Source organism: Oceanobacillus piezotolerans (assembly GCF_003665065.1).
GTDB classification, from domain to species: Bacteria; Bacillota; Bacilli; order Bacillales; family Amphibacillaceae; genus Oceanobacillus; species Oceanobacillus piezotolerans.
The window spans coordinates 57672-115342 of record NZ_RCHR01000001.1; the positions used below are offsets into that span (position 1 = coordinate 57672).

At 37.2% G+C, this 57671-nt stretch carries 55 protein-coding genes (2 of these 55 cut by a window edge); 38 read left to right on the forward strand and 17 right to left on the reverse strand.

Annotated elements, in window-relative coordinates; genetic code table 11:
* Positions 1 to 356 carry the 5' portion of a TVP38/TMEM64 family protein gene (locus tag D8M04_RS00315; RefSeq protein WP_121520268.1) on the reverse strand. It extends 268 nt beyond the left edge of the window, so the window shows 356 of its 624 coding nt (coding positions 1-356); its start codon is at positions 354 to 356; the stop codon falls past the left edge of the window.
* Positions 357 to 574: 218 nt separating this feature from the next.
* Between D8M04_RS00315 and D8M04_RS00320 the strand changes: the two genes are divergently transcribed.
* From D8M04_RS00320 to D8M04_RS19940, 7 genes are all read left to right on the forward strand, one after another.
* Positions 575 to 823 carry a hypothetical protein gene (locus D8M04_RS00320; protein ID WP_121520270.1) on the forward strand — a complete coding sequence of 83 codons (249 nt, stop codon included), beginning with the start codon at positions 575 to 577 and terminating at the stop codon, positions 821 to 823.
* 158 nt (positions 824 to 981) lie between these two features.
* Positions 982 to 2106, forward strand: coding sequence for a M20 family metallopeptidase (locus tag D8M04_RS00325; protein ID WP_121520272.1), 1125 nt, complete (start codon positions 982 to 984; stop codon positions 2104 to 2106).
* Between the two features lie 178 nt (positions 2107 to 2284).
* Positions 2285 to 3457 (forward strand): hydroxymethylglutaryl-CoA synthase, encoded by a 1173-nt coding sequence (locus D8M04_RS00330; RefSeq protein WP_121521664.1) that lies wholly within the window; start codon positions 2285 to 2287, stop codon positions 3455 to 3457.
* Between the two features lie 812 nt (positions 3458 to 4269).
* Positions 4270 to 5442 (forward strand): aminotransferase class I/II-fold pyridoxal phosphate-dependent enzyme, encoded by a 1173-nt coding sequence (locus tag D8M04_RS00335; protein ID WP_342772604.1) that lies wholly within the window; start codon positions 4270 to 4272, stop codon positions 5440 to 5442.
* Positions 5443 to 5477: 35 nt separating this feature from the next.
* Positions 5478 to 7109, forward strand: a complete 1632-nt coding sequence (locus D8M04_RS00340; RefSeq protein ID WP_121521665.1) for a thiamine pyrophosphate-dependent enzyme — start codon at positions 5478 to 5480, stop codon at positions 7107 to 7109.
* 14 nt (positions 7110 to 7123) lie between these two features.
* The gene (locus tag D8M04_RS00345) at positions 7124 to 8617 is read left to right on the forward strand and encodes an aldehyde dehydrogenase family protein (RefSeq protein ID WP_121521666.1); all 1494 of its coding nucleotides are present in this window, start codon (positions 7124 to 7126) and stop codon (positions 8615 to 8617) included.
* A 59-nt stretch (positions 8618 to 8676) separates the two neighbouring features.
* The gene (locus tag D8M04_RS19940) at positions 8677 to 8814 is read left to right on the forward strand and encodes a hypothetical protein (protein ID WP_158595064.1); all 138 of its coding nucleotides are present in this window, start codon (positions 8677 to 8679) and stop codon (positions 8812 to 8814) included.
* A 20-nt stretch (positions 8815 to 8834) separates the two neighbouring features.
* On the opposite strand, the gene D8M04_RS00350 is transcribed toward D8M04_RS19940, so the two are convergent.
* Positions 8835 to 9233, reverse strand: coding sequence for an SLAP domain-containing protein (locus D8M04_RS00350; protein WP_121520276.1), 399 nt, complete (start codon positions 9231 to 9233; stop codon positions 8835 to 8837).
* A 131-nt stretch (positions 9234 to 9364) separates the two neighbouring features.
* On the opposite strand from D8M04_RS00350, the gene D8M04_RS00355 reads away from it, so the two are divergent.
* The 3 genes from D8M04_RS00355 (at position 9365) to D8M04_RS00365 (ending at position 11906) form a co-directional block, all read left to right on the forward strand.
* Entirely contained in the window at positions 9365 to 10024 is a 660-nt protein-coding gene (locus D8M04_RS00355; protein ID WP_121520278.1) for a ribonuclease H family protein, read from the forward strand.
* 69 nt (positions 10025 to 10093) lie between these two features.
* On the forward strand, positions 10094 to 10747 hold the full coding sequence (locus tag D8M04_RS00360) for an alpha/beta hydrolase (protein ID WP_121520280.1): 654 nt from the start codon (positions 10094 to 10096) through the stop codon (positions 10745 to 10747).
* A gap of 271 nt (positions 10748 to 11018) precedes the next feature.
* On the forward strand, positions 11019 to 11906 hold the full coding sequence (locus D8M04_RS00365; RefSeq protein WP_147436738.1) for a PIN domain-containing protein: 888 nt from the start codon (positions 11019 to 11021) through the stop codon (positions 11904 to 11906).
* A gap of 155 nt (positions 11907 to 12061) precedes the next feature.
* Here the strand turns inward: D8M04_RS00365 and D8M04_RS00370 are convergent, their stop codons facing one another.
* Together D8M04_RS00370 and D8M04_RS00375 are read right to left on the reverse strand one after the other, a co-directional pair.
* Complete coding sequence (locus tag D8M04_RS00370) at positions 12062 to 12295, reverse strand: NINE protein (protein WP_121520284.1); 234 nt, start codon at positions 12293 to 12295, stop codon at positions 12062 to 12064.
* A gap of 148 nt (positions 12296 to 12443) precedes the next feature.
* On the reverse strand, positions 12444 to 13793 hold the full coding sequence (locus D8M04_RS00375) for an aspartate aminotransferase family protein (RefSeq protein ID WP_121520286.1): 1350 nt from the start codon (positions 13791 to 13793) through the stop codon (positions 12444 to 12446).
* 354 nt (positions 13794 to 14147) lie between these two features.
* Here D8M04_RS00375 and D8M04_RS00380 point away from each other — a divergent pair, with 354 nt between their 5' ends.
* Positions 14148 to 15335, forward strand: coding sequence for a M24 family metallopeptidase (locus D8M04_RS00380; protein WP_121520288.1), 1188 nt, complete (start codon positions 14148 to 14150; stop codon positions 15333 to 15335).
* Positions 15336 to 15438: 103 nt separating this feature from the next.
* On the opposite strand, the gene D8M04_RS00385 is transcribed toward D8M04_RS00380, so the two are convergent.
* Entirely contained in the window at positions 15439 to 16410 is a 972-nt protein-coding gene (locus D8M04_RS00385) for a 2-hydroxyacid dehydrogenase (RefSeq protein ID WP_121520290.1), read from the reverse strand.
* Positions 16411 to 16601: 191 nt separating this feature from the next.
* On the opposite strand from D8M04_RS00385, the gene D8M04_RS00390 reads away from it, so the two are divergent.
* The 7 genes from D8M04_RS00390 to D8M04_RS00420 all read left to right on the forward strand — a co-directional run bounded on the left by D8M04_RS00390 (position 16602) and on the right by D8M04_RS00420 (position 24351).
* The gene (locus D8M04_RS00390) at positions 16602 to 17258 is read left to right on the forward strand and encodes a GntR family transcriptional regulator (protein WP_121520292.1); all 657 of its coding nucleotides are present in this window, start codon (positions 16602 to 16604) and stop codon (positions 17256 to 17258) included.
* 82 nt (positions 17259 to 17340) lie between these two features.
* Positions 17341 to 18768, forward strand: a complete 1428-nt coding sequence (locus D8M04_RS00395) for an NAD-dependent succinate-semialdehyde dehydrogenase (protein ID WP_121520294.1) — start codon at positions 17341 to 17343, stop codon at positions 18766 to 18768.
* Positions 18769 to 19024: 256 nt separating this feature from the next.
* Positions 19025 to 20215 carry a M20 metallopeptidase family protein gene (locus D8M04_RS00400; protein ID WP_121520296.1) on the forward strand — a complete coding sequence of 397 codons (1191 nt, stop codon included), beginning with the start codon at positions 19025 to 19027 and terminating at the stop codon, positions 20213 to 20215.
* A gap of 16 nt (positions 20216 to 20231) precedes the next feature.
* Positions 20232 to 21203, forward strand: a complete 972-nt coding sequence (locus tag D8M04_RS00405) for a pyridoxal-phosphate dependent enzyme (protein ID WP_121520298.1) — start codon at positions 20232 to 20234, stop codon at positions 21201 to 21203.
* A 33-nt stretch (positions 21204 to 21236) separates the two neighbouring features.
* A complete protein-coding gene (dat, locus tag D8M04_RS00410) occupies positions 21237 to 22100 on the forward strand; it encodes a D-amino-acid transaminase (protein ID WP_121520300.1) in 864 nt (287 codons plus the stop codon).
* Positions 22101 to 22133: 33 nt separating this feature from the next.
* Complete coding sequence (gene alr / locus D8M04_RS00415) at positions 22134 to 23273, forward strand: alanine racemase (protein ID WP_121520302.1); 1140 nt, start codon at positions 22134 to 22136, stop codon at positions 23271 to 23273.
* Between the two features lie 13 nt (positions 23274 to 23286).
* The gene (locus D8M04_RS00420) at positions 23287 to 24351 is read left to right on the forward strand and encodes a tartrate dehydrogenase (protein WP_121520304.1); all 1065 of its coding nucleotides are present in this window, start codon (positions 23287 to 23289) and stop codon (positions 24349 to 24351) included.
* A 127-nt stretch (positions 24352 to 24478) separates the two neighbouring features.
* Here D8M04_RS00420 and D8M04_RS00425 read toward each other — a convergent pair whose 3' ends face one another.
* Positions 24479 to 25855, reverse strand: a complete 1377-nt coding sequence (locus D8M04_RS00425; protein WP_121520306.1) for a sigma-54 interaction domain-containing protein — start codon at positions 25853 to 25855, stop codon at positions 24479 to 24481.
* A 309-nt stretch (positions 25856 to 26164) separates the two neighbouring features.
* On the opposite strand from D8M04_RS00425, the gene pruA reads away from it, so the two are divergent.
* From pruA to D8M04_RS00450, 5 genes are all read left to right on the forward strand, one after another.
* Positions 26165 to 27712: an L-glutamate gamma-semialdehyde dehydrogenase gene (pruA, locus tag D8M04_RS00430; RefSeq protein ID WP_121520308.1), complete on the forward strand. Its 1548-nt coding sequence runs from the start codon at positions 26165 to 26167 to the stop codon at positions 27710 to 27712.
* Positions 27713 to 27905: 193 nt separating this feature from the next.
* Positions 27906 to 28922: a proline dehydrogenase family protein gene (locus tag D8M04_RS00435; protein ID WP_121521667.1), complete on the forward strand. Its 1017-nt coding sequence runs from the start codon at positions 27906 to 27908 to the stop codon at positions 28920 to 28922.
* Between the two features lie 228 nt (positions 28923 to 29150).
* Positions 29151 to 30635, forward strand: coding sequence for a sodium/proline symporter PutP (putP, locus tag D8M04_RS00440; protein ID WP_121520310.1), 1485 nt, complete (start codon positions 29151 to 29153; stop codon positions 30633 to 30635).
* A gap of 388 nt (positions 30636 to 31023) precedes the next feature.
* Positions 31024 to 31509 (forward strand): Cys-tRNA(Pro) deacylase, encoded by a 486-nt coding sequence (gene ybaK, locus D8M04_RS00445; protein ID WP_121520312.1) that lies wholly within the window; start codon positions 31024 to 31026, stop codon positions 31507 to 31509.
* A gap of 29 nt (positions 31510 to 31538) precedes the next feature.
* Positions 31539 to 32300, forward strand: coding sequence for a serine/threonine protein kinase (locus D8M04_RS00450; protein WP_246001081.1), 762 nt, complete (start codon positions 31539 to 31541; stop codon positions 32298 to 32300).
* 43 nt (positions 32301 to 32343) lie between these two features.
* Here D8M04_RS00450 and D8M04_RS19945 read toward each other — a convergent pair whose 3' ends face one another.
* From D8M04_RS19945 to D8M04_RS00480, 6 genes are all read right to left on the reverse strand, one after another.
* Entirely contained in the window at positions 32344 to 32490 is a 147-nt protein-coding gene (locus tag D8M04_RS19945; RefSeq protein ID WP_158595065.1) for a hypothetical protein, read from the reverse strand.
* A gap of 216 nt (positions 32491 to 32706) precedes the next feature.
* Positions 32707 to 33000: a HesB/YadR/YfhF family protein gene (locus D8M04_RS00455; protein WP_121520316.1), complete on the reverse strand. Its 294-nt coding sequence runs from the start codon at positions 32998 to 33000 to the stop codon at positions 32707 to 32709.
* A 556-nt stretch (positions 33001 to 33556) separates the two neighbouring features.
* Positions 33557 to 34996, reverse strand: a complete 1440-nt coding sequence (locus tag D8M04_RS00465) for a sodium:solute symporter family protein (protein ID WP_121520320.1) — start codon at positions 34994 to 34996, stop codon at positions 33557 to 33559.
* Positions 34993 to 35181 (reverse strand): hypothetical protein, encoded by a 189-nt coding sequence (locus tag D8M04_RS00470; RefSeq protein WP_121520322.1) that lies wholly within the window; start codon positions 35179 to 35181, stop codon positions 34993 to 34995. The genes D8M04_RS00465 and D8M04_RS00470 overlap by 4 nt, the downstream gene beginning before the upstream one ends.
* Positions 35182 to 35387: 206 nt before the next feature.
* Positions 35388 to 35534, reverse strand: coding sequence for a BA3454 family stress response protein (locus tag D8M04_RS00475; protein ID WP_121520324.1), 147 nt, complete (start codon positions 35532 to 35534; stop codon positions 35388 to 35390).
* Between the two features lie 159 nt (positions 35535 to 35693).
* Positions 35694 to 36272 carry a DUF3967 domain-containing protein gene (locus tag D8M04_RS00480; protein WP_121520326.1) on the reverse strand — a complete coding sequence of 193 codons (579 nt, stop codon included), beginning with the start codon at positions 36270 to 36272 and terminating at the stop codon, positions 35694 to 35696.
* A gap of 164 nt (positions 36273 to 36436) precedes the next feature.
* On the opposite strand from D8M04_RS00480, the gene D8M04_RS00485 reads away from it, so the two are divergent.
* On the forward strand, positions 36437 to 37291 hold the full coding sequence (locus D8M04_RS00485) for a YtnP family quorum-quenching lactonase (RefSeq protein ID WP_121520328.1): 855 nt from the start codon (positions 36437 to 36439) through the stop codon (positions 37289 to 37291).
* A 58-nt stretch (positions 37292 to 37349) separates the two neighbouring features.
* Here the strand turns inward: D8M04_RS00485 and D8M04_RS00490 are convergent, their stop codons facing one another.
* Positions 37350 to 37664: a PepSY domain-containing protein gene (locus D8M04_RS00490; RefSeq protein WP_121520330.1), complete on the reverse strand. Its 315-nt coding sequence runs from the start codon at positions 37662 to 37664 to the stop codon at positions 37350 to 37352.
* Between the two features lie 162 nt (positions 37665 to 37826).
* Here D8M04_RS00490 and D8M04_RS00495 point away from each other — a divergent pair, with 162 nt between their 5' ends.
* The gene (locus tag D8M04_RS00495; protein WP_121520332.1) at positions 37827 to 38891 is read left to right on the forward strand and encodes a M42 family metallopeptidase; all 1065 of its coding nucleotides are present in this window, start codon (positions 37827 to 37829) and stop codon (positions 38889 to 38891) included.
* A gap of 39 nt (positions 38892 to 38930) precedes the next feature.
* The gene (locus tag D8M04_RS00500; RefSeq protein ID WP_121521668.1) at positions 38931 to 39455 is read left to right on the forward strand and encodes a DUF84 family protein; all 525 of its coding nucleotides are present in this window, start codon (positions 38931 to 38933) and stop codon (positions 39453 to 39455) included.
* A gap of 57 nt (positions 39456 to 39512) precedes the next feature.
* On the opposite strand, the gene D8M04_RS00505 is transcribed toward D8M04_RS00500, so the two are convergent.
* Positions 39513 to 39953, reverse strand: coding sequence for a YtoQ family protein (locus D8M04_RS00505; protein ID WP_121520334.1), 441 nt, complete (start codon positions 39951 to 39953; stop codon positions 39513 to 39515).
* A gap of 163 nt (positions 39954 to 40116) precedes the next feature.
* Here D8M04_RS00505 and D8M04_RS00510 point away from each other — a divergent pair, with 163 nt between their 5' ends.
* From D8M04_RS00510 to D8M04_RS00545, 8 genes are all read left to right on the forward strand, one after another.
* Positions 40117 to 40434, forward strand: a complete 318-nt coding sequence (locus tag D8M04_RS00510; RefSeq protein ID WP_121520336.1) for a thioredoxin family protein — start codon at positions 40117 to 40119, stop codon at positions 40432 to 40434.
* 87 nt (positions 40435 to 40521) lie between these two features.
* Positions 40522 to 41328 (forward strand): DUF1444 domain-containing protein, encoded by an 807-nt coding sequence (locus D8M04_RS00515; RefSeq protein ID WP_121520337.1) that lies wholly within the window; start codon positions 40522 to 40524, stop codon positions 41326 to 41328.
* A 15-nt stretch (positions 41329 to 41343) separates the two neighbouring features.
* Positions 41344 to 41952 (forward strand): YtpR family tRNA-binding protein, encoded by a 609-nt coding sequence (ytpR, locus tag D8M04_RS00520; protein ID WP_121520338.1) that lies wholly within the window; start codon positions 41344 to 41346, stop codon positions 41950 to 41952.
* A gap of 295 nt (positions 41953 to 42247) precedes the next feature.
* Positions 42248 to 44629 carry a DNA translocase FtsK gene (locus tag D8M04_RS00525; protein WP_121520339.1) on the forward strand — a complete coding sequence of 794 codons (2382 nt, stop codon included), beginning with the start codon at positions 42248 to 42250 and terminating at the stop codon, positions 44627 to 44629.
* Between the two features lie 74 nt (positions 44630 to 44703).
* A complete protein-coding gene (locus D8M04_RS00530; RefSeq protein WP_121520340.1) occupies positions 44704 to 45825 on the forward strand; it encodes a nicotinate phosphoribosyltransferase in 1122 nt (373 codons plus the stop codon).
* A gap of 548 nt (positions 45826 to 46373) precedes the next feature.
* Complete coding sequence (murC, locus tag D8M04_RS00535) at positions 46374 to 47684, forward strand: UDP-N-acetylmuramate--L-alanine ligase (protein WP_121520341.1); 1311 nt, start codon at positions 46374 to 46376, stop codon at positions 47682 to 47684.
* A 430-nt stretch (positions 47685 to 48114) separates the two neighbouring features.
* Positions 48115 to 48531 (forward strand): DUF948 domain-containing protein, encoded by a 417-nt coding sequence (locus tag D8M04_RS00540; RefSeq protein ID WP_121520342.1) that lies wholly within the window; start codon positions 48115 to 48117, stop codon positions 48529 to 48531.
* Positions 48532 to 48541: 10 nt separating this feature from the next.
* Entirely contained in the window at positions 48542 to 48973 is a 432-nt protein-coding gene (locus D8M04_RS00545) for a YtxH domain-containing protein (RefSeq protein WP_121520344.1), read from the forward strand.
* A 74-nt stretch (positions 48974 to 49047) separates the two neighbouring features.
* On the opposite strand, the gene D8M04_RS00550 is transcribed toward D8M04_RS00545, so the two are convergent.
* Positions 49048 to 51186: a cell division protein FtsA gene (locus D8M04_RS00550; protein ID WP_121520346.1), complete on the reverse strand. Its 2139-nt coding sequence runs from the start codon at positions 51184 to 51186 to the stop codon at positions 49048 to 49050.
* 158 nt (positions 51187 to 51344) lie between these two features.
* Here D8M04_RS00550 and D8M04_RS00555 point away from each other — a divergent pair, with 158 nt between their 5' ends.
* The 4 genes from D8M04_RS00555 (at position 51345) to motS (ending at position 55270) form a co-directional block, all read left to right on the forward strand.
* The gene (locus D8M04_RS00555; RefSeq protein WP_121520348.1) at positions 51345 to 52418 is read left to right on the forward strand and encodes a bifunctional 3-deoxy-7-phosphoheptulonate synthase/chorismate mutase; all 1074 of its coding nucleotides are present in this window, start codon (positions 51345 to 51347) and stop codon (positions 52416 to 52418) included.
* Between the two features lie 174 nt (positions 52419 to 52592).
* The gene (gene ccpA, locus D8M04_RS00560; protein WP_121520351.1) at positions 52593 to 53588 is read left to right on the forward strand and encodes a catabolite control protein A; all 996 of its coding nucleotides are present in this window, start codon (positions 52593 to 52595) and stop codon (positions 53586 to 53588) included.
* An 85-nt stretch (positions 53589 to 53673) separates the two neighbouring features.
* Positions 53674 to 54498 carry a flagellar motor protein MotP gene (gene motP, locus D8M04_RS00565; RefSeq protein WP_121520353.1) on the forward strand — a complete coding sequence of 275 codons (825 nt, stop codon included), beginning with the start codon at positions 53674 to 53676 and terminating at the stop codon, positions 54496 to 54498.
* Positions 54488 to 55270: a flagellar motor protein MotS gene (motS, locus tag D8M04_RS00570; protein WP_121520355.1), complete on the forward strand. Its 783-nt coding sequence runs from the start codon at positions 54488 to 54490 to the stop codon at positions 55268 to 55270. The genes motP and motS overlap by 11 nt, the downstream gene beginning before the upstream one ends.
* A gap of 128 nt (positions 55271 to 55398) precedes the next feature.
* Here motS and D8M04_RS00575 read toward each other — a convergent pair whose 3' ends face one another.
* Together D8M04_RS00575 and D8M04_RS00580 are read right to left on the reverse strand one after the other, a co-directional pair.
* Entirely contained in the window at positions 55399 to 56613 is a 1215-nt protein-coding gene (locus tag D8M04_RS00575; RefSeq protein ID WP_121520357.1) for a carboxylate--amine ligase, read from the reverse strand.
* Between the two features lie 361 nt (positions 56614 to 56974).
* Positions 56975 to 57671, reverse strand: the 3' end of a protein-coding gene (locus D8M04_RS00580; protein WP_121520359.1) for a UDP-N-acetylmuramoyl-L-alanyl-D-glutamate--2,6-diaminopimelate ligase. Its footprint extends 794 nt past the window's final position; only the last 697 of its 1491 coding nucleotides appear in the window; its start codon lies off the right edge, out of view — the gene reads right to left on this strand; its stop codon occupies positions 56975 to 56977.

Genomic DNA, 57671 nt, shown 5'->3' on the forward strand with positions numbered 1-57671 from the left:
GCAAAAGCACGTCCAAATTTTCTCGCAAGGTAAAAGTTCGTCACTGAACCTAGAAAGATTCCTAATATATTTAAAAAGGAACCCATTCCGATACCGAATAACATAATACCCACAACGGTTGATACATTACCTGGCATAATTGGAATAACAACTTGGATGTAGGTTAAGGCAAGAAAAAGCCAGGGACCAATACTGCCATACCCTGCAATCCATTCTTGTACTCTTAGTGGGTCACTAAAAAATCCGCTATTTATAATAAATAATACTAGTAATATCGTTAAGAATATACCAATCAGGCTAGTCACCTGTACAATGATTTTCTGATGTTTCTTCAATAGTTGTTTAATCCCAATCATATTGTCCTCTTTTCTCTATATAAATGACTTACAAATAGTTGAGTATGTATGGTTTTGCTTATCATAGTATGTGTAACTAGGTACCAATCTTAATTGTCAAGTTTTCTAGTTCTCATCATAGCATTCCTAATTTCAAGGTCAAACTTCAAACCATTTTTCTCATATATCTATCCTCTTCATGGTAGAATTATTAGAAAAGAATGAGGGGGAGAAAAGTAATGACTGGAAATATTAATGAGACAAAGGAAGAGCTGCTTATTCAAGCTGTTAAGACACAATATGCAATTTTATCCTTGTTAGATCACACCCTGCTGGAAACATACCGATATGAAAAAGCACTACCTGTTGAAAAGCAGAATAAAGAAATTATCCATTTGACTTATCAGGCTCGAAATATGATTGGCAAAAAGCCGAAACTGAAAGAAATCTACAAAAAGTTAGAGGAAGATCACGGGATAATGTTTTAGACAAAGGATAGATTAATTATTTTCGTTCTTGAATTTTATTTGATTAGTTAGGTATTTGTACGGTATTTAAATTGAAAGCAAACGTATGATAAGGTAAGGGCAGTTACCTCCCGCTGCATAAGTTTCATCCAGGTAGAACGTTATGAGGAGAGAGCTAGATGGACCAAATAAAAGAATATTTGGTGAGGCACCAGGAACAGATTAAGAAAGACATTCAGTATTTAGTAGAGGCTGAATCTCCTTCCAATGAAAAAAGATTAACAGATGCTTGCGGAAGAAGGATTCAACAGTTGCTTGATCGTTATTTTGGTTACAAGGCGAAAGAGATTAAAGAGGAAAAGTATGGGAATCATCTAAGGTTCGAATATGGAAAAGGAAAGGAAACAATTCTTTTATTATCCCATTTTGATACGGTTTGGAATAAAGGGAGCCTATCTTATAGAGTGGATGGGAATAAGATTTATGGACCAGGGATTCTAGATATGAAAGCGGGTCTTATTCAAGCAATCTGGGCATTAAAGGTGTGTGAAGACTTAAGGATTCCATTGAACAAAAAGATTGTCTTTCTTTGTACAAGCGATGAAGAGGTTGGTAGTCCTTCTTCTAAACATCTTATAGAGAAAGAAGCCAAAGGTAGTGAATATGCTTTAGTATTGGAGCCGCCAGTTGTTGGAACAGGGGCATTAAAAACGGGGAGAAAAGGATCATCCAGATATTTTATTGATATTAAAGGAAAAGCATCCCATGCTGGGAATAATCATAAAGAGGGCATAAGTGCAATTAAAGAGGCTGCAGAACAGATTGTATTCTTGGAGTCTTTAACAGATTACAAAAAAGGAACAACCATAAATGTTGGTTCTGTTAAAGGTGGAGGAAAGCTGAATGTGGTACCAGATAGCGCTACAATTGGCGTAAATGTTCGTGTCAGAACGATAGATGAGCAGAAACGGCTAGATAATATAATAAAAAGTTTAGCACCTCATCAAGAAGGTATAACGATAAAAGTACGTGGAGGCATGAACCGTCCACCGATGAATCGAAATAAAGAAAGCATAAAGCTATTTCGATTAGCTAAAAGGTTAGCAAAAGATTTGGGAATGGACTTAGAAGAAGCGTATGTTGGCGGCGGGAGCGATGGGAATTTGACTGCAAACATGGGAGTTCCCACTTTAGATGGTTTAGGTGCTGTTGGACGAGGGATTCATGCTAAAAATGAGCATATTCTAGCTAGCGAAATACCAAATCGCACTGCGTTGCTTTGTACGTTAATTCTTAACCTTTAATAAATATTGGGCTGCCTAGCGAATAAGACACCGCCACTTGAGTTAATTTGAGTTGCGGTGTAGTGCTAGCTATTAATTGCTTTTTCAGTAGAAATTATATTATCATTTAGATTAGTTAAAGTAATGTACATATTCAAGTAATCGAGATTAGTTATTATAGATAAAGGAGAACAATATGGTGAAAATCGGGATTGATAAAATAGGTTTCTATACACCGCATTTATATGTTGATATGAATAAACTGGCTGTCAGCAGAGGAGTAGAGCCAGAGAAATTTACAATTGGTATTGGACAAGATAGGATGGCACTTGCTCCAATAACACAGGACTCTGTAACCTTAGCAGCAAATGCTGCATTGGAAATATTGGATGAAGAAGATAGGGAAAAGATTGACTATGTGATTTTTGGAACGGAATCAGGGGTGGATAATTCAAAATCTGCTGCTGTATATGTACATGGTTTACTTGGATTGAATCCGTATGCCAGATCGGTGGAAGTCAAACAGGCATGCTTTGGTGCAACAGCGGCAATTCAAATGGCAAAAGGACATATTGCCTTGCATCCAGAGAGTAAAGTTTTAGTATTAGGGTCTGACATTGCTCGTTATGGATTGAACACATCTGGGGAATCTACACAGGGTGCCGGTGCTGTTGCCATGGTAATTAGCAAAGATCCAAGAATTATGGTTTTAGAGGAACAGGAAGTATGTTTAACAGATGATATTATGGACTTCTGGCGTCCAGTTTATTCGGACAAGGCTTATGTAGACGGCAAGTTTTCCAATGAACAATATATTCTCTTCTTCCAAAAAGTATGGAAAGCTTATAAAGAGAAAACAGGACTCCAATTAAAAGATTTCGAAGCAATCTGCTATCATTTACCCTATACTAAAATGGGACTTAAAGCATTGCGTACTGTATTGGATGAAACAACAGAAAATGTTCAGGAACGCCTGAAAGGAAATTATCAAATAAGTACTCAATATAATCGAAATGTAGGTAATATCTATACTGGTTCCTTGTACTTGAGTTTACTATCCTTACTGGAGCTGAATGAGGATTTAAGCCCTGGTGCAAGAATTGGACTATATAGTTATGGTTCAGGGGCAGTTGGAGAGTTCTTTACAGGAGTGTTGGAGCCCGACTACCGAGACCATCTAAATACAGAAGCTCACAAACAATTATTCGAAGGAAGAAAAGAAGTGACTGTTTCCGAATATGAGGCTATCTTCCAGGAAGTTCTGCCAACAGATGGTTCTTCCGTGGAGCTGGATATCACAGAGGACCCAGCAACCATTTGTTTAGCGGGTATTAAGGAACATTCCAGACAATATGTTAATAAGAATCGATAATGATAAAATGCTAGAATTTATTCTAGCATTTTTTTCTATGTTGAAAAAGATGATAAGCGTGTTAAATAACTAGAATAAGTGGAATTCTTTAACTTTGCTTTCTAAAATTTATAGGCAAAGTTCTCCAGAATACTTTCACGAACCCTTAGCGGATATATTAGTCTGCTCTAAGTTTTTGCTAAGAGGAAATATAAATGTCAATATCATTTACGGCTAAGTAAAGTGATGGGCAGTATATCTGAATAAACCAAAACTACCAGCAATAAAGTGTAATTTACCAGTAGGACGAATCTTTTAGCCGTAGCTCGGACCACTTTATCAGCAGTAAATTACTAATACTTGTAACACGTCCACTTTACCCGCAGCAAACCGAAGTTTACCCGTAGTGCAGGCCGCTTTATCAGCAGTAAATTGCAATTATCCGTAGCACGTCCACTTTACCCGCAGCAAATGAAATTTACCCGTAGCGCAGGCCACTTTACCATCAGTAAATTGCAATTACTCATAGCCCGTCCACTTTACCCACAGCAAATCGAACTCTACCCGTAGTCCCTTCCCTTATCTCCAATAGTCCGCTAAATCTATATCATAAGTTCAACAACTTTTTAGAGAGAAAATCAAAACAGCTCTTATGAAGTCTCGATTAACTGCAAGCTTAATAAAAACATAAAACCTCTAAATAATTTCTTATCTATTATTCCAAAATAAAATCAAATCATATTCTCTAAAGTGAAGGTGTAATTGGTTCATGTATTGCATATAATCTACTAATTGAAAGGGGAAGCAGTTGTTTAGGAAGGAGATTTGTTATCTTGTACGTATCTAATAAAATAAAGAATCTGCCTGAATACGTATTCTCAGAATTCCAAAGACAGAAAGAAGCATTACAAGAGAAAGGGATTGATGTGATTGACTTGGGTATTGGCGCCCCAGATTTACCAACACCTTCCTTTATTTACGACGTGCTGGCACAAGAGGCTAAAAAACAAGCTAGTCACCGTTATTCACCCTTTAATGGAAGTTACGAATTTAGATCCGCTGTAGCTGATTTCTATAAAAAGCAATTTGATGTTGATTTAGATCCTGACACGGAAGTATTGACATTAATCGGATCTAAAGAAGGGATTGTACATTTTATTCAAGCTGTGATTAACGAGGGTGATAAAGTAATTATACCCGACCCAGGTTATCCAGCCTATCAAATGGGTGTCCAACTTGCTGGTGGCCAAAATGTGCTGCTGCCACTGGATACGAACAAAGGGTTTGTACCCAGATATGATTTACTTTCAGAAGCTGACAAGAAACAGGCGAAATTAATGTTTTTAAACTATCCTAATAATCCAACAGCATCCACTGTGGAGATAAACACATATAAAGAAGCCATTTCTTTTGTGAAGAAGCATAAAATCATTCTGGCTCATGATGCTGCATATCAATTGGTTACATTTGGAGAATATAAATCACCAAGTGTTCTTCAAGTCCAAGATGCGAAGAAATATGCTGTGGAGTTTGGCTCTCTATCGAAAAGTTTCAATATGACTGGATGGCGAATTGGTTATGTAGTAGGGAATAAAGAAATGATTCAAGCTTTAGCAAACTTAAAAAGCAATATAGATACAAGTCAATTTCTTCCAATCCAAAAAGCTGCAGCAGCTGCAATGCGGAGTGACTTGAAAGCGGTAGCAGAAAATAATCTGATTTTCCAATCCAGAATGGAAAAACTTCAAAAGGCCCTAGAAGAGCTCGGGATTGAGTCTGAAAAGCCAAAGGGTAGCATATTTATTTGGGCAAAAGTTCCTGTTGGCTATTCTTCCAGTAGTTTTGCCAATAAATTATTGGAGGAAGCAGGTATTATGGTCACACCAGGTACAGCTTTCGGTTTAGGAGGAGAAGGCTATATCCGTATTTCATTATCAGTTGCAGAAGAACGTTTAGATGAGGTGATTAGAAGACTTCGAAGATTGAGCAGTAAGGAGGCTCCATAATGGCTACGGAAAACACCCGTTTAATAAAACAGAAAATGTCTGCTGCACAAGCGATTGTACAATGTTTGAAAAGAGAAAACATTCATAAGGCATTTTGTGTTCCTGGGGAAAGCTACCTGCCAATACTAGATGCCCTTTTTGATGAAAAAACTATCGATGTTATTTCTGCAAGACATGAGGGTGGAGCTGCTTTTATGGCAGAGGGATATGCAAAAGCCACATTAAAGCCTGGCGTTGTCTTAGCAACAAGAGCGGTGGGTGGAAGTAATTTAGCGATTGCCGTTCATACGGCATTCCAGGATTCTACACCAATGGTCGTTTTTTTAGGTCAAGTAAGTAGGCAATTTCAAGGGAGAGAGGGATTTCAAGAGGTTAATCTGGAACAGTATTTTAGTTCTATCGCCAAATGGGCCGTTGAAGTGAAGGACCCGCAAAGGGTTCCTGAACTAGTTGGAAGGGCGTTATATGTTGCACGAACAGGCAGACCCGGACCTGTAGTAGTATCATTACCGGAAGATATCCTTTCAATCCGAGCACCTATGCAGTTTGGCCCCATTATCCCTAGGCCAAAGCCTTCCCCTGCAAAAGCTGAACTGGAGCATGTTAAAAACCTTTTATCGAAAGCAAAGAGACCTCTCATTATTGCAGGTGGAGGGGTGAAGTACGCAGAAGCGGAAGAAGTATTGGTACATTTTGCTGAAAAAAATGTCCTTCCAGTTGTATCTTCCTTTCGCCGGCATGATATTTTTCCTAATGATCATTATCTTTATGTAGGACATTTAGGCCTTGGTACGCCAACTGATATTCTACAGACCGTGAAAGAAGCAGACGTCATTTTAGCTTTTGGAACAAGGTTATCGGAAGTGACCACACAAGATTATGCTATCATCACTCCAGATAAAAAGCTGATTCATATGGACATTGATTATTCTGTAATTGGAAAAGTATTTCCACCTGATATTGCAATTATAGCTGATATGAAAGAAGGACTGATGAGCCTTACGAAAATAGACATTAGGATTATGTGGGATGATTGGGTGAAAGAAAAACGAGAGGCCTATGAAGCGGTTAGCAGAGGAACAGTTTCCAGAAAAGATGTAATCAATAGACACATCATGACGATCCTGCAAGATCTATTACCCAGTGATGCACTGATTACAAATGATGCAGGGAATTTTGCCGGATGGCTTCATACCTTCTATTCATTCCGCGAAAAGCATACATACATTGGACCTACATCTGGTGCGATGGGGTATGGGATGCCGGCAGCACTCGGGGCAAAGCTTGCTTTTCCAAATAAAGTAATTGTTTCTCTTTCTGGTGACGGTGGATTTATGATGACGGTACAGGAATTAGAGACAGCAGTACGTTATAGCATACCCATCATCTGTCTTGTTTTTAACAATAATATGTATGGAACGATTCGAATGCATCAGGAAATCCACTATCCAAAGAAAGTAATTGCAACAGATCTAGGAAAAATTTCATTTAAAGCACTTGCGGAGAGTATGGGTGTGGACGGATACCAAGTGGATACCCCGAGAGCATTTGAAGTGGCTTTTCGTCAAGCACTATTAAAAGGTAAGCTTGCTGTTATTGAAATCTTAACAGAAAAGGAACAGATTTCTGTGAATTCAACAATTACATCCATTCGTGGGGGAAAATAATGGGAGGAGATCATATGAATAAATTGTTAGATACTCAGAAACTAGCAAACTATATTGGTGGAGATTGGATGGAGGGAAATGAATATGCTCCTGTAATCAACCCTGCAACAGGAGAAGTAATTGTTCATGTCCCCCTATCTCCTGCCAGCGCTGTGGATGAGGCAGTGGTTGCAGCAAGAGCCGCACAGAAAGAGTGGTCTTTAGTGCCGGCCCCACAACGAGCGGAAGTTCTATACAGAATTGGATATTTATTGAAGGAAAGAAAAGAAAAACTAGCTCAGTTATTAACTATGGAAAATGGCAAAGTCCTTGAGGAAGCAAGAGGAGAAGTCCAAGAGGGAATCGACATGGCGTTCTATATGGCGGGAGAGGGAAGACGATTATTTGGTCAAACCACTCCGGCAGAACTAAAGGATAAATTTGCAATGAGTCAGCGCGTACCTGTTGGTGTTGTAGGTATGATTACTCCATGGAACTTTCCGATTGCGATTGCAACATGGAAGTCATTTCCTGCTATTGTCGCGGGAAATGCGGTAGTCTGGAAACCAGCAACTGAAACACCAATTATGGCCTATGAACTAGCGGAAATATGCGAGGAGGCTGGTTTGCCAAAAGGGATCTTAAACGTTGTGTTTGGTTCTGGGAGAGTGGTTGGCGATGCAATGGTTCATCACAAAGACATCCGTGTTATTTCGTTTACAGGTTCGAATGAGACCGGAAGAAATATTGCTGCAGCATGTGGTCAGCAACTGAAAAAGGTGTCTCTTGAGATGGGTGGGAAAAATGCGGTTATTGTTATGGAAGATGCGGATCTAGACTTGGCGGTAGAAGCTATTCTATGGAGTGCATATGGAACAAGTGGGCAACGTTGTACAGCATGCAGCCGTGTCATTGTTCATGAGAGTGTAAAAGAGGCATTGGAGGAGAAATTGCTTGCCCAAATTGAAAAGTTATCTATAGGTAATGGACTTGATGAAGCGGTGAAAGTTGGCCCAATTATTAATAAAGCAGCATTAGAAAAAATCAAAAAGTATATAGAAATTGGAAAAAAAGAAGGTGCCAGATTACTAACAGGCGGAAAGGAGTTAACAGAAGAGAAATATAAGAATGGGAATTTTTTCACGCCTACGCTTTTTACAAATGTTAACGGCTCTATGCGGATTGCACAAGAAGAAATCTTTGGCCCTGTTGTCTCCTTAATCCCAGTGAAGAGCTTCGAGGAAGCGATTGAAGTAAATAATAATGTTGAATATGGGTTATCCAGCTCCATTTTTACAAATGATGTCAATCGAGTTTTTAAAGCACAGCGGGATCTCGACACTGGTATTGTCTATGTAAATGCCGGAACAACAGGGGCAGAAATACATCTGCCATTTGGGGGGACGAAAGGAACAGGAAATGGACATCGTGATTCCGGAGTGCAGGCTTTGGATGTATTTACGGAGTGGAAGGCTGTTTATATAGATTATAGCGGACGACTTCAACGTGCTCAAATTGATATAGAATAAAAATGGAGAGAATAAACTTCTTCATCCTATACCAAAATAAAAGCACGGAGGTGCTTCAAGTGAGTCCACATGATAAACAGCAACCAAAAGTATTCAGTAATGAAGAAGAAGCAATGAAATATCTATCGAAAAGCAGAAATCAAGAGATTGCAAATGAATCATTCGTAACAAAGGATAAAAACAGGAAGAAGAAATAAGGAAATCCCCTCTTTCACGCTTAACTTGAAAGGGGGGATTCTTTCGTGATTAGTATAAGTTCTGCGTCGCTATAATCGACTTGTTTTACATAGCTTCCTTGAGGGAAAATAAATGTCCAAGGTATGCTGGTGTTTCCTTTTAAATCTGGAGGCTGCCTTTCAAACTGATATTCTGCAATAATATTCTCTTGCTTCTTAACACGTATTTTTGGACTTTTAAAAACAGCTCTTTCTGCATTGTAATTGTGTATAAGAACCATTAATAATAAATCATTTCTGTGATTTATGGCTTGTTTAAGAAAGGTAAAGACAATTCCCTTATCTTTGTGTGTCAGTCCTTGGAAGATATCGATTATTTTTTCTCTATCTCTCTTAGCAATCGTTTTATCCCATGCAGCTTCAAATTCGAGTCTTTGCATGATTTTCCCCCTTCATAACAAAATAGATATAACAAGTGTACTGGATAGAAGGAAAATTGAAAAGGTTATCGTTGAGTTTATATACCTCAGGGTATAATGAAATTATTCTAAGCAAGAAAGGGGACCACATGGTGAAGGTTCGAATAGATTTTACTTACGTTACAGCAAAAGGGACAAAAGGACGATTTGTTTCGGAGGAAATGCCGGATTCAAACGCGTTACTTCTTGCTTTGGATATGGAAAAGACAGGAAGAGCGAAAACACTTAAGTTCATCGATAAGAATGATTCCATCTGGACTATAAAGGAATTAAAGAAGTATTTGGAAGGGATTCAGTCTGAGCCTCATGATGTTACTGTGTATTTTGATGGAGGCTTTGATAATGGAAAGAGGATTTCAGGTTTGGGATGTGTTATTTATTATGAACAAAACGGAAATAGATATCGGCTAAGGAAAAATGCACAAGTCGAGGAACTTGAAACAAATAATGAAGCAGAATATGCTGCTTTCTATCTAGCTGTCCAGGAATTAGAAGCACTAGGAATCCATCACATGCCAGTTACATTTATTGGCGATTCAAAGGTAGTCATTAATCAGTTAAACGGTGATTGGCCTTGTTATGAAAAGGAACTAGAAAAATGGATAGGTCGAATAGAAACAAAACTAAAATCTTTGGGAATGGACCCTGAATTTCACCAAGTTTCAAGAAATGATAACAAAGAAGCAGACCATCTCGCAACTCAAGCATTACAAGGAATAGATATTATAAGTACCATACAGCTAAACAAATAAAGAGGGTAAGTAATATTCTTTTTAAATTTTTCTCTTGGGAGCTACAATGGTAAATAAGGAGGAATAATAATGAACGCAACCTTACATTATGAAATAAGAAAGCCAGCAAATATTCAATCGGGTAAACAATATCCGGCATTATTTTTAATCCATGGTATGGGGAGCAATGAACAGGATTTACTCCCTTTAACTCATGGTTTGGAAGAGTCTTGCTTCGTTTTTAGTATTCGAGGTCCAATAGACCAGCCGCCAGGGTATGCCTTTTTTACAATCGAGGGATTTGGAAAGCCTCATCGCTCTTCATTTGATGAGGCTATATCAAAACTAATACAGTTTATCGACTACACCTGTGAAGAATATCCCATTGAAAGCGATAAGCTTTATTTAATGGGGTTCAGTCAAGGTGCCATTCTTTCTATGTCACTTGGATTAGTTTTAGGAGATAAAAGAGTCAAAGGAATTGCTGCACTAAGTGGTTATATTCCTGAGATTGTTAAGAAAGATTATGATAAGAAGCCAGTCGGAGAAATTTCCATTTTTATCTCACACGGAGAGCAGGATCCTGCATTACCTTTTACCTGGGCGCCTGAGAGTGTACGAGTGTACAGTGAGATGGGGGCTAATGTCACGTTCAGAAAATACCAAGCTGGTCACACAGTAACACAAGAGAATTATCAAGATTTAAGAAAATGGTTCCAAGAGTACACAGAGATAGGTAATTAAATTTCTATCTCCGTAAAAGACTTTCTGTCCAACTACAAACACAAATTCATGTTTCAAAGGTTAGATATGCATACTGGTTTGCAGATATTCAAGAACGATAAAAGCATTTTACATTTAAAACAATTCCTTACCGATGAAATTCCAATTGGTAAGGAATTGTTTTTTTATCAATAAGCGACATTTTTACAAAAATTTGTTTAATAACCATTCTTTTTTATTTAAATTATGGTAATATTCTATTGTCTAGATAAAATGAAATAGGTAAAAAGGAGTGTGCAAGATAGTTATTGGATTATTGGATTTAGAAGAGGGGCTAAATCCTTGGTATGGTGTGGCGATTACTGCGATCGTATGGGCCTTTTTTATCCTCATATTTTATGTTATTAATAAATGGATGAAAGAAAGAAATAGAATTGGTTTAATTGCCTTCTTCTTTGGGATTGTTTCTCCGGGCAGTGGCTTTGCCTATAGTGCTGCCTATACATACGCATGGATTACATATGCTTTAACAATTGCCTCTATGATACTAATTCTACTTTCTGGAGAACAGGATTTATACACGATTATATTTGCTATTGTCTTTATAATACAAGCATTTGCAGGTTCTTCCTATGCGCATCGAGCAGGAAGGAAACTTCGCAAGAAACGTCATGCAACAGATCAAAAAGCTATGGAAAAAGCTTACTTAAAAGATCTAGCCTCTTATATTGAGACTGGTCATCATGTGGCTGTGGACACTAATTTTCTGATGCATTTTTATAATGTTTTAACAGATCTTTATGAGAATACAAACGTACAATTATTCTTGCATCCTACTGTCTTTGGAGAGTTGGAAGGGCTTAAGAAAAGTGAGAATCGTAATACAAGAGCGAGTGCACAAATGGGGTTCGATGTGATTGAAATGTTTCAAAAAGGGAATCGCATGCAATGGACGAGAAAACAACCTCAGGGTACAAACTTTTCATCTGCCGATCAACGCATTGTAACAGGAGTGTTAGGTGAGATTAGAAGAGGTGTGAAGTTAGTATTTGCCTCTCATGATAAGGGGGCACGTATTTTAGCGCGCAGCCTGCAAATCCCAGTTGTTGACCCATTAGAGGATGGTGTAACAAAGGTTAAAAAAGCTTCTGTTAATATGAGAAAAAGAGGAATAGAATAGAAGAACTTGATGAGGTTGGAGACATAACTAAACTGTTGACTCAAGAGACGAACATTATTTAAACTTAGCGAAGTATATTTCGGAGCAGTATTTCTCTACTTGCTAAAGTTCGAATTTTCTTTTGATAAAACAATTCTGTTCCAACCTCATCTGTATTATTTAGGATTTCTGCACATCCCCGGTACTAAAAAGATATCGATAAATAACCAAATCCATAGGAAAATTAACGGGATCCATCCAATTAGAATCCATTGCGTTCCATATCCAATAATTGCAAGTAATAATTGCATAATTCCAGTACCAACGCGCCCCGTATAAAAACGGTGAATACCAATTTGCCCTAAGAAAACTAAAAAGATATAGGCGAGTGCATAGCTCTTTCTTTGCATGTATCTTCACCTCCAAATTTATATATTAAAATAAGCGATCCTTGACTTTATAAAAGGTTATCTCACTTATATTTTACCATATATATTAGGAGGGATTACAATCATGCAGATGCCCCATTTTAACCGAAATGGTTATTACATACAAATATCAGTGATATACTACATCTACTATTGTGTGGATGAGCAACTGTAGCTCATCTTGTGTAATAGATAATGGCGGGGACATGGTAACAATGTTGTTATAACCTGGTACCGTATCACTCGTTTTACCAATGATTACTCCTTTCTCTTTACAACGTGAGACAACCTGAGCTGCGAACACCTCATTTGGTTCCTTCGTCTCTTTGTCTTTTACAAATTCGATGCCGAGAAGTAAGCCCTTTCCTCCGCGGATATCCCCTACATATGGATGGTCCTTCAATGTTAGTAATGCTTCATATAACTTTTCACCAAGCTTTGCGCTATTTTCAATTAACTTTTCCTGTTCCATTATCTCTAAATTGCGGATGGCGACGGTACAAGAAGCGGGACTGCCTCCAAATGTATTAATATGGCGAAAATGGCTATAGTCATTTTCGGCATCCTGGAACGCTTCATAAATTTCACGCTTGACTGCCGTTGCAGCTAGCGGCAGATAGCCACTTGTAAGTCCTTTAGCCATAGTTATAATATCAGGTTTTAGATTATAATGCATAAATCCAAATGGCTTTCCAGTTCTTCCGAAACCATTTATAACTTCATCGCAAATAAGCAATACATCATGTTTATCACAAATTTCACTTACACGTTCAAAATAGGAATTATGAGGAATGAGGATGCCGCCACCAGTTATAATTGGTTCCATAATGATACCTGCAACTGTATCACTGATTTCCCAAGTAATGGTTTTATCTATTTCGTTTGCTGCAAGGATACAGCACCTATCCTTTTCATCTGAAAATGGACTTCGATAGCAATCAGGTGGGGAGACATGGACAAAACCAGGTGTGAGGGGCTCGTATTTATAAGCACGTTGATTTTGACCACCAGCTGCAAGAGTGGCAAAAGAGTTTCCATGGTATGAGCGGTAGCGCGAAATAAACTTCGTCTTATTCGCTTTTCCAATTTGCTGATAGTATTGGCGAGCAATTTTAAATGCAGTTTCATTTGCTTCCGAACCACTGTTTGAAAAGAAAATGACATAATCATCATCAAGCCATTGGTTTAACTTCTCGCTTAGTTGTATTCCAGGAATATGACTTTGTGTGAGTGGATAGTATGGCATTTCTCTTAATTGCTTCGCAGCTGCATCTGCTAATTCATCACGTCCATAACCAACATTTACACACCACAAACCAGCCTGGCCATCTAAATATCGATTACCATCAATATCTGTTATCCATACTCCTTCTGCTTTTTGCGCAATCATGGTTCCTTCAGGATTGTATTTCTTCATTGCATGCCAAAGGTATTTCTCATCCTTCTTTAAAAGTTCTTCTTTCTGCTGCTTAGAAGTCAATTTCCTAACCCCTTTCTTTTCCAGACTCTAAATGTCGATTGTCGACAATGCCTGTTATGTATAATAAAACACACTCAAAAAAATATGTCAATAAAATTTAAAATTGACTGAAAATAAAACTTGGAATAGAAATTATGATAAGAATGCTATTTTTAGGCCTTATTACAAAATATGATACAAAGATAAATAAATAATCTATTTAAAATATATTGACAACTCAAACTCGGTGAATTACGATTTTACTAAGTATTGTCGACAATCGGTAAAAATCAGAGATGCAGAATAGTTTAATCAGACTTAAGAGTTTCAGCATACGTTATATAATAAACTATATGTATAGTAGGGGGAGATTATATGGTGTTTTTTCCTATACATGAGTATCAAGATAGATTAAAAAATACTAAACTCCGTATGGAAGCAAATGGAATGGATGTACTATTAGTAACAGACCCTGCAAATATAAATTACCTAAGTGGTTATGATGCTTGGTCTTTTTATGTCCACCAAATGCTTATTATTTTTATTGATGAGGACCAGCCGTATTGGATTGGAAGAGGTCAAGATGCAAGTGCAGCGATCCATACTTCATGGTTAGACCGCGAGCATATCTACGCTTATGCAGATGAATATGTCCAATCTAAAGTGAATCACCCTATGGATTTTGTAAGCGGTTTCATAAGGGCGAAAAAACGAGATAAGCATAAGATAGGAGCAGAATTTGATGCATATTATTTTACAGCGAAGAACCTGCTTCAATTACAAGCTGGATTACCGAATGCTGTGTTTAAAGATGGCACGAATTTAGTGAACTGGGTCAGAATTATAAAATCTGAAAGAGAGATTGAATGTATAAAAAAAGCCTCTCGAATATCTGAAGTAGCAATGCAAGCGGCATTCGATTCGATTGAAGTAGGGGTAAGGCAATGTGATGCAGTCGCTGCCATATCTCATGCACAGATTCAAGGTACGGATGAATATGGTGGAGATTACCCATCCATCGTTCCGCTTCTGCCAACTGGTGATCGTACGTCTGCATGCCATCTTACTTGGACAGATGAGGCATTTCATCAAGGAGACCCGGTAATTATTGAATTAGCTGGGTGCTACCATCGATACCATTCTCCGCTTGCCCGAACGGTTATCTTGGGGATTCCAGATGAACAATCCCAATATATTGCAGAAGTTGTAGTAGAAGGGATTAATACTACAATAGATGCGATAAAACCAGGAATTACTTGTGAGGAAGTGGAATTGGTATGGAAGAAAGTCATTGAAAAGTATGGAATCATTAAGGATTCAAGGCTTGGTTATTCGATGGGATTGAATTACCCACCAGATTGGGGAGAGCATACTGCAAGTTTACGTGCTGGAGATCATACTGTTTTACAGCCAAATATGACCTTCCACATGATTCCTGGTATTTGGCTGGACAATATGGGGATTGAAATAAGCGAATCTTTCCGTGTGACTGAAATAGGGTGCGAGGTATTAGCCCAGTTTCCTAGGGAGTTATTAGTAAAGCCAAATATACGCTTGGCATAATGTAGGAGGTAATTATCGTCTTTGGAGTGTTAAAACAGCTGATGATAAAAAGGAGCTATTATTCTATAAATGAAGAATAAAAATGCTCCTTTTTATTTAAAGATTAATTCCAAACTTCAGCATTGATCAGGTTAGGTGGTTTTTCACCATTTAAACCTGCTTCTAAATTTACAGCAGCAAGTTTTGACATTTGTAATTCCGTTTCATAAGTAGAGGAGCCAATATGTGGTAAAGTTACGACATTTTTTAATGTAAGCAATTCATTATCCAGCTCAAGTGGTTCTTTTTCGAAGACGTCCAATCCTGCTGCTAGAATTTCTCCGGCTTTGAGTGCTTCAATTAATTCTGTTTCTACAATCGTTTTTCCTCTAGACACATTGATGAAAATGGCAGACTTTTTCATTAGCTGAAATTCTCTTTTCCCAATCATTCCTTCTGTTTCCTTAGTCAATGGAGTAATAAGGCATATAAAATCAGCCTCCTGTAATAATTCATCAAGTGCTAAATAGGCAGCATCATATTCCTTCTCAGCATCCTCCTTTCGAGTCCGGTTATGGTAAAGAATCTCCATATCAAATCCAAAATGTGCTCGCTTAGCAATAGCCTGACCAATTCTTCCCATCCCGATAATTCCAAGTTTCTTATGGTGAACATCCACACCATAATGTTCTTCCGTTAAATTATCCAGCCACTGCCCGGATTTAACATATTGGTCTAATTCAGGCATTCTCCTCGCTGTAGAAAGGATTAACCCCATTGCCATATCTGCAACCGTATCCGTTAATATGCCAGGTGTGTTGGTTGCCATTACATTCCGTTCTGATAAAGCCTTGACATCTAAATTGTTATAACCAACCGAAACATTGCTGACAATTTTTAGGTTTGGTGCCTGGTCTAACAATTCGCTATTTACCTGTAAGCTTAATCCGATGATTCCATCAGCTATTGATAGGAAGTCTCGAAATTCTGGAGTATTTTCACTATTATCTTTAAAAAATTTTACATGATGCCTTGATTTAAGGTCTTCTAATACAGGCTTTTCCAGTCTTCCATAGACTAAAATATTCAAGTAGATTCCTCCAATCCTACACTATTCACATAGGTTTAAAATAAACGTTAAAAAAATTTAAGTCAAGTCCCAGTTGCAATCTTATTATTATTCTGATAGTTATTGACAATCACAATAGCCTAATTTACAATGGAATTAACTATTGTCGACAATCGACACAACAGTCATAACAACGAAGAATGAAGGAGTAGCGTAATGTGAATGAAGACCTAAATGCGATGAAAAAATCATTAGGTGAATTAATCGCCAATGCATTAAAGCAAGATATTTTTAATAAAAATATGGAATTTGGTGAACGTTTAATCGAAGCAGAGTTAGCAACCCGCTTTGATGTGAGCAGGAGTACCATTCGTGAGGCATTCATGATTTTAGAACAAGAGGGACTAGTAACCAGTAAGGCGAGAAAGGGTACGTTTGTTTCGAATTTTACCAAAGAAGACATGAATGAGATGTTGGAATTAAGGTTAATAATAGAAGCCAAAGCGTTTATAAACGCTTTGGATCGTATGGAAGAAGAGCATTATTTGGAGTTGCATTCCATCTTAGAGAAGATGAAGCTGGAAGCGGATAAGGGAAATTGGAATATATTATTTGATTTAGATATGGAGTTTCATCAATTTGTTATCCTTCATTGCGGGAATTCCAGATTTCGCAAATTATATGAATCTATACAGGTTCAACTACGTGTTTACCTTGCTCATCTTAATCAATATTATTCTAGCCCAATATCTTTTTATATGGAGCACGTGGAATTGTACGAAGCACTAGTGCATAAGGATAAGCAAAGGGTCGAAAAACAAATTGCTGACCATATTAATTATGTAGAAGAGAAGTTAATTCGACAAAAGAACTGAATGGAGCCCAAGGTTTTACTCTTTTAAATGTAGGTAATAGTTAAACATAGAATAGTATTACTGGAGAAGGAGCGTGTTTCATATGAATACTTATCAGATGTATATTAATGGACATTGGGTAGGAGAGAATCTCGATTCAATAGAAGTGAAAAATCCGGCAGATGACCAAGTAGTTGGCAGCGTGCCATATGCAGGAGAGAAGGAAACGAATGAAGCAATAAACGTTGCCTATACTGCCTTTCAGGAATGGTCGAGGTTAACGGCCTACGAGCGTTCTGATTATCTGAGAAAGCTTTATAAACTCATGATGGAAAATGAAGAAGAGCTAGCAGAAATCATGACAAAAGAGATGGGGAAGCCTATAAAAGAATCTCGTGGAGAGGTAAAATACGCAGCGTCCTTTATTGATTGGTTTGCAGAAGAGGGGAAAAGAGTATATGGAGAGACCGTACCTTCTCATGCAGGAAATAAACGTCTCCAAGTATGGAAGAAGCCGGTTGGTGTAGTTGGTGCTATTACACCTTGGAATTTCCCTGCAGCAATGCTAACAAGAAAGATGGGACCAGCATTAGCTGCTGGCTGTACAGTTGTCATAAAGCCTTCCAGTGAAAGCCCTCTCACAGCAATAAAATTAGTAGAGTTATGTGAGCAGGCAGGATTTCCGAAAGGTGTCGTTAATCTAGTTACAGGATCTTCATCCAAGATTGCAAAAGCGATGATGGAAAATAAAAAGGTTAGAAAAATCACATTTACTGGATCGACAGAAGTTGGGAAGCTATTAATTAGGCAAAGTGCAGATCAAGTGAAGAAGCTGTCCCTTGAGCTCGGTGGCCACGCGCCACTAATCGTTCTGGATGATGCAGATATAGAAACAGCAGTAAAAGGAGCTGTTGCTTCCAAGTTTAGAAATGCTGGTCAAACCTGTATTTGTGCGAACCGCATTTATGTTCAATCTGGTCTTTATGATAGGTTTGTAGAGAAGTTTGCAGAGGAAGTTCAAAAATTAAAGGTTGGCAATGGTCTAGATGATTCTGTTGATGTAGGCCCATTAATTAATAAAGATGGTTTTGATAAAGTGGTTGACCACGTTCAAGATGCAAAAGATAAAGGAGCGAATGTAGTTGTAGGGGGAGAGGCTTACTCAGAAGCAGGAAGCATGTTCTATACACCTACCGTATTAAAGGATGTTAATGGGGATATGGCTGTTATGCAGGAAGAAACCTTTGGCCCTGTAGCTCCGATTCAAAAGGTAGAAACAGAAGAAGAAGCGATTAAACTAGCAAATGGTACACCATATGGTTTAGCGGCATATGTATTCACTGAAAACGTTGCAAGAGGAATGCGTGTCATTGAGCAACTAGACTTTGGTATTGTCGGCTGGAATGATGGCGCTCCATCTGCTGCACAAGTACCATTTGGAGGAATGAAGGAAAGTGGATATGGAAGAGAAGGTGGACATGAAGGGATAGAAGCTTTCCTAGAATCACAGTATGTAGCAATTGGTTTGTAATAGATTGATATAATCAAAGAAAAGGGCGTTTCATTTGGAAAGAAGTAATATTGAAGCGTACCTAGACAAACAGGACCTTATTCGTTAGGAAACTTGGCATTCTCCTGCCTTTGGGTGAATATCATAGTTGCAACAGGTAAGTAAGCTAACGCTTTCTAATCTGCCAAGCGGTGAAGACAGGGCCTGTTTGTTTTTGAATGATAGGATATGAACCAAAGGGTTGGAGGATCGCGTAACAAATAGGAGGAGTTTAGCGATGAAAATAACCGAGGAATTGCGTAATCGACTTTCAGAGTGGAGACGGTATCTTCATCAGCATCCTGAGCTAAGCTTTCAGGAAGTGGAAACAGCTCGATTTGTTTCTTCCACACTAGAGAAGATGCCCGGAATGAAGGTTGAAACGCAACTAGGATATCCAACAGCGGTAGTAGGTGAACTTTCAACTGGAACAGGTCCTGTCATTGCTATCCGTGCTGATATGGATGCGCTTCCTATTCAGGAGCAAAATGATTGTCATTATAAATCCATCATTCCGGGCGTCATGCATGCCTGTGGACATGATGCCCATACTGCTATTGCGCTTGGTACGGCACAGGTTTTAAGTGAAGCTTTTCAAAAGCACACTATTCAAGGCACTGTTAGGTTTCTATTCCAACCAGCTGAAGAACACGTAGATGAAAAAGGCTGGAGTGGCGCACCCTATATGATACAAGCTGGAGTACTGGATAATGTGGATGTTGTTATTGCCTTACACATGAGTCCGGAACATCATATAGGAGAAGTATTAATACACGATGGCTATAGCATGGCAAATGTAGATGTGTTTAAGGTAAAGATTAATGGTACTGGCGGTCACGGAGCTTATCCTCATTTAGGTACAGACCCTTTTTGGATGTTAAGTCATGTACTAAATCATCTGTATGGAATAACCGGCAGGAGAGTAAGCCCCCTTGAGCCAGCTGTTATCAGTATTGGAAAGATAAGTGGCGGCTCAACCAGCAATGTCATCCCATCAGAAGTAGAGGTACATGGAACCATTCGAAGTTATCACCCGAAGTTAAGTGAGCAGCTAAAAAAGGGAGTGGCATCGGCTTTTTCTATTGCAGAGCAGTTTGGAGGCAGCTTGGAATTTAAGTTCATTCAAGAAGACCCAGCTCTATACAACCATCCTAAAGTAAATCAACTTTTGAAACGCTCGATTACAAATCTATATCCCGATTTTCACATCTTGAATCAACCATTTGGTCTAGGTGGAGAAGATTTTGCCCATATGACGAATACAATTCCTGGGGCGATGTTTTTCCTAGGTTGCAAAGTGGATGATCGGAAAGAAAGAGGTTTACATACCCCCTATTTTGATATAGATGAGAGCGTTTTAGAGATTGGTACTTCTGTATTAGCTCAAACAGCTTATCATTTTCTTAATCAAGAAAAAATGAATAAGTAAAGAAAAGAGGGCTACTATGTCTTTAGTTTCCACCCAAGAAGTATGGATGGCAAAGAAACGAATCTCTTCTTTCATACAACACACACCACTTCAATATTCTCCTAATCTATCGAATTTGTCAGGCTCATCCATTTACTTAAAACTGGAAAACTTAAATACAACACATTCATTTAAAATCAGAGGAGCAGCAAATAAAATTTTAAGCCTTTCAGAAAATGAAAAACAGCGTGGTATTACGACTTTTTCAACAGGGAATTTTGGAATGGCTGTTGCTTATGTAGCAAAAGAACTTGGCATTCGAGCTGTTATTTGTCTATCTAATACAGTACCAAAAGAAAAAGTAAAAATGATAGAGGAATCAGAGGCTGAACTTATATTAATAGGTGATTCACAGGATGATGCAGAAAAGTATTGCTACCAGCTGCAAAAAGAACAAGGGTTAACCGTTATCCATCCATTCGATGAAGATATGGTAATTGCCGGTCAAGGAACGATTGGACTGGAGATTTTGGAAGACTTTCCAGAAGTTGATACTGTATTGGCAGGACTTTCCGGTGGAGGCTTGCATGCGGGATTAGGATTAGCATTAAAAACGAATGTTCCTGCCCTTAAACTAATTGGTCTATCTCCGAAAGTGGGAGCGACAATGTATGAGAGTATCCAATCTGGTAAACCAATTTCTGTTCCTGAAAAAAACACTTTAGCAGATAGCTTGCTAGGTGGAATTGGATTAAACAACCGCTATACATTTCAAATGGTCCAAGAATACGTAGATGAAATCGTCTTATTACATGAAACGGAATTTGCTGATGCGATGCGTTTCATGCTCGAGAATCATCAAATGCTTATTGAAGGTGCAGCTGCCGCAGGAATAGCAGGGGTTTTAAGTAAGAAAGTGAAGCTTGGAAAAAACACTGTCATTGTTATTACTGGGTGCAGAGTGGATTCCTCTGTGTTAGAAAAACTGTGGGAAGCGCCTGATGCATGATAATTATATTTTCTTAAAAAGGCAGGGATATATATGGGAACGAAAATGCTTTTCAATGATTCCATCATGGATAGAAAGAAAGTGATCGACATTGAAGATAGAGGCTATCAATTTGGGGATGGAATTTATGAAGTAGTAGGGATTTATAATGGGAGAGCCTTCCTCCTTGATGAACATTTGGAAAGATTACAAAGAAGTGCAAAAGAATTAAAAATTAATATTCCTTATTCTGTTAACCGGCTGAAAGAACAGTTATTAGAACTGGTCAAGATTAATGGATTAAAGGAAGGGGTCATTTATTTACAGATATCAAGAGGAGTGGCAGAAAGATGGCATCAATTTCCCGTTGAAGAAGTGGCCCCTGTATTAGTTGCTTATACAAAAGAAGAAGAGACACTTAAAGAGGAAGAAGACAATGGTGCCACTGCGATATTAACCCAGGATATTCGGTGGCTCAGGTGTGATATTAAAACTTTAAATCTACTTCCTAACGTCCTAGGGAAACAGAAAGCCACTGAAAAGCAAGCAGTGGAGGCCATATTTCATCGAGGGGATATTATTACTGAAGCAAGTGCATCCAATGTATTTATTGTTAAGGGTAGTGTGCTTTATACACACCCAGCAAACCATTTTATATTAAATGGGATTACAAGGAGAAAGGTAATTGATTTATGTAACGAATTAGATTTAGATGTAAGGGAAGAAACATACTCGGTGAGTGATTTACTTTCTGCTGATGAGGTGTTTATTACTGCGACGAAATTAGATATTGTACCGATCATTCGAATTGATGAGGTGCTAATCGGTGAAGGGATACCAGGCAAATATACAACGAGGATTTTACAAGCCTATCGTGATATTATCAGAGAGACCTCTAATGAAAATGGAGTATCTTAAGATTTTAATTCATTAGTAAATGGAGGAGTTATGATGTCTACACCTTTTCATGCACTTGGCAATCACCATACCATTGCTGAAATCAATTTAACTACTTTTCGTAAAAATATAAAGGCGATTAAACACGTTTTAAAACAAGGGACATTAATTATGGCGGTTATCAAGACAGATGCTTATGGTCATGGAATCATTCCGATTGCACAGGAAGCAGTCAGAGCAGGGGCTAATAGAATTGGTGTGACTACAGTGGAAGAGGGAGTTAAGCTTAGAAAAAATGGGCTCCTTCTTCCTATTCATATTTTAAGCTCTATTATTCCAGACCAAGCAAGCGACGTTGTGAATTATAATCTAATTGCACAGGTAAGTACGGAAGATGTTGCCAAGGCATTAAGTACGGAGGCTGAAAGAGTGGGGAAGGAGGCCACCGTTCATTTAAAAATAGATACTGGTCTCCACCGTTTTGGAATGAATCCAAATGAAACTTTGCCCTTTTGTAAAAAATATTATTCCCTTTCCGGTCTTTGCTGGGAAGGTATTTATACACACTTTTCCAGTGCAGACGAAGGAGAATGGAATACAACAGAACAACAGTATAGATTGTTTATGAATACAGTAGCCCAGCTAGAGGAGGCTGGATATACTTTTCCTATTAAACATGTCGGTGCCTCCACGATAGCTATTGAGCGAGAGGATATGCACTTGGATATGGTGCGGCCAGGAATAGCCTTGTTTGGTTATCATCCTTCACTGCGCCAAGAGAAACAAATTATGCTAGAGCCAGTTATGTCATTGAAATCTAAATTAATCCACTTAAAAACATTGGCACCCAACACAAAAGTAGGGTATGGTGGTAAATATAGTACAACAAAGACAGAGCAGATTGGAATTATATCAATTGGCCATGGTGATGGATACAAGAGGGGATTATCCAATATTGGAAAAGTAATAGTAAATGGAAAAGAAGCAAATATTATCGGCACTATTTCTCTTGACCAAACCTTAATTAATGTTACAGAAATTCCTAATCTTACAATAGGAGATGAAGTTATCCTGATTGGAAAGCAGGGGGAAAAGAGAATTTCAGCAAGAGATATTGCAAACTGGCTTGATAGTAACGTAGATGAAGTGCTGGCTAGCATCATGGTCCGTGTTCTAAGAGTATACATAACATAATGGAGGAGAAACTATGAAACATTTTGAAATCGCTTTAATTCCTGGGGATGGAATCGGTCCAGAGGTAGTTGCTGAAGGAGTGAAAATACTAAAGGCGATAGAGAAAGCAGATCCCAATGTCTCTTTTTCCTTTAGGGAATACCCATGGGGATGTGAATATTATTTAAACACTGGAAAAATGATGGATGATAATGGGCTTGAGTTATTGCAGGATGTTGATGCTATATATCTAGGAGCAGTAGGCTATCCAGGAGTACCGGACCATATATCATTGCGAGAATTATTGATAAAGATTCGAAGAGGATTTGATCAATATGTTAACTTAAGACCTATCCGTCTGCTAAACGACTCTTTCACACCATTAAAGGGAAAGAGTCAGAAGGATATCGATATGTTAGTTATCCGGGAGAATAGTGAAGGGGAATATGCAGGTGCTGGTGACTGGCTCTTTAAAGGGAAACCCGAAGAGGTGGTTCTTCAGACCGGCGTATTTTCCAGAAAGGGCACAGAAAGAATCATTCGCTATGCCTACGAGGAAGCTAGGAAATCAAATAAGACGTTAACAAGCATTAGTAAGGGAAACGCTTTGCAGTATTCTATGGTGTTCTGGGACCAAGTCTTTGAAGAAGTTGGAAAAGAATATCCAGATGTTAAGACTTATTCTTATTTAGTAGATGCAGCTAGTTTATATTTCGTCGCTCAGCCGGAGCGGTTTGAAGTAGTGGTTACCTCTAACCTATTTGGCGATATAGTTACAGATATAGGTGCTGCAATTACTGGTGGACTTGGACTTGCTACAGGTGCTAATATCAATCCCGATAAAACCTACCCGTCTATGTTTGAACCAGTTCATGGTTCCGCACCTGATATTGCAGGTAAAGGAATAGCTAATCCTCTTGCAGCTATATGGTCTGTTAGTCAAATGCTAGACTTCTTTGGCTTAGAGGAATGGGGTCGTTCTGTGCTCCAGACATTGGAAACAATTGTGAAGCAAAAAGATCGTTTGACAAAGGATTTAGGTGGTCAGGCTACAACTTCTGAAGTTGGTGACTATTTCGTTGAGTTATTATTAAAGTAAATCATAGATCAATGGATTTCTTGTTGCTAAAATCTTAGTCGTGCTAATCTTGATTTGGAACAAATTTTGCCGATTAAGCCGAACAGTGAATCTTGGCGAATATCAAATTAAATTGTGCTGAAGGCGGTCAGCTCATTTTAATTTGATATTTTTTTATTTTGTTGTAAAGGGTAACTCTGGATATTCCTAATTTCTTTGCGGCTTGTGATTTATTGCCATTGGTTTGCAGTAGGGTTTCTTCTATTAGATGTTTCTCGATAGATTCTTTTTCTTGCGGCAGTGTATGCTTTTGTTTTACTTTTTTTCTTTCTGGTATATGGCCATCCCTTTGCTGAAATAGTAGAATATCATCTTCGCTCACTATCGGGCTTTCCGATAGAATGACAATTCGTTGAATCAAGTTCCTCAATTCACGCACATTACCGGGCCAGTGATAATGTAGAAGCATATTTAATGCACTTTCATCAAATCTTGGTGCTGAAATTTGGTATTGATCTGAGAATTTTCTTCGGAAAACATCAATAAGCTCTGGGATGTCTTCTAAACGATCTCTTAAAGGCGGCATAACCAATTGAATAACGTTTAAACGATAAAATAAATCGGAACGAAACTGTTTCTCTTCCATTAATTCCTCTAGATTTTGATTAGTTGCTGCTATGATGCGTACGTTTAATTTTTTACCCTTGGAATCTCCAATTCGATATAACACATTCTCCTGTAAAACACGTAAAAGCTTTACCTGCATCTCTAAAGGAAGCTCGCCAACCTCATCTAAGAAAAGCGTTCCACCGTCAGCCATTTCTATCTTCCCTGGCTTCCCTTTCTTTTCCGCTCCAGTAAAAGCCCCTCCCTCGTAACCGAAAAGCTCGCTTTCAAATAACGCACTGGGAATAGCGCCACAGTTCACAGGTATAAAAGGAGCATGGTTACGGTCGCTTGCTTCATGGATTGCTCTGGCACATATATCCTTTCCTGTTCCACTTTCTCCCAAAATTAAAGTTGTGGCATTTGTTCTTGCCGCTTTTTGGGCGATTTGTATGGTTTGTTGAAGTGCATTGCTGCTGCCTTTTAATTGAGAAAAGGGGGTTCCTTCCTTTTTGGTATACTCCTTCTGCCTTAGTTCATTTAATTCGGTAGATGTTGTTACAAGGTTTTCGTTTAATTTTACGATTTGAGTAATATCCCGTTCGACAGAAACGACGCCAATTAATTCCTTATCCTCATTGTAAACAGGAAGGGTATTAATAACAACATGCTTATCTTTCCTAGGGCGATGATATACGTTTCTTACTGGGGATCTTGTCTCTAATACCTTTAAGACCATGAGATTATCATCATGGAAAAAATCGGTTATTTTTTTATGTATGATATCCAATCGAGGTATATTGTACGTCTGAACAGCAGCTTCATTCCAAAAGATAACTTCCTTATTCCTATTTATAATTGTTATGGCATCGTCTTCCGCTGCTAGGACAGCATCTAAATATGGTGTATCCTTCAGCATGAATAGAACCCCCTTAAACATCTGTAATTAAACTATTCTTCCTAAATGAAAATAATCCTATTTTCCAAGAACTGTTAATATATTGTACAACGTATTAACAGTTGTGTAAATATTTTAAACAAATGTTTGATAAATTATATTTTGATTATTATTAACTTAATGCCATCATATATGTTCTTTCCCGGCAGCAGATGAAAATAAAATTAGTTGGTACGGATTTTGCATAGTAAAGGTGAGAGTTAATTAGGCAAAAATTTATCAAATTTATGTGTTGCCTTTTACAATCTATTAATCAAGGAGGGTATTATTTTGGTATTACCATTTAAACATGAACCATTTACCGATTTTGATAATCAAAAGAATAAGGAAGAATTTGAATCCGCTCTCAAGTTAGTTGAGAGTGAGCTTGGGAAAGATTACCCGTTGGTCATTAACGGAGAAAGAATCTATACAGAAGATAAATTAGTATCCATTAATCCTAATGATAAAGACCAAGTGGTAGGTAAAGTGTCGAAAGCAACAAAGGAGCATGTTGATCAAGCGATGGATGCTGCTTTAGAAGCTTTTACGACTTGGAGAAAAATGCCAGCTGCCGCACGTGCAGATGTATTATTTAGAGCTGCAGCAATTGTTCGCCGTCGGAAGCATGAATTCTCAGCGTGGCTAGTATATGACGCAGGTAAACCATGGAACCAAGCTGATGGAGATACAGCGGAGGGCATTGACTTTCTCGAATACTATGGTCGTCAAATGCTGGAACTTGCAAGTGGTAAAAAACTAGCCGATCGTGCTAATGAACATAATGCTTATTTTTATCAGCCAATGGGACCTGGCGTTGTTATTCCACCATGGAACTTTGCTTTTGCAATCGTCTGTGGAACTGCTGTAGCACCAATTGTTGCAGGCAACCCTGTGCTATTAAAACCATCTGAGCATACTCCAGTAATTGCCTATAAATTAGTGGAAGTTCTGGAAGAAGCCGGTCTTCCGAGAGGTGTATTAAACTTCGTACCTGGTGATCCAGCTGAGATTGGTGATTATCTCGTTGATCATAAAGATACACATTTCATCAATTTCACCGGTTCGAGAAATACAGGTTTACGTATTATAGAACGCGCTGCAATTGTTCAAGAGGGCCAAAAACACATCAAACGAGTTATTGCGGAGCTGGGTGGAAAGGATACTATTATTGTTGATAAGGAGGCCGATTTAGATTTAGCTGCTGATTCTATTGTGAATTCTGCCTTTGGCTTCTCTGGACAAAAATGTTCTGCTTGCTCTAGAGCAGTCATTCATAAAGACGTTTATGATGAAGTGCTGGCAAAATCAATTGAGTTAACAAAAAAACTAACTATTGGAAATCCTACAAATGAAAATGTTTACATGGCTGCTGTTTCTAACCAACAACAGTTTAATAAAATAAAAAATTATATCGAAATAGGTAAAGACGAGGGTGAATTAGTATACGGAGGCGAAGTAGACGACTCTAAAGGCTATTTTATTACACCTACTATCTTCAGTAATGTAGATCCTGACGCTAGAATTATGCAAGAAGAAATTTTTGGGCCGGTTGTTGCATTTGCCAAAGGCAATGATTTTGATGAACTAATTGAAATCGCTAACAATACAGAGTATGGTTTAACGGGAGCGGTAATTAGTAATAATCGAGAGCATCTTGAAAAAGCTCGTTACGACTTCCATGTAGGAAACCTTTATTTTAATCGTGGATGTACCGCTGCTATAGTCGGATATCAACCATTTGGTGGATTTAAGATGTCGGGTACAGATTCTAAAGCTGGTGGTCCAGATTATTTACAGTATTTTCTTGAAGCAAAAGTAGTAACTGAAATGTACTAATTTCTAACATTCTATGAGGTTGAAGACATAAATAAGTTGGGAGACTCAATAGTTGAACAATAGATAAATTTTCCCGATCGTTATTGAAGCTGGTAGAGTTTGTTTTCTCGTTTATGAAACACTCTTGTTCAACCTCATAGAATGATTAAGTCCAATGAATGACACATTTAAAAGACGTAAAGGAAGGACTGTTATCGTGAATGTAACTAGAGACTTTTTTATTGGTCTATCAAACAATAAGTTTCTGAATGAATACGCTAAAAAATGGGGCTTCCGATTAGGTGCGGAAAAGTTTGTAGCTGGTACAACAGTTGACAGCGTAGCGAAAGTAGTTAAAGAACTTAATAGCATAGGAATTAGCTGTACCCTTGATAATTTAGGAGAATTTGTCTCAGACAAGGCTGAATCTACTAAAGCTAAGGAAGAAATCCTCCGATTATTAGACAGAATTCATACAGATAAACTAGATTGTCATCTATCCGTTAAACTAACGCAATTAGGTCTAGATATAGATCGAGAATTTTGTGTAGAAAATATGAAGGAAATTTTAACAATTGCGGGGAGTTATGGAATATTTGTTAATATAGATATGGAGGATTACTCACATTATCAACAAACGATTGATGTATTATTAGAACTTCGTAAAGACTTTGATAATGTAGGAACAGTAATGCAAGCTTACCTTTATCGAACAGAAGATGATTTAGAGGACTTAAAAGATGTCAGGCTTCGACTCGTCAAAGGGGCTTATAAAGAAAGTTCTGATGTGGCATATCAGTCCAAAGAGGATATCGATCGAGCGTTTATTAAAATAGCAAAAAAGCGTCTGGAAGAAGCAGAATTTACCTCTATTGCAACGCATGACCATAGAATTATTAATGAAATGAAAGCGTTTGTAAAAAAGAAAAACATATCAAACGATAAATTTGAATTTCAAATGTTATATGGATTCAGAACAGAAATGCACTCTAATCTTGCTGAAGAAGGTTACAATTTCTGTACGTATATTCCATTTGGAAGTGATTGGTTTGGGTATTTTATGAGACGTCTTGCTGAAAGGCCACAGAATGTAAATTTGGTTGTTAAGGATGTGTTTTGCAAAAGTGAAAATCAACTTAAGAAAGAACCGATAATTACAGGAGCTATTGCTGCTTCCATATTACTTCTTTGGAGAAAGCAGAGAAGAAGTAAAAGAGACAAAGCAAGTTAACTTGGTTGAGATAGGAAAAATAGTCATTTCCTATCTCCTTAAGTATAGGAATGTAACCATTTATACAAAAGGGTTTGTTTTATATGAATCCCTGTCTTACAATTATTTATTAGATGATATTTAAAAATTAAGGGAAAGGATGGTTGAGCAAAGTGTTTCAGGGATTTTCTACAAAATATATTTATTATCTTATAGAATAAAGGAAGAAAAAGATAAAGGAGAGATTTGATGTCAGATATCACATTTCAGTTGGCCGCTATAATATTATATTTAGTTGCTATGGTGCTCATTGGATTTTACGCATATCGTAAAACCTCTAACTTAAATGATTATATGTTGGGTGGGAGGGATTTAGGTCCTGCAGTTTCTGCGCTAAGTGCGGGTGCGGCAGATATGTCTCAATGGCTATTAATGGGACTGCCTGGTGCTATTTATATTTCTGGTTTAGTAGAAGGCTGGATAGCAATTGGTCTAACGATTGGTGCATGGTTAAACTGGAAGTTGGTCGCACCACGATTACGAGCATACACACAAGTATCCAATAATTCCATTACGATACCGAGCTTTTTTGATAATCGTTTTAAAGAGAATACTAAAATTCTCCGTATTGTATCTGGTTTAATTATTTTAGTATATTTTACTTTCTATGTTTCATCTGGAATGGTAGCGGGTGGAGTATTCTTTCAAAGCTCCTTTGGCTATAACTATCATGTAGGATTGCTTATTGTTGCTGCAGTTGTTATTGCTTATACCATGATAGGTGGGTTTCTTGCAGTTAGTTATACCGACTTTGTACAAGGTACCATGATGTTTTTAGCGTTGATTATGGTGCCAGTAGTAGGGGTATTCTTAACAGGAGGTATTGGAGAGACAGTTGATACAATACGTTCCGTTGACCCTAATCTACTTAGCTTCTTTGCTACCGCCACTGCCACAGGTATTATTTCTTCCATAGCATGGGGACTTGGTTATTTTGGTCAACCGCATATTATTGTACGTTTTATGGCAATTAAATCCACGAAGGAAATAAAGTCCGCGAGAAGAATTGGGATCAGTTGGATGATTCTCTCCTTAGTTGGAGCGGCATTAACCGCTCTTGTTGGGGTGGCATACTTCCAGCAAAATCCTACTGTTACATTATCAGATCCAGAAGCGATTTTTATTGCAATGGGACAAATCATTTTCCACCCATTTATTGCGGGACTTATGTTAGCGGCAGTATTAGCAGCAATTATGAGTACGATTTCCTCACAATTGATTGTTACCTCCTCTGCATTAGTTGAGGATATTTACAAAGCAGTTATTAACACAAATGCGAGTGACCAACAATATGTCAGACTTGGAAGGATAGCAGTGGTCGCGGTTTCGCTTGTTGCAGGGGTTTTTGCTTGGCAGCAAAATGATACCATATTAGGACTTGTATCCTTTGCTTGGGCTGGTTTTGGCGCTTCATTTGGACCTCTCGTTCTTCTGTCACTATATTGGAGAAAAACTACAGGTACAGGCGCACTTTGGGGAATGATTGTTGGTGCAGTTACGGTGTTCATCTGGGGAAATATAGAAGCATTAAGTGGATTTCTGTATGAAATTGTACCAGGCTTTATATTAAGTTTAATTGTAACGGTCGTGGTAAGCTTAGTGACATATAAACCAAATGCTGAAATTGAAGAGGAATTCAATAACGCACTAGAATTAATAGAACAAGAAAGATAATAAAGCGAAACTCCACTGAATGGGGGATTACTTTACTCCTTGCTTACAACTTTAAATTTTACTCGACATCTTTTCGTTAAGGGTCATACAGACTGTTAACCTGAGGAAAACGGAGACGTCTATTTAGATGTCTCCTTTAAATTTGTTTATTATTTGATTGTCTGAACTTTTTGTGACCTATATTCTAAAAAAAGGAATGTTAATCGGATTAGCCTAGTGAATTATCACTAATTCTGTATCCATAGTTAAATGAAATATATGCTTGTATATCTATTTCTCGGGAAATACATAAAGTTCTATCTTGTTCGACAATTTGCGTGGTTGTTTGACTATTTAGATGTAAGTTAACTATGATAAAATAAGGAAAACAATTAAGAAAGGTAAAAAGATGAGAAGGAAAAAAATACAGAAGACGAATGCAATTCGGTTATTAGATACGGAAAGAATTCACTACCTCGTACATGAGTATCCATGGAGTGAAGAACATTTAGATGCGAAGACAGCAGCAGAAAAGGTTGGAATGCCTTTAGAGAAAATTTACAAAACCCTAGTAACAGAAGGAGATAAGACAGGAATAATCGTTGCTTGTATACCAGCTACCGCTGAACTGGACTTAAAGGCGCTTGCTAAGGCTAGTGGCAATAAAAAAGTTGAGATGTTAGCAATGAAGGATTTAGAGAAAACAACAGGGTATATTCGTGGAGGTTGTTCCCCATTAGGGATGAAAAAGAACTACCCTACTTATATTGCATCCCAAGCTGAATTAATGGACACCATTGTTGTATCTGCTGGGAGGCGTGGAATGCAAATAGAGATTGATCCAAAGGCAATCCTGGATATTACAGGAGCTACATTCGCTAATATTGTTATGTAGACAGGAAAAGGAAGAGATGGATGCGACGGATGAAATACATATTCCAATGGTTAGTAGATAATTCATTAGAAAAGGACAAACTTATAAAGAGTCGTTACCGAGTTAAAGGTATCATTGGGCAAGGCAGTTACGGAGTTGCCTATATTTGTGTTGACGAAAAAGAAGAAGTACAGAAAGTTCTTAAACAACTTAGACCTAGTAAAAGAAAAAGAAAGACCGAGATTGCTTATTTTATGAAAGAGTCAGAAATTCTAAAGGAGATCGATCATCGACAAGTTCCCAAATTTTATGAAGCTTTTATAGAAGAAAATAATTATTTTTATGTAATGGAATACATTCCTGGAAATAACCTTGAGAATGAAATCTTTAAAAGGAAGCAGACTTTTGATGAAATAGGATCACTGCTTTTTATCGAGAATCTATTTAGGGTAGTGAATTTTCTTCATCATCAGCATATCTATCATTTGGATCTACGGATTCCGAATCTGATGATAAAGGACGATGCTCTGTATATTATTGATTTTGGGTTGGCGCAACAAGGAGCTAGTGAGAAAGTGAGAAAAGAGTTACAGCAGCAAGACTATTATGATCTCGGAGATATTCTGCTTTATTTATTGTACACAACATTTACAAAGAGAAAATATAAGAAAGCCCTTCCTTGGACAGAAGAACTTATTTTAAAAGATGAAACGGTTCGGTTTTTAAAACGATTACTTGGGATACAACCGAATTATGAGTCTGACGAAGCATTGCTTGCAGATTTAAAAGCTGCGATACAAGCCAATTCTTAACTGCTGCTTCTCCAGCCTTTTCTTTTGTAGCGTTTGCTGCCACTTAATGGGTGATGGCGATAATTCTTACTGCTACTGCTGCCATAGTAACCTTTTCGTCTACTGCTGCTATCAAATCTCCGATATTTAGATCTTCCACTGCTCCCATAATACCGGTGCATCTTTCTTCTGCTACTGCTATCGCCTCCATGGGAACGATAATGTTTCCGTTTACTGCTTTCTTCCGAGAGGTGTTTTATCTGTTTTAATATCTTTCTAAACATGAAGCGGACCTCCTTCTTTTATTAAATTATTTTACCATAGAACGCTTTAATCATGTACGTTTGAACATGGCACTTGTTTCTAAATAAAAAAACACTCGCTTTGATACGAGTGTTTTTTAGGACTAAGTTCTGCTTTGCCAAGATTATTGTTTGCTGAATTTATAATCTAATTCATCTGTGTTTTCATTGTAGACTACTTCAAAATCATATCCACTAAAAAACCAATCGTCGATTTCCTCAATGAAATAAGTAATTCCTTCAATTGTTTGTTCTGCTAAGACATCACGTGGCTCATCTATGCGTAATCCTACTGAGAAATTATCATGTATTTCTGTTTTTCCATATAATTTGCCGAGGAATCGAACAGCATCCCCTTTTTGTAAATCCATTTCTTCTACTAACCATTTATTCGCACGATCTGTAACGGTAATTTTCATATTAAGTTAGAATCGAACTAAGGTAAGCCCGATTCTGTTTACCTCCTCTCAAGAGATGATAGTCTTAGTTTACCATATAATTCAATCCTATCCATTTGATTTGTTTGTGAAAAAATGTGTTAGGAGGTGTGTTCTTTCCTTTCATAGTTGTTAGGAAATCCGACGTAGTGAAAATGGTATTACCTGATCCTACTCTCGCTTGTTCTAGTAATTGTGTGTGTATGAAGCCGCTTCGGCAGAATACTCCGCTTTCCACGGGCACGGCCTCAGCCTCCTCGCGGAAAAACCACCGCTGTGGGGTCTTCGAACACGTGCTGTTCCCGTAGGAGTCTACGTATTCTGCCTACGCTAGTAAAGATTTTCTGATTAACGTGTAGTGATAGTCCATGTAATCAGACGACAGTCTCGAGGAGGCTCAGCAGCCGCCCGTGGAAAGCGCAGTGTATTTCCGGAGCGGTTTTTTTGCACTTTACCGAACTTAATAAATCAGAAGTCTATCTATATTTAGTGGAAAAAGGTGCCATAAGAATTTATAGGCACCTTTCATTGTATATATTCAGCTGAAAAAGTCCTCTGCAACTTTCTCTGGTTGCTTGGTACATAAGCTCACAACCACAAAAAGGAATGTAGATAGAAGGATTCCCCATATACCGGAAGCTAGTCCAAATGGTTTTGTTTGAGTGAGTTCAATAATAATCACGATTAACCCACTTACAATGACACTGGTTAGTACTCCTGCTGCAGTTCCTCTTTTCCAGAAAAAGGTTCCTATAATTGCAGGGACAACGACTAGCAATCCGGCTGAGGAGGCAACCGAAAGCACTGCAATTAAGTTTACTTCCAATAGAGCAAAGAAGTAGGCAAGAATAGCAATAATAGGAATTACTATTTTACCAATTTGAAGCTGCTTTCTATCACTGGCATTCTTGCTTAAATTCCCATAAACATCACGGGCAAAAAGGGAAGACAATGTTAATAAAATTGAATCTATAGTTGAGACTGCTGCAGCCATAATACCGACCATTACGATAACTCCCAATATTGGTGGCACGAGATCAGACTGCAATACCATTGGCGTTGCCAGGTCTGCGTTTTCTAAATTAGGGAACATGATGGAAGCTGAGAAACCCCAAATGATCGCCACTATTGTGTAAACGAGACCAAAAATCATAAATCCCATAAGCATATGTCTCATACTTTTTAAGGATGAAGGCATATATAATCTTTGGCTAACTTGTGGATTCGAGAGACTAAAGAAAAACCATGGAATTGTCATTCCTAAGAAATTCACAAAGCTCCAAAACCCATTACCAGGTACAGTTAAAGCTTCTGGTTGTTCTGTCTCTATTGTGTGGAAAAATCCACCAAAGCCGCCTAATCCATTGACTAAAACAATGACTACTACAGTGGCGGAAATAATCATAAAAATAGCTTGTAAAGAATCTGTCCATGCAACAGAGCGAATTCCGGCAATATAGGAAAAAACGATGGCTAAGATAGTGGCAATGATAACCCCTGTTGTAAACGAGATCTTATTATTTGTTACTCCTTGGAGCAAGTATCCTACTCCTGAAAGTTGTACAGCACTATAGGGAATAAGAAATAGACAACTAAACAGGGCAACCACTATAGAAACTAATTTACTCTCATATCTACTTCCTAGCATTTCGGATGGAGTCACATAGCCAAATTTTTTCCCAACTTTCCAAAATCTTGGACCAAAAAATGCAACAAGTGAAACACCCATCAAGTAAACAAGTTCAAATCCTAAAGCGCCAACACCGCCATTATATGTAAGTCCTGCTAAACCTACCAGCATAAATGCACTATATGTAGTAGCGCTATAGCTTAAAGCAGACACAAAGCCTCCGAGATTGCGATCACCTAGAAAATAGCTCGTCATATTGGTTTGTTTTCCTGATCGCGAAAGATAAGCTATGAAAAGCGCAATAATGATATAAATCGCTATTGCCCACCAAACTAAGGTTGTACTCATTCTTCATTACCCCAATCTTTTGTAAAAAAGTAAGTAATTATTATAACTATAACCGTTAGAATAATCCATAATAAAAAGCTGCCATACCATTTTTCAATATTTGTGAATACTGTATATGGAAGAACATAGGCCAGAAGAACAATAAATAAAATAGTTAATGCCCATTTTCCTTCATGTGTTCTCATCTAAACACCTCCGTTAAAGAATTAATCATTGTTCAATCTTTAAAAAGTGAAACATTTCACAATCGGGAGAGAAATTTGTAAAAAATATAATTATTATCATACCAAAAATGGGATATATTTACCAGAAGTAATATTTTGATGAATTTAAAGAGAGGGGAGAGGAGGCAGAGGGTACATAAGAAGAATAAAAAAGAAAGGGGAAGAGTTTAATAATCAATAGGTTCCTCCCATTGCCGTTGAATCTGACTCATGGCAAGTTCAAATATTTCTTCATCTTGAGTTTCTCTGCTTGCAATTACATTTGTATGGTAAAGCTGACCTTCATAATCCAAAGTTACATTAACTTGAATCACAGACAACATCCTTTCATTTTATATTTTAATAATTGTATAATAAATTATACTATTGTGTCAATTGTGTGAACGATAAAAAATAAATAGTCTTTGAACCTTTATAAATTGGGATAGGTTTAATTAAAAAATAAACAAACGGTTAAATGAGAGAAAGATATACTATGCTCGTTTGAATAAACGACTGAAGAAAGGCTTTTGTTCTAGTTCTTTTGATTTTTCCTCAGCTGCTGCAATTTGTTTCTGCGCCTCTAATTTCTCATTTATAATGCGCATTAAGTCTTTGTCTCTTTCGTTTAACCGTTCATCGAAAGCTTCTTGTTGCTTATCTAATCTATCTATTAAGCATTGTATTAATTGTTTTTGTTGAATCATTAGCTCGGTTAGCTGTTCATATTGCTTCGTATACCGTTCTTCTTCAACTGAAGGAGTATTTGATGTGATAACACTTGATGTATCCTCTGCCGTTGTTTTATTACTGTTCCCGATTTTTTTCATTACTAAACTGGTTGCTTGTTCGACAGTAATATTGGTTTTGTCTCTTAGTTCTTTTAGGTATCGTATCGCCATTATGTCATGCTCTACATACAATCTCGCGTTGTGTTTCGTCTTAACAAAATTATAACCAGACTTCTCCAAGTATTGTGCATATTTCCTTACAGTTGTAACTCCCATATCTAACATTGTAGCAATTTCACTTGTAGTATATGCTTTCTCGCTTATTTCTATATCTTTTTCCATAACATTCCCTCCTTGGATAATGATTTCTACAATTCTTCCTTGTTTCCCTTCAAAATCTTCAATTATTTTAAAATAATCATTACTAGCCTTCTTTTAGACTATTTATGAATTTGCTAAATATTCTAAATCTAGATACAATATTGAAGAGAGAGGGAGTGAAGTGATTGGAGACATTACAAATAGGCAGAGCAAAATTAACATGGCTAAAAGGAGGGGTAAATTTCCTTGATGGGGGTGCGATGTTTGGAGTTGTACCTAAAGCATTATGGCAAAAAAAGTACCCTTCCAATGAGAAAAATCAAATAGAGTTACGTACAGATCCAATACTATTACAACTAGACGATAGGTATTTCTTAATTGATTCAGGAATTGGCAACGGCAAATTTACAGAGAAACAGATTCGAAATTTTGGTGTGCTAGAGGAATCTTATGTAGAAGAAGGACTGCGGGAATTAAATCTTAGTACTGATGATATTAATGGTATATTAATGACACATCTTCATTTCGATCATGCAAGTGGTCTATCTCGCAGAATTGGAGAAGGTAAATATCAATCTATCTTTCCAAACGCTACAATTTATACGAGTGCAATAGAATGGAACGAGATGCGTAACCCTAATATTCGGTCTGTAAATACATATTGGGAGAGTAATTGGCAGCCAATTGAGCATCAAGTAGAAACATTTGCAGATGAGATAGAGATAGTAAAAGGCTTGAAATTAATTTATACTGGTGGCCATAGTGACGGACACGCTATCGTTGTTTATGATGACGGTGATGCTTGCTTTATCCATATGGCAGATCTCATGCCAACACATGCCCATCAGAATAAATTGTGGGCAATGGCTTATGATGATTATCCAGTTACATCTGTTCACGAGAAGGAAAGCTGGATGGAATATGGGTATCAAAGAGAGGCGTGGTATACCTTTTATCATGATGCTTATTATCGTGCAATAAAATATAATCATGCTGGCGAGAAGGTAGACGCTTTGGAGAGAGTTCGATATCCATACTAAAAAAAACACAGATGTGGCTTCTTAAATCGAAAATAAAAATCGGCAGCTATGCCGATTTTTATGCTGTTTCTACGGTAGATATTACTCCACCTGTTTCTGCGTCTACGAAAAATTCGTATTGTTTGTTTTCACCATCAATATTTCGAGTGATTCCGCCACGATAAACTTTATACTGCAATCCGTTTTTTTCCATGTCCTCAGCTTTCATATAAATCCAAGAACCACTAATTGGTCCAGATTTTTGAAAGGATTCTTTAGCATACTTTAATGCTTTTTCAGGTGTGACTTTTTGTCTTGTTTGTATTTGTTGATTTGCTACATATCCAATGGCCGCACCTATAGCAAAAGCCATAACCATATTACGTTTACTCATTTTCAACACCTCATTAATAGTTAGATTGGAATGAATATTTCATCAATAATATAATTAAGTATACCTTAAAATGGATTAAAATGAAAATAAGATATAGTTAGTGGAAAGATAACGGATTAATCCGTTATACTAACTAGTATAAACCTTAGTGGAGGGTATCGAATGAATCAGAATACACTTGATCTTTTTAAAACATTAACAGAATTACAAGGTGCACCGGGTGACGAAGCTCGTGTACGTGCATATATGGAGCAAGAGTTAGACAAATATGCAGACGAAATTATTCAAGATAATCTAGGCAGTATTTTTGGTGTGAAGTACGGTGAAGGTCCCAAAGTGATGGTTGCTGGCCATATGGATGAAGTAGGATTTATGGTAACACAAATAACAGAGAATGGGATGCTTCGCTTTCAGCCGTTAGGTGGTTGGTGGAACCAAGTCATGCTGGCTCAGCGAGTTCAGGTTATGACTGAGTCAGGACCAATAATCGGTGTTATTGCTTCTATTCCGCCTCATTTACTGACAGAAGCACAGCGAAGTAAACCAATGGAAATTAAAAATATGTTAATAGATATTGGTGCAGATGATCGAGCGGATGTTGAAGAAATCGGAGTGAAGCCGGGAGACACGATTGTACCAATTACCCCTTTCCAACCAATGGCTAATCCTAAAAAAATTATGGCAAAAGCATGGGATAATCGTTATGGCTGTGGCCTTGCAATTGAGCTCCTTAAAGAGGTAAAAAACGAAACTTTACCAAATCAGTTGTATTCAGGAGCAACGGTTCAAGAGGAAGTTGGGTTACGTGGTTCCAAGACATCCGCTAATTTAATTCAGCCGGATATTGCCTATGTTCTCGATGCATCACCTGCAAATGACGCGTCTGGTGATAAGAAAGCCTTCGGAAAGTTAGGGGAAGGGGCATTACTAAGAATTTTTGACCGAACTATGGTAACACATAAAGGTATTCGAGAATTTATTCTAGATACAGCAGAATCAAATAATATCAAATACCAATATTTTGTCTCTCAAGGTGGAACGGACGCTGGAAGTATTCATTTATCCAATAGTGGCGTTCCTAGTGCGGTCATTGGGATTTGCTCAAGGTATATTCACACATCAGCTTCTATTATCCATGTTGATGACTATGCAGCAGCAAAAGAATTACTTGTAAAATTAGTAAAAACAACCGATCAAAATACGGTTAATCTTATTCGTTCTAAGTAAGTTTATTCCAGTATTGAATTACTAAAAGGAGTAGGTATGATAAATATTTGTATTGGATCAAAAAACCCGACAAAAGTTGATGCAGTGAAAGATATTTTTCCTGAAGCAAATCTGATAGCACTAGAAGTACCTTCCAACGTACCTAATCAGCCTTTCTCTGATGAAGAAACAAGACGAGGTGCAATAAACCGAGCTCTGCATAGCAGAGAGTCTCATTCTGATGCAATTGGCATTGGCCTGGAGGGCGGAGTTATGTATGTAGGAAAACAGCTGTACCTCTGTAATTGGGGAGCTTTAGTTGATGTAAGTGGACATATCTACACTGCCAGTGGTGCCCGAGTGGTGCTGCCAATTGAAATAGATAATGAGCTTAAAACCGGAAAAGAACTTGGAGATATTATGGATGAGTATGCCAGAAGACAAGATGTTAGAAAAAACGAAGGCGCTATCGGTATCTTTACAAATGATTTAATTTCTAGAAAAGAGATGTTTACTCATGTTGTTAAGATGCTGAAAGGTCAAATGGAGTATGGGAAGGTAAATATTAAAAACAGCAGTAATTAATTCACTGCTGTTTTTTTTTTAATAAAGCTAATTAACCTGATAGAGGAATGAGAATATTTATTCATAAATATATGAAACTACATCAAGTGCTTGTTCAATGGTTTCAACGGTGACATTTGCTTTATTGGATAACTCCTTTAATGGATGTATAAGGGACGCAGGGCGCACAATAATAGTTGGCTTATTTAACGAAATTGCTGTACTTACATCCATAGCTGTGTTCCATTGTTTGTACTGTTCACCGAATAAAGCAATAACAATGTCTGACTTCTGCATTAAGACTTGGGTTCTAAAGTTATTAATGTCACTTGCAGCATCGTCTTTATAGTAGGAGCTAGGCTGCTTTCCTAGGATTTCTTCACCAATATTGTCTGAACGATCATGGTTTGTCTGTGGACCAACGAAAGAGAGCGGCAAATTTTTCTCTCTTGCTCCTTGTTCTACCTGTTCACGCCAATCATCATGAATTTGACCTGCTAGATACACAACGATTTCCATTGATTACTTCGCCTCCTATTCATATTCTATTTTAATAGTAACCAATTATAGAAAAATTTCCAAGAGATTGTCTTTAAGAATGGAAGCTCTTGCTGTTTTAATTGTACGAGTTAATTGAAATCAATAAAAATCAACGTTATGATAAAAACAGGAGTTGATAAACATGAAAGAATTAGAAACTATTGAACAATATCATGAACTAAAAGATAATAAAGATACCATTTTTCTTTTCTCTGCAGACTGGTGTGGGGACTGTCGATACTTAGATCCGGATCTTCCCAAAATTGAGAATGCATATCCGGAATATACTTTTATAAAAGTAGACAGAGATAAATTTATTGATTTATGCATAGAGAATGATATCTTAGGAATACCTAGCTTTTTGGCCTTTAAAAATGCTAAAGAGGTTGGGCGATTTGTGAGCAAAGACCGTAAAACAAAAGAAGAAGTTATTCAGTTTATTAAAGACTTGCCAGCGTAATCTAATGCGGAACAATCCTTAATAAAAAATGAAATCGGCAGAGCTGCCGATTTTCTTGCATAGGATAGAATGATGGAGGACGAATAAATGAAAATGACTGCAATTCAAATGAAAAAGAAATTAGAAGAGCGTCTGAAAAATGAGGATTATCATCTATCATTTAATCGAGATAAGAATACATTACGTGTAGAGTGGAAGCATTCAAAAAAAGGAATGACGATAACTTTACCTAATGTAATAGCTAAATATAATGAACGTGGAGAGGCAGCATTAGATGAATTAGTAGAACATATCACAGAAGCTCTTCGTGTGATGAATACGGAACCTCAGTTAAAGGGAATGGAAAAGAATATCTTTCCAGTCATAAGATCAACTTCCTTTCCAACTAAAACAAAAGCAGGTGTTACATTAATTACGAAAGAGCATACTGCTGAAACAAGAATTTTTTATGCTCTGGACCTTGGGAAATCCTATCAATTAATTGATGAGAATCTATTGCAGCGTGTTGGATGGACAACGGATCATATTGAAGAAATTGCAAGCTTTAATGTCCGTTCTTTATCAACTGAGACAAAAAAGGATACAGTAGCGGATAATGATTTTTACTTCATAGCCACACAAGACGGCTATGATGCGAGCAGAATACTTAATGAATCATTCTTAAATGAAATGAAAGCAAATGCAATTGGAGACTTGGCTGTTGCTGTACCGCATACAGATGTACTCATTATAGTTGATGTACGCAATAATACAGGTTATGATATTTTAGCACAAATGACTATGAAATTCTTTGCTGAGGGAAGAAATCCAATTACTTCACTTCCATTTATATATGAAGATAAGAAGTTGGAGCCAATCTTTATTTTAGCAAAAAACCGACCAGTAAAAGATTAAGAAAGGATGAAAAAAATGGATGTATTTTATAATCCAGCAGGTATAGGTGATGTACTAATCATACCGCTTGCAGATGAAGATCGATATGAAGTCAAACACGAAAATATTGGGGATATTACAAGAATAACGTCCAAAAAGGATGGAAGCATTCTAGGTTATAATGTTTTCCATGCATCTGCCCATTTAACTCTAACTGAGACTGGGACAGTTAAATTAACGCAAGAGCTTTTAGAAGATATTAAAACATACTTTAGAGAAAACAATATAACGGATTCTCTAGATTTTGATTTAAGCCCTAAATTTGTTGTTGGATACGTTGTAAGTAAAGAAAAACATGAAAATGCTGATAAATTAAGTGTTTGCCAAGTGGACGTGGGAGAAGAAACCCCATTGCAAATTGTTTGTGGAGCTCCCAATGTCGATAAAGGCCAAAAAGTAGTAGTCGCTAAAGTAGGTGCAACCATGCCAAGCGGTCTAAAAATCAAAGCTTCTGAATTGCGTGGTATACCTTCCAATGGAATGATTTGCTCTCAGAAGGAATTAGGATTACCAAATGCACCAAAGGAAAAAGGTATTTATGTTCTGGAAGATACATATAGAGTTGGAGAAGAGTTTAAGTTTTAATCCAGGTTAACTGGCTATACTCCCCCCCTTCTGGAGTTCTGGAAGAATACAAGAATAGTAAGTGGGGGACTAGCAGCTAGGAAAGACTTGATTCGCTCAAGGGCCTGCGGGTCTCTCCTAGCGGTACTAACACTCAGTGGGGGAAAGGGAACTCCTCTGAGTGAAGTTTCACTTTATTTCAAAACAGCCTAGCGGTTTGCCTGGGTTGTTTTTTTCTTATGTAATATCTACCAACCTTGTAAAAACATGCTACAATAAGAATTACAATCTTTAGCAAATAGAAAGAGTGAGAATGATGTGGGAGAATTGGAAGAATAAAGTTAAGAACCTTTTTGCTGATGAGGAGCATCAAGAGCAAGTACCAACACCAATTGAAATTAAAAAGTCAGAAATTAAAGCAAAAGTGAGCTATCAATACCCAAAGGAAAGACCATTTCGTTTTCCTGTAATCCCAGATCCACCAAAAGATAATAAATTTCAGAATCAAGATAACAATGAATCTTATAATAGAAGAAGTAAAACGAATCGAAACCAAAGAACAAATCAGAACAGAGAAAGGTACATGGATAATAATGTAATGTGGAAACGGGGGGAGGAAGCACCTCGACCAACGAGCAGAAAAGAGAGCTCAGATGAACCTGTACGGAAAATTATTAAGAAATCGGATACACCGTTTAAGGTCAGTGACGTACCGTCTCCTATCTATGGCTTTCAAAGCAGGGATAAAGCTTACGCTATAGAGAAAGGACTGACTTCCAGACGAGAAGATCAATTGGATTTGGATAATCAGCACTTAGATTTTCAAGACGATGAACAAAATCAAGCAGAAGAAGAAATTGCCAGCAGTGCAGAAATATCTTTAGAAATAGAGGAATCAAGACATGCAGCTGCTTCTGAATTAGATGGGAAAGAGGAAACTACGCAATCTTCTTCTGAAGATAAAACAGAAGAATGGACAGACTCTCATGTAAGCAGGAAGTTTACGGTTATTGGAAACCAAAGTATCGAATTAGATACAAACTATGAGGAGGAAATTTCGGAAGAATCATCTATGGATGGTAGTGGAGAAAAAGAAAACAACCCTCCAAAAGCATTGGAAGAGAATGATAATAAACCTAGAAGAAGTTATTCCAATCCTTTTAACGTAATCATGACTCCAAGTGATAAACGGAATCTTCGAGACAGGCAGCGAAAAGCAAGTCGGTTAAATGCAGACACAAGTCAAAGTAAACAATCAGAATATCCCAGAAAAGACATAACTACTACACCAGAGCAACCTAAAGAAACTTATTTACCATCTCATTTGCTAAACGATCCTATCCCAAAAAATGAGAATAACCGTGCCTGGATAGAACAGCAACAAGAATTGCTTGAACAAACACTAAAGCACTTTAATGTAAATGCTAAAGTGGTAAAGGCCACACAAGGCCCTTCCGTAACGCGGTTTGAAGTTCACCCTGAAATGGGAGTAAAGGTAAGCAAAATCAAAAATCTTAGCGATGATTTAAAATTAAATATGGCTGCGAAAGATATTCGCATTGAAGCACCGATTCCAGGGAAAAATACAGTTGGTATTGAAATTCCGAATCGTCATGCTCGAATGGTAGGGCTTCAAGAGGTCTTTGAAACGAAAGAATTTAAAGAAAGCTCTTCTCCGTTAACCATTGCACTTGGACTAAGTATTGAAGGAGAACCTAAAATTACAAATATCCAAAAAATGCCACATGGCTTAATCGCGGGAGCTACAGGATCTGGTAAGAGTGTCTGTATTAATACGATGCTAGTAAGTCTTTTATATAAAGCAAGTTATGAAGATGTAAAGATATTATTAATTGATCCAAAGATGGTGGAACTAGCTCCCTACAATGGTATTCCACATCTTGTTGCTCCTGTAATTACAGATGTAAAAGCTGCAACACAAAGTCTGAAATGGGCTGTCACTGAGATGGAAGACAGGTATGAGAAGTTTGTTCATGAAGGTGTAAGAAACATTGAAGGATATAACAAAAAAGTATTACAACAAGGACGTCGTGAAGATAAAATGCCTTTCATTGTCATTGTCATTGACGAGTTAGCAGACCTAATGATGACATCTCCGCAAGATGTTGAATTCTCTATTAGTCGTATCGCTCAAAAGGCAAGAGCATGCGGAATTCATTTGATTCTGGCAACCCAGCGTCCGTCAGTAGATGTTATTACAGGACTTATTAAGGCGAACATCCCTACAAGGATTGCTTTTAGTGTATCTTCCCAAGTAGACTCTCGAACCATAATTGATTTGAGCGGAGCAGAAAGGCTTTTAGGAAAGGGAGATATGCTATTTGTAGAGAATGGTGCAGGCAAGAGTATTCGATTACAAGGGCCTTTCGTATCGGATGAAGAAATTGAAAGAGTAACCAGCTATGCGAGAAGTTTAGCAGAACCGAATTACCTGTTCGAGCAAGAAGAGCTCCTGGAACAAATTCAAGTGGATGAAGAAGAGGACGAGCTTCTGCAGGATGCAATACAGTTTGTCTTAAGTCAAAATACGGCAAGTACATCACTTTTGCAGCGTCATTATAAGATTGGTTATAATCGGGCAGCACGGCTCATTGATACGCTGGAGAACAGAGGGATCATTTCAGGGCAGAATGGAAGCAAACCAAGAGATGTATTAGTAAGTCAATTACAGGAATAATCGATAAATTTGTGGTACTATGAATTGATATTATAGTTTGGTGTAGGACTTCACAGAAAAAGGAGAAACTTGCTATGACGAAAGAATTTGAATTAAAAATGAAGGGTGAGATTGATCGTTTAACTAATAAAACGTTTAAATTTGACCCAAGGATAAAAGAGGGATGGTTTTCCGCTGTTTATTTTTTGAAAACAAAAAAAATCGCTGAAGAAAAGATTCCGGATAATCATGTTACAATGCAATTTTTTCAAAAAGAAAATGCTGTCCTTTGTGGTACAGACGAAGTTATTGCATTGCTTCATTCTTTCGCGAATAATCCAGAATCATTGGAAATCCATTCATTAAAAGATGGAGACAAAATAGAACCTTTTGAAACAGTACTGACCATATCTGGGCGATATCAAGATTTCGGATATTTAGAAGGAATTATCGATGGAATCCTTGCTAGAAGAACATCTGTGGCAACAAATGTATACAATGTTGTAAAAGCCGCTAAGTCAGCTGGAAGGCAAAAACCGGTTGTTTTTATGGGAGACAGGGATGATCATTACACGACGCAAGCTGGTGATGGATACGCAGCCTTTATAGGTGGTTCCACTGCCCAAGCTACACACGCAATGAATGAGTGGTGGGGCAAAGAAGGAATGGGAACCATGCCACATGCCCTTATTCAGATGTTTAAAGGAGATGTTGTGGCAGCAACCCAAGCATATCATGAAGTATATCCTAATGATGAATTAGCTGCCCTAGTGGATTACAACAATGACGTCATTACAGACTCTTTAAAAGTAGCTAGAGCATTTGGTGATAAATTAAGTTCTGTCAGACTTGATACATCCCGTACCCTTGTTGACCGATATTTCTTAAGAAATCAGCATTTAATGGGAGCCTTTGATCCCCGAGGTGTAAATCCTGAACTATTGTTTGCATTAAGGAAAGCATTAGACGATGAAGGTTTTACTTCAGTGAAGATTATGGCTACCGGAGGCTTTACTGAAAAACGAATAAGAGAATTTGAAGAGAAGAATGTACCTGTGGACATGTATGGTGTGGGGAGAAGCCTCTTAAGTCTAAATATTGGCTTTACAGGTGATCTTGTCTTGCTAAACGGTCAACCAGAAGCAAAAGAAGGTAGAAGGTACAGACCTAATTCCCGGTTGGAAAAGGTTAATTATATTCCTGTTAAAGAAGATTAAAATATACGAGCACATGATTAACAGGCTGGCCATATAGATATCATTATTTTTAGTTTAAATGCCGGCAAAAGCAAATTTCTGTTACACTACTGGAAAAAAATAAATGAATTAAGAAATCAGGCACTAGGTTATCCTTTACAAGAAGAATTTTATTCGAATGGGGGACTGCAGACCTTCTGAAACACTTAAGGCCTTCCGGTTCTCTCCTTGTAATGCTGACGCTCAACATGGGGGATAAAAGAACCCTGAAAGCAAGAGAAGTTTCACTTTATATGTGAAAAAAGAATTTCTCACAGCTGCAAACTTTGAGTAACCAGAAAGAAGTTTTACTTTATTATTTTATTCACATGAAAACTTTGATATAATTACACGTGGTCGTTTACATTTAACTTAGGTACGGATAATTTTTTTGCAATGCCATATACTGGCGGAAAAATCTTTAAGTACCAAGTTTGAGAAAAACTATTGATTTGCCTAATAAGAGTGAATAAGGTTTTTCTAATAAATGTGATGAAATTCTTTTGATGAACATGTTGGAGGTTCGTTTTATGACAACTTACCATTTTATTGGTATTAAGGGAACGGGAATGAGTGCACTTGCTCAAATTCTCCATGATTCTGGAGAAAACGTACAGGGTTCTGATGTGGAAAAGCGCTTTTTTACACAAGATGCCTTAGAAGGAAAAAATATTCCTATCCTGCCCTTTTCTAAAGAAAATATAAAAGAAGACTATACGGTTATTGCTGGTAATGCATTTTCAGATGAACATGAAGAAATAGCAAGAGCAAAAGAATTAGGATGTACTTTCTATAGATATCATGAATTTTTAGGTGAATGGCTAAAGCAGTATACAAGTATTGCCGTAACAGGTGCTCATGGAAAAACGTCGACAACAGGATTATTATCTCACGTTTTAAACCAAGCCTTTCCTATTTCCTTCTTAATTGGTGATGGTACGGGAAGCGGACACGTGAATAGTGAGTATTTTGTATTTGAAGCCTGTGAATATCGTAGACACTTTTTAAGCTATGAACCAGACTATGCAATCATGACAAATATTGACTTTGATCATCCTGATTATTTCACAAGTATAGAAGACGTTTGTAAAGCTTTTCAATCCATGGCTGACCGTGTGAAAAAAGGAATTATTGCTTGTGGTGATGATGAATACCTGCAAGAAATTCAAGCGAAAGTTCCTGTTGTTTATTATGGTTTTGCAGATACAAATGACTTTATAGCAAAGAATTTGAGAGAATCAGAAGAAGGAACTACGTTTGATGTGTTTGTTCGTAACACGTATTATGATACGTTTACAATTCCTATGTATGGAAACCATACTGTATTAAATGCTTTAGCAGTGATAGCAATCTGCCATTATGAAGGCATTAAGTCAGACGATATTAAGAATCTTACTTCTTTCCCTGGTGTGAAGCGCAGATTCACAGAGAAAAAGCTAGGTACACAAATCTTGATAGACGATTATGCTCACCATCCAAAGGAAATAACAGCAACGATTGAATCAGCAAGAAAGAAATATCCCAACAAACATATTGTAGCGATATTTCAACCACATACGTTTACAAGAACAAAAACATTTCTACAGGAGTTTGCAGATAGCTTAAGTGGAGCAGATAATGTATATCTTTGCGACATATTTGGCTCTGCACGTGAAGGATCGGGTAGCCTTTCTATTCAAAATCTGCAGGTATTAATACCTGACAGTGAGGTTATAGAGCTGGAAAACACTTCTGTATTAAAGAAATTTGAGGATAGTGTTTTAATATTCATGGGTGCTGGCGACATTCAAAAATTCCAAAAAGCCTATGAAGAAACACTTCTTGACAAGTCTATACAATAACAATAGAAAATGAGCTATTTGGCTACAGTATTTAGCAGTGGAATAAGCTCTACTATACTTAAAAGAGTCTGATTTATTCGGACTCTTTTATTTAAATTAAAAAATTTTTTGCCAGAAAAAGAGCAAACTATCGAATTTGTTTGGATAAACAGATATACTATAAATAAAGCACGCAGATGGTTCCATCTTAATACATAACTTGCATTTCGCTCGTGTTAGCGAAAGTTAGTTTTTCATATTCTTGATACTTCTTTTAACTGCTTGAAATAATGAATTTTAACTTTATTAAGTAAATGGTTAAGAAATATCGTTTGAAGTTATCGAGAAGAGGGAATTACTAATTATATCAATTAAATTCACAATGGATCCAACTATTCAGGTGCTGCATATAGCAATGTCTAATTCTTATGTGAGGAGCTGAGACTGAAAAATGGAAATACTATTGTATATTGCAGCATTTATTGCTGTTATTGCATTTGTTGTTTTAGTTTATTATGTGGTTGTAACCCTTAAAACAACAAGAGAAACACTTTCAGAAGTAACAGAAACACTTCAAAGTCTTGAAAAGCAGGTAGAAGGCGTTACGTCAGAAACAACACAATTACTAACGAAAACGAATCGCATAGCCGATGATATGAATGAGAAAACATCTAAGTTGGACACACTATTTGATGGAGCGAAAGGAATAGGTGACTCATTAAAAGACTTCAGCTATTCTGTAAAAGAAATTTCAAACGCTATTTCCCATACTTCCAGAGAAGAACAGGAAAAGACTGCCCAAGCGGTCAAGTGGGGAGCAGCGATTGTAGACTATGTAAGCAATAGAAAAAATAAAAAAGAGAAATAGGAGGAATATCATGAGTGATAATAATATTAATACAAAAGACTTCGTTATTGGTACATTAGTAGGTTCAATTGTGGGAGCTTCTGTTGCATTAATCTTTGCTCCTAAATCCGGAAAAGACTTAAGAAATGATATTAATAGAGGCGCCGTGGAAGTGAAGGGCCGAGCTAGTGAGTGGGTAGACGTCGCACAAGTAAAAGGTTCTGATTTAAAGGATAAAGCATATACAACTACTTCTGAGTTTAAACGACGAGCAATGGATACTACCTCTCAATTAGGTAAGAATGTCGCACAAAAAACACAGGACTTAACTAAAACAGTAAAAGACAAAGTGAAACAGCCGAATGCAGCTTCTACATTAGATGCAGAAGGTGTTGTTGCTGATACGAATCAAGATGTAAAAGTAAACAATGTAACAAAACTTGAAACAGAGAAAAAGGCATAAAAACCAACTAAGGTGTCTCAAAAGGCAATTCAATTACCCTTTTGAGATACCTTTTTAAGTTAATTTTCACTTTATCAGTTCATATCCCAGGTTATTTCCAGTTCATCACCGGTTTGAATGATGGCGTCAAACGAAGTGGCTTCCTTATTTTTTAAGATATGAAAAGAACCATTTACATTAGTAAGATCAATATCTACATATCTAAAAACATCTTGAAATATAAATGGTTGCTCTGTAATTTCCTCTATTTGCAGTTGATCATTCATATAGACCTGGCTTGCAAAATCGAGTTCTTGGCTGTTACGTGTCATTCTATACAATGGTTGTTTTAATTGTATTAACTGTCCATTGAAGGTTACAGTAGCTGTCTTCCAGCAAGAATCTTTTAATTGTATGATTACATCCTTTACCATCGGGCTTTTAGCACTGTTCACTGTCACACGGTCATGGTGTCTCAGCACGTAGTCAAGAGATACCTTTTTATTATTTACGAAGATTCCTGTTTCAGCCATAGGAAGATGAACCTCTTTATTATTGACATAAATTGCAAAAGCATTGCTGATAGGTGGAACAGACACTTCTTCCAAGAAATGCTGGAGCGTTTTAACTTGGTGAAAATTAATAGTGTCATTATCTTTAACTATATAGTTCATCTCAGCCTTTTCATTGTTAACAAAGACTTTCGTAGTTAAATTCGTTTCTTTGTTATTATAAAAAATGGTCGTAGTTGGCATCTCCCCAATTAACTCAAATAATGTAACAGATGCGCCATTGCCATCCTGTCCTTTTGTAATTGTTATTTCATCACCACTGGTAATAAAGGTATCCACTTGTGCATGCTCACCATTTAATTGAATAGTTGGAGGCTCTCCAAACTCACCAGGTAAAGTAACTTCCTTTCCGTTTACGGTAATAATTTGAGCCATTCCAGGTTTCCCGTACCATTTCTGCAGTTCAATTCCGGCTTGTACCAGGCAATCTCCCACAGTGAGGGTTTTCATTTCGAATAATCTAATGAGCATCCCGTTTACATTTACTGTTATATAATGAACTGGATTCTCTTTTGCTGCAATCGCAATTCCAATTGGTGTAACAAACTCAGGTCCTTTTGGCATCCTGTCTGATTGCTTTAAGCTTTGAATGGCATCTAAACCTCGTATGGCAACTCGGTTATCGGTTAAATCTAGTTTTTTTGCTAGAACGTTATTAATTTCAGGTGTTAAACTGCCTCCACCGATTAACATTACTGCTTTCGGTGATTTACTGCCGTTAAGTTTTATTATTTCATTTGCTATTTGTTTAGAAAGTTGTTTAACTGGCTTTCTTATATCCTCTATTAACTTATTGTAAGTGATAGTTGTCTCAAAACCTAAAATATCCTCTGTTATTGCTTGACCATGTTCTACGATTTCTCTCTTTACTTTCTCTGCAATCGGAAAATCGAGCAAGTATGTGTCGCTAATTGCTTCTGTAATCTCGTCTCCTGCAACTGGTACCATTCCATAAGCAACTACAGTACCTTTATCCGTAATAGCAATGTCGCTCGTTCCAGCGCCTATATCAACTAGTGCAACATTTAATCGTCTTATGGATTCTGGAATAAGCACTTGTATAGCTGCAATAGGCTCAAGAGTTAATGCATCCATTTCCAAGCCTGCATGAGAAAGTGCTGCAAGAAGGGATTCTACTACTACTTTTGGTAAGAAGGTTGCAATAACTTCAACAGAAGCTTCTTTGCCACTTTGATCCAATAAGGAACCTATTTTTTCAGAATCAAGTTTATAGTAAACAACAGAGTAGCCAACACAATAATAATTGGTGTAATTTCCCGCATCTTCTTGATTAGCTAATTTCTCCTGTGCAGCTTGTACAGCACTAAGCTCTAAATGTTTTATGGTTTCTATTTCTGTAATCGGTTTTTGATTTAGCTCGATGTGTGCAGACGCCTCCATTGTTTTCAGTGCTCTGCCGGCTGCTGCGACACAAACGCTATCAAGTGTCGTTCCTGACCTGTTTTCCAACTCGTCTTTGACTTCTTGAATAACTTCTGCGACTTTAACGACATGATGGATTTGCCCATCCCGCATTGATCTATCTTTATGTTCCTTTGTACAATAATTATTCACGGAATATGTATTATTATCTTGTTTCTCTAAAATAATTCCTGTTACTGACCTTGTTCCAATATCTAATGCAAAAGTAAGATTATCCATATGATTAACTCCTTTGATGGGACAATAATATATTGAAATAGCTTGATAGACATTAAGTTTTATTTTAATTATAAACTTAATGGTGACAAATGAAAGAAATTTCGCTATAATTGTCACTAATTATTATAATATAAATTCTTCAGGGGGCGTAGGTAGGGATGAGTAATGAAATGGAACAACTTAGAAAGCAGTTGGATGAAGTTAACCTTGAAATCTTAGAATCTATTAATCGCAGAGCAGAGTTGGTTCAACAAATTGGACAAGTAAAGAGCAAACAAAGCACGAAGAAATTTGACCCTGTTAGGGAAAGAGAAATGCTGGACTTAATTACTGCAAATAATAATGGGCCATTTGAGGATTCTACCATTAACCATATCTTTAAAGAAATCTTTAAGGCGGGACTTGAATTACAAGAAGATGACCATCGCAAGGCTTTATTGGTTTCCCGTAAGAAGAAGCCAGAAAATACGGTGGTCGATATTAAAGGAACAAAAGTTGGTAATGGCAATGTGAATTATGTGTTTGGGCCATGTGCGGTGGAAAGCTATGAGCAGACAGCAGCTGTAGCTGAATCTCTTAAGAGCAAGGGTCTTAAATTAATGCGTGGGGGTGCTTTTAAGCCAAGAACTTCCCCTTACGACTTCCAAGGCCTTGGTCTAGAAGGTTTACAAATTCTTAAACGTGTAGCTGATGAGTATGATCTAGCTGTAATAAGTGAAATTGTAACACCTAAAGATTTAGAACTGGCAGTAGATTATCTTGATGTTATTCAAATTGGTGCAAGAAACATGCAGAACTTTGAATTATTGAAAGCTGCAGGGGATGTTGATAAACCAGTACTTCTAAAACGTGGACTCTCAGCTACTATTTCAGAGTTTATTAATGCAGCTGAATACATAATCTCTAGAGGGAATGGAAATATTATCCTATGCGAGCGTGGAATTAGAACATACGAAACGGCAACTAGAAATACATTAGATATTTCTGCTGTTCCAGTACTTAAACAGGAAACACATTTGCCAGTCATGGTGGATGTTACCCATTCAACTGGGCGACGTGATCTGCTTCTTCCAACTGCAAAAGCAGCACTCGCTATCGGAGCAGATGGGGTAATGGCTGAAGTTCATCCAGATCCCGCTGTTGCATTATCTGACTCAGCTCAACAGATGGACATTCCAACTTTCGATAGCTTCTTTAAAGAATTAAAAGATATAGAAAATCGTTTAAAATAAGAAAAAGGGGAGACTATTCATAATGAATGAATAGTCTCTTTTATTATTAAATATACATTCGCTTGTGTTATGGTGAACTTTCTTTTGTATTTTTTTCCATGGTAGAGTATGATATAAACTAGAGATATATAAACTATTGAAGAGGAATTACGTATGATTTTAGGAGGAAATTAGATGACTGTAACAATATATGACGTAGCAAGAGAGGCTAATGTATCGATGGCTACCGTTTCTCGCGTTGTGAATGGTAACCCGAATGTGAAACCAACTACTAGAAAAAAGGTATTGGCAACGATTGAGCGACTGGGATATCGACCAAATGCTGTAGCTCGTGGATTAGCAAGTAAAAAGACAACAACTGTTGGAGCAATTATTCCGGATATTTCAAGTATATTCTTCTCAGAATTAGCCAGAGGTATAGAGGATATTGCGACAATGTATAAATATAATGTCATTTTGAGTAATTCTGATCAGAACAAAGATAAAGAATTAAAATTGATTAATACGATGCTTGAGAAGCAAGTGGATGGGATTCTCTTCATGGGCGGTACTATTACAGAAGAGCATATTCAACAATTCAAGACATCCAATGTTCCCATTGTACTGGCAGCAACATATGATGATACGAAAGAAATGGCTTCTATAAACATTGATTATGAAGCGGCTTCCTATGAAGCAACTAAGTATCTTCTGGAAAAGGGAGATAAACGTCCTGCTTTTGTAACTGGGGGGGAAGAAAGCAGTATAAATCGATACAAATTTAATGGATATAAACGTGCACTGGAAGAAGCAAATCTGACGGTAAATGAAGAACTAATTGTAGAAGGGGACTATTCTTATGAGTCAGGTATCGAAGCGATAAAGCAGCTTGTTGCACTGGATGAAAGGCCTTCTTCTATATTTGTAGCCTCTGATGAAATGGCATTAGGTGTTATCCATGGGGCGCAGGATGCAGGTTATAAAGTTCCAGAAGATATACAAGTATTTGGTTTTAATAATACAAGGCTTGCTACCATGATTCGTCCTACTTTATCAACAGTTGTACAACCAATGTACGATATCGGGGCAGTTGCAATGCGCCTGTTAACGAAATATATGAATAAAGAAGAGGTAGATGAAAAGAATGTTATCTTACCTCACAGAATTGAAATTAGAGATTCAACTCTATAATAATAATTCCGATATAAGATAAAAATAGATGTAAAATTAAGTGCATCTATTTTTTGTCATTTCTAAACGTTTGGGGCGATCTGAGATGAAAAAAAGAGACATACTGACTCCTTTTGGTATTACGTTAGGATTTATATTAATTATGCTAGCAATAGTCTCTAATGGAGAATCTAATGGTCTTGCTTCGTTTTTTGATATTGCCAGTATACTTATCGTTCTGGGTGGATTAGTGGCTTCATTGTTAATCTCTTTTAAAATGGAGCAGATAAAGCTAACAGGAAAAATAATAAAGGAAGCACTATATAAAAACGATAATCAGCTACCTGAATTGATTCGACTGTTCGTCCGACTAGCGGAAAAAGCAAGAAGAGAAGGTATTCTCGCATTGGAAAATGAATTGGAATCAATTGATGATCCATTTATTAAAAAAGGCATTTTACTTGTTGTAGATGGGCTAGAATCAGAAGTAATAAAGGATATTATGGAAACGGAAATAACAGCAATGGAAGATAGACACTTCAGGGGCAGAACTATCCTTGAGAAAGCCGGGGAATATGCGCCGTCCTGGGGAATGATAGGAACTTTAATCGGGCTTGTTCTTATGTTGAATGACTTAGCGAGTCCTGAGACACTTGGTCCAAGTATGGCAATAGCTCTTTTAACAACTTTATATGGTACAGTACTTGCCAATTTAGTGTTTATCCCAATGGCAAGCAAACTCGAAGCTAAAACAGACGAAGAAGTATTTCTTAAACAAATTATGATTGAGGGGATTATCGGTGTCCAATCGGGACAAAATCCTAGAATTCTAGAGGAGAAATTAAGTGCATTTCTATCTAATAAACACAAGCGGAAGCTGGAAGCTGATGATGCTGCTGAATTCATGGGAGAGAGCATAAATGAAGCGTAGACCAAGGAAAAAGTTGAATCAGAGTGGTGCGCCTAAATGGATGGTAACTTATTCAGATATGGTAACTCTTATCCTGGTATTCTTTATTTTATTATTCTCTATGTCACAGGTGGACCAAGAAAAATTTGATGCGATTTCAGAATCCTTTCAGAACCGGATGATATTTGATTTTCTTCCTTCTGCAGTACCACTCGATCATCCAACAGATCATACTGTTCATGTTGAAGAAGAAAAGGATCCAAATTCTGATGAATTTGAAAAACCAGCTGATTCGGAAAATAGCAAGACTGATTTGCAAGAAGACTTAACAGGGGTGGAAGATGACACATTAAATGACTTATTGGAAGAAGTAGAAACATACTTGGATGACAATGATCTAAATGGTGTCATTACTGCAAACCGCACATCACAAGGAGTGGAATTAATACTACAGGATAGCATTTTATTTGAGGAAGGGCAGGCTGAGATATTAAATGAAGGGATTCCTTTTCTTGAAAGAGTAGGAATCTTAATTTCAGGAATAGGAAATCCAGTAAAAGTAGAAGGACATACAGACAGCCGTCCGATAAATAGCTATCTTTATCCTTCCAACTGGGAGCTTTCTGGGGCAAGGTCAAGTGTTGTCGTTCGTTTCTTTATCGAAGAGTTTAATATTAACCCTGAGCGATTTACTGTAGCGGGATATGGAGAAACGCAGCCACTTGCACCGAATGATACCCAAGCAAACATGATGAAAAACAGAAGAGTAGAAATTGTAATTCTGGAAGAATAATACACGTACATAATCTAGTACTTTGGCTTCGTAAAAATATTAACTTGCCGCATTTTGCCCGGAATATTAATAAGATAATACACTCGTTATTTTAATGAAGAAAAAGAGGCTTCAGAGCCTCTTTTTTTTTACCAATTGTTATTCTTATATTTCTTATAATAATTCACTTGCCGCATTAGTAGGTAAAACTTTCGTTTCCAGCTGCGGTCTTTCCGATAGAACATAGGATTTCCCCATTTCCCATTCCTGAGAAGCTGACGGATTTCTCTATTTATTTTCTTGTTTGTTACAAATTTCTTGAGTACGATTTTCGGTACAACAGTGAATAAATAGTTCGTGTTTAGCTTAGTCATTGGCTTGTCTACGTTTTTAATAAGGTCATCCACAAAATAAACAGCCATATTATGCCCGCAAGCTGTAGTGTAATAGCTTGAACGTCCTTGGCGAATATTCACTTCAAAGACTTTATACTTTCCATCTCGTTCATCGTATTTCAAATCAAAATTAGCAAAGCCTTGATACCCAATTGCTTCTAGGAAGCCTTGAAGTTTATCTATTAATTCCTCATTATATCGAGTAATTAAAGCAGTGTAATTTCCAATTGCTGTAACTGTATGTTCTTGAAGAACAACTTGAGCAAGTGTCCCAAGCTGTGATTTTCCTTTTGAACTAACATAGAAAACAGAATCCCACATATAAGTGTCATCACCAGGGATATAATCTTGAATAATTAAATCATCTTCATATCCACTGGCATTCACTTTATCTATTACCTGATGTATCTCATCATGCGATTCTACACGATACACCTTTTGTTGTCCATCGAACTTATGTTTATAATATTGAACACCGTTACTTGGCTTGATGATGACAGGGAATTGCACCTCGCCAGTAAATTTCCCCTTTTCTTTACAGCTGTAAAAATAAGTTGCTGGGATATCAAGCCCGTATTCTTTACATAATTTATAAAAGTCTTTTTTAACAAGCAGGTTATTCATGAGTTCTTCACTTATATAATTAAATACATACCAATTGCGTAATGTTTGCTGATTTTCAATAATTAGTCGAACATAAAAATCATTCGTTCCAATTAGTATTAGTTTTTGATTTGGTTTTTCATATTTTTTTGCAACCTTTTCAAGAACCTGAACAAATATATCACGATCCCAAAGATTTTCATTTATTTCGATTGCTGATGGGATGGAGCTGTACATGGTAAATGCTAAATTTTCTTTTCCTACTAACACTGGATGAATTCCATATGCCTCGTGAAAAGAAATTGCCATATTATAGGCATTCATATCCGTGCCGACAATTACTGGTAAAAAATTCTGCTGTTGCATAAAATCCTCCTTGATGAAAACTAGCGAAGAGAAAGAGCCTTGCGCATAGCATGATTATCATGAAGTGCTAAAGCGCCGTTTTAATACCTTATCTAACGACTTTTTTCTCTAAAATGCAGCTATGTTTAGTTATAATAGTATTCTAACACAATACCATGACATATGAGTAAATAGAGAGTAAGGATTTATAACTCTTAGGCACAGGAAATGCCTAAAAAATCGCTCAAGGCACTTTATCACATTCTGTGCCTTGAGCGAATAACATAGGTATGACTGAACGATTTATTGTCAAATCAGTAATAGGAAAGAATACCATTCATTACTGAAGATTTACTCTTATGAAATCATGTATCTGTTAACTCTATTTTATAGAATGGGCATTTGCTTTTTTTTCTTCCATTGCATGTAATACAATTTCTTTCTCATTAAATGGGATCTCTCTATCCCCTATTATTTGAGTACGTTCATGGCCTTTACCGGCAATAATTACTACATCATTTTTATTACTTTCACTAATTGCATACTCAATTGCTTCTTGACGATTATACAATGCCTTATATTTACCCTTATTCTTATTCATGGATTCTATTGTTTCGCTCATAATCGTTTCAGGATTATTATTCTTAGGATTATCTAAAGTGATAATAGATAAATCTGCATATTCTGCAGCCACACGCGCCATTCCAAATCTTTTCTCTGTACCTTGTTTACTTAAATCAGCATATACACCAAACACTAAAATGATTCGTCCTTTAACAAATGGACGAACAGTAGATAATAATTTTTGTAATGCATCTTCTGTGTGAGCGAAGTCTACTATAACTTTGAAATCATCCTCTTCATAAACGACTTCAAATCTTCCATTAATGTTTGTCACGCTTTCGATGCCTTTTTTAATGGTTTCTAAATCAAATCCACTGTAATACGCACATGCGATAGCCGCCAAACTGTTCAATACATATATTTCTCCGGGGAAATTAACTTTTACTTCAATTTTTTCACTTGGTGTATTTACCGTGTATGAAGTGTAATTAAAGTTGTAATCCAGATTAGTTGCA

Bases quoted from the DNA above. Each gene is read 5' to 3' on its own strand.
- D8M04_RS00320 (WP_121520270.1), top strand. From the start codon at position 575: ATGACTGGAAATATTAATGAGACAAAGGAAGAGCTGCTTATTCAAGCT.
- D8M04_RS00325 (WP_121520272.1), top strand. From the start codon at position 982: ATGGACCAAATAAAAGAATATTTGGTGAGGCACCAGGAACAGATTAAG.
- D8M04_RS00340 (WP_121521665.1), top strand. From the start codon at position 5,478: ATGTCTGCTGCACAAGCGATTGTACAATGTTTGAAAAGAGAAAACATT.
- D8M04_RS00345 (WP_121521666.1), top strand. From the start codon at position 7,124: ATGAATAAATTGTTAGATACTCAGAAACTAGCAAACTATATTGGTGGA.
- D8M04_RS00350 (WP_121520276.1), bottom strand. From the start codon at position 9,233: ATGCAAAGACTCGAATTTGAAGCTGCATGGGATAAAACGATTGCTAAG.
- D8M04_RS00360 (WP_121520280.1), top strand. From the start codon at position 10,094: ATGAACGCAACCTTACATTATGAAATAAGAAAGCCAGCAAATATTCAA.
- D8M04_RS00370 (WP_121520284.1), bottom strand. From the start codon at position 12,295: ATGCAAAGAAAGAGCTATGCACTCGCCTATATCTTTTTAGTTTTCTTA.
- D8M04_RS00380 (WP_121520288.1), top strand. From the start codon at position 14,148: ATGGTGTTTTTTCCTATACATGAGTATCAAGATAGATTAAAAAATACT.
- D8M04_RS00395 (WP_121520294.1), top strand. From the start codon at position 17,341: ATGAATACTTATCAGATGTATATTAATGGACATTGGGTAGGAGAGAAT.
- D8M04_RS00400 (WP_121520296.1), top strand. From the start codon at position 19,025: ATGAAAATAACCGAGGAATTGCGTAATCGACTTTCAGAGTGGAGACGG.
- D8M04_RS00405 (WP_121520298.1), top strand. From the start codon at position 20,232: ATGTCTTTAGTTTCCACCCAAGAAGTATGGATGGCAAAGAAACGAATC.
- dat (WP_121520300.1), top strand. From the start codon at position 21,237: ATGGGAACGAAAATGCTTTTCAATGATTCCATCATGGATAGAAAGAAA.
- alr (WP_121520302.1), top strand. From the start codon at position 22,134: ATGTCTACACCTTTTCATGCACTTGGCAATCACCATACCATTGCTGAA.
- D8M04_RS00420 (WP_121520304.1), top strand. From the start codon at position 23,287: ATGAAACATTTTGAAATCGCTTTAATTCCTGGGGATGGAATCGGTCCA.
- D8M04_RS00425 (WP_121520306.1), bottom strand. From the start codon at position 25,855: ATGCTGAAGGATACACCATATTTAGATGCTGTCCTAGCAGCGGAAGAC.
- putP (WP_121520310.1), top strand. From the start codon at position 29,151: ATGTCAGATATCACATTTCAGTTGGCCGCTATAATATTATATTTAGTT.
- ybaK (WP_121520312.1), top strand. From the start codon at position 31,024: ATGAGAAGGAAAAAAATACAGAAGACGAATGCAATTCGGTTATTAGAT.
- D8M04_RS00450 (WP_246001081.1), top strand. From the start codon at position 31,539: ATGAAATACATATTCCAATGGTTAGTAGATAATTCATTAGAAAAGGAC.
- D8M04_RS19945 (WP_158595065.1), bottom strand. From the start codon at position 32,490: ATGGAGGCGATAGCAGTAGCAGAAGAAAGATGCACCGGTATTATGGGA.
- D8M04_RS00455 (WP_121520316.1), bottom strand. From the start codon at position 33,000: ATGAAAATTACCGTTACAGATCGTGCGAATAAATGGTTAGTAGAAGAA.
- D8M04_RS00465 (WP_121520320.1), bottom strand. From the start codon at position 34,996: ATGAGTACAACCTTAGTTTGGTGGGCAATAGCGATTTATATCATTATT.
- D8M04_RS00470 (WP_121520322.1), bottom strand. From the start codon at position 35,181: ATGAGAACACATGAAGGAAAATGGGCATTAACTATTTTATTTATTGTT.
- D8M04_RS00480 (WP_121520326.1), bottom strand. From the start codon at position 36,272: ATGGAAAAAGATATAGAAATAAGCGAGAAAGCATATACTACAAGTGAA.
- D8M04_RS00490 (WP_121520330.1), bottom strand. From the start codon at position 37,664: ATGAGTAAACGTAATATGGTTATGGCTTTTGCTATAGGTGCGGCCATT.
- D8M04_RS00495 (WP_121520332.1), top strand. From the start codon at position 37,827: ATGAATCAGAATACACTTGATCTTTTTAAAACATTAACAGAATTACAA.
- D8M04_RS00505 (WP_121520334.1), bottom strand. From the start codon at position 39,953: ATGGAAATCGTTGTGTATCTAGCAGGTCAAATTCATGATGATTGGCGT.
- D8M04_RS00510 (WP_121520336.1), top strand. From the start codon at position 40,117: ATGAAAGAATTAGAAACTATTGAACAATATCATGAACTAAAAGATAAT.
- D8M04_RS00515 (WP_121520337.1), top strand. From the start codon at position 40,522: ATGAAAATGACTGCAATTCAAATGAAAAAGAAATTAGAAGAGCGTCTG.
- ytpR (WP_121520338.1), top strand. From the start codon at position 41,344: ATGGATGTATTTTATAATCCAGCAGGTATAGGTGATGTACTAATCATA.
- D8M04_RS00525 (WP_121520339.1), top strand. From the start codon at position 42,248: ATGTGGGAGAATTGGAAGAATAAAGTTAAGAACCTTTTTGCTGATGAG.
- D8M04_RS00530 (WP_121520340.1), top strand. From the start codon at position 44,704: ATGACGAAAGAATTTGAATTAAAAATGAAGGGTGAGATTGATCGTTTA.
- murC (WP_121520341.1), top strand. From the start codon at position 46,374: ATGACAACTTACCATTTTATTGGTATTAAGGGAACGGGAATGAGTGCA.
- D8M04_RS00540 (WP_121520342.1), top strand. From the start codon at position 48,115: ATGGAAATACTATTGTATATTGCAGCATTTATTGCTGTTATTGCATTT.
- D8M04_RS00545 (WP_121520344.1), top strand. From the start codon at position 48,542: ATGAGTGATAATAATATTAATACAAAAGACTTCGTTATTGGTACATTA.
- D8M04_RS00550 (WP_121520346.1), bottom strand. From the start codon at position 51,186: ATGGATAATCTTACTTTTGCATTAGATATTGGAACAAGGTCAGTAACA.
- D8M04_RS00555 (WP_121520348.1), top strand. From the start codon at position 51,345: ATGAGTAATGAAATGGAACAACTTAGAAAGCAGTTGGATGAAGTTAAC.
- ccpA (WP_121520351.1), top strand. From the start codon at position 52,593: ATGACTGTAACAATATATGACGTAGCAAGAGAGGCTAATGTATCGATG.
- motP (WP_121520353.1), top strand. From the start codon at position 53,674: ATGAAAAAAAGAGACATACTGACTCCTTTTGGTATTACGTTAGGATTT.
- motS (WP_121520355.1), top strand. From the start codon at position 54,488: ATGAAGCGTAGACCAAGGAAAAAGTTGAATCAGAGTGGTGCGCCTAAA.
- D8M04_RS00575 (WP_121520357.1), bottom strand. From the start codon at position 56,613: ATGCAACAGCAGAATTTTTTACCAGTAATTGTCGGCACGGATATGAAT.